General features: G+C 70.4%; 32 protein-coding genes and 8 pseudogenes. 15 read left to right on the forward strand and 25 right to left on the reverse strand.

Going from position 1 to position 51471, the window contains the following annotated elements:
* Positions 1-91 precede the first annotated feature (91 nt).
* Positions 92-521 (forward strand): annotated as a pseudogene (locus ABZY13_RS18400) (DNA helicase); the annotation flags it as partial.
* A 349-nt stretch (positions 522-870) separates the two neighbouring features.
* Here the strand turns inward: ABZY13_RS18400 and ABZY13_RS18405 are convergent.
* The 3 genes from ABZY13_RS18405 to ABZY13_RS18415 all read right to left on the reverse strand — a co-directional run bounded on the left by ABZY13_RS18405 (position 871) and on the right by ABZY13_RS18415 (position 7667).
* The gene (locus tag ABZY13_RS18405; RefSeq protein WP_356631877.1) at positions 871-1485 is read right to left on the reverse strand and encodes a hypothetical protein; all 615 of its coding nucleotides are present in this window, start codon (positions 1483-1485) and stop codon (positions 871-873) included.
* Between the two features lie 309 nt (positions 1486-1794).
* On the reverse strand, positions 1795-2454 hold the full coding sequence (locus tag ABZY13_RS18410; protein WP_356631879.1) for a hypothetical protein: 660 nt from the start codon (positions 2452-2454) through the stop codon (positions 1795-1797).
* Positions 2451-7667, reverse strand: coding sequence for a DUF6531 domain-containing protein (locus tag ABZY13_RS18415; protein WP_356632056.1), 5217 nt, complete (start codon positions 7665-7667; stop codon positions 2451-2453). Before ABZY13_RS18415 ends, ABZY13_RS18410 begins: the two co-directional genes overlap by 4 nt.
* A gap of 581 nt (positions 7668-8248) precedes the next feature.
* On the opposite strand from ABZY13_RS18415, the gene ABZY13_RS18420 reads away from it, so the two are divergent.
* A complete protein-coding gene (locus ABZY13_RS18420; RefSeq protein WP_356631881.1) occupies positions 8249-8464 on the forward strand; it encodes a hypothetical protein in 216 nt (71 codons plus the stop codon).
* Between the two features lie 338 nt (positions 8465-8802).
* Here the strand turns inward: ABZY13_RS18420 and ABZY13_RS18425 are convergent, their stop codons facing one another.
* The 3 genes from ABZY13_RS18425 to ABZY13_RS18435 all read right to left on the reverse strand — a co-directional run bounded on the left by ABZY13_RS18425 (position 8803) and on the right by ABZY13_RS18435 (position 12868).
* Positions 8803-9204, reverse strand: coding sequence for a hypothetical protein (locus ABZY13_RS18425; protein ID WP_356631883.1), 402 nt, complete (start codon positions 9202-9204; stop codon positions 8803-8805).
* A gap of 832 nt (positions 9205-10036) precedes the next feature.
* Positions 10037-10594, reverse strand: a complete 558-nt coding sequence (locus ABZY13_RS18430) for an XRE family transcriptional regulator (RefSeq protein ID WP_356631885.1) — start codon at positions 10592-10594, stop codon at positions 10037-10039.
* A gap of 12 nt (positions 10595-10606) precedes the next feature.
* On the reverse strand, positions 10607-12868 hold the full coding sequence (locus ABZY13_RS18435; protein ID WP_356631887.1) for a helix-turn-helix transcriptional regulator: 2262 nt from the start codon (positions 12866-12868) through the stop codon (positions 10607-10609).
* A 254-nt stretch (positions 12869-13122) separates the two neighbouring features.
* Here ABZY13_RS18435 and ABZY13_RS18440 point away from each other — a divergent pair.
* Both ABZY13_RS18440 and ABZY13_RS18445 read left to right on the forward strand, forming a co-directional pair.
* Positions 13123-13561: pseudogene (locus ABZY13_RS18440) on the forward strand (hypothetical protein); the annotation flags it as partial.
* A 234-nt stretch (positions 13562-13795) separates the two neighbouring features.
* Complete coding sequence (locus tag ABZY13_RS18445) at positions 13796-14647, forward strand: helix-turn-helix transcriptional regulator (protein ID WP_356631889.1); 852 nt, start codon at positions 13796-13798, stop codon at positions 14645-14647.
* A 12-nt stretch (positions 14648-14659) separates the two neighbouring features.
* On the opposite strand, the gene ABZY13_RS18450 is transcribed toward ABZY13_RS18445, so the two are convergent.
* Positions 14660-15076, reverse strand: a complete 417-nt coding sequence (locus tag ABZY13_RS18450; RefSeq protein WP_356631891.1) for a hypothetical protein — start codon at positions 15074-15076, stop codon at positions 14660-14662.
* A gap of 205 nt (positions 15077-15281) precedes the next feature.
* Between ABZY13_RS18450 and ABZY13_RS18455 the strand changes: the two genes are divergently transcribed.
* Complete coding sequence (locus tag ABZY13_RS18455; RefSeq protein ID WP_356631893.1) at positions 15282-16367, forward strand: hypothetical protein; 1086 nt, start codon at positions 15282-15284, stop codon at positions 16365-16367.
* A gap of 118 nt (positions 16368-16485) precedes the next feature.
* On the opposite strand, the pseudogene ABZY13_RS18460 reads toward ABZY13_RS18455, so the two are convergent.
* Together ABZY13_RS18460 and ABZY13_RS18465 are read right to left on the reverse strand one after the other, a co-directional pair.
* A pseudogene (locus tag ABZY13_RS18460) lies at positions 16486-16593 on the reverse strand (IS5/IS1182 family transposase); the annotation flags it as partial.
* 2084 nt (positions 16594-18677) lie between these two features.
* Positions 18678-19208 carry a hypothetical protein gene (locus ABZY13_RS18465; RefSeq protein ID WP_356631895.1) on the reverse strand — a complete coding sequence of 177 codons (531 nt, stop codon included), beginning with the start codon at positions 19206-19208 and terminating at the stop codon, positions 18678-18680.
* Between the two features lie 291 nt (positions 19209-19499).
* Between ABZY13_RS18465 and ABZY13_RS18470 the strand changes: the two genes are divergently transcribed.
* Together ABZY13_RS18470 and ABZY13_RS18475 are read left to right on the forward strand one after the other, a co-directional pair.
* Positions 19500-19727 carry a hypothetical protein gene (locus tag ABZY13_RS18470; RefSeq protein ID WP_356631897.1) on the forward strand — a complete coding sequence of 76 codons (228 nt, stop codon included), beginning with the start codon at positions 19500-19502 and terminating at the stop codon, positions 19725-19727.
* Positions 19728-21888: 2161 nt separating this feature from the next.
* Complete coding sequence (locus ABZY13_RS18475; RefSeq protein WP_356631899.1) at positions 21889-22575, forward strand: DUF2238 domain-containing protein; 687 nt, start codon at positions 21889-21891, stop codon at positions 22573-22575.
* Between the two features lie 236 nt (positions 22576-22811).
* Here the strand turns inward: ABZY13_RS18475 and ABZY13_RS18480 are convergent, their stop codons facing one another.
* The 4 genes from ABZY13_RS18480 to ABZY13_RS18495 form a co-directional block, all read right to left on the reverse strand.
* Complete coding sequence (locus ABZY13_RS18480) at positions 22812-23228, reverse strand: lasso peptide biosynthesis B2 protein (RefSeq protein WP_356631901.1); 417 nt, start codon at positions 23226-23228, stop codon at positions 22812-22814.
* A 78-nt stretch (positions 23229-23306) separates the two neighbouring features.
* A complete protein-coding gene (locus tag ABZY13_RS18485; RefSeq protein WP_356631903.1) occupies positions 23307-23564 on the reverse strand; it encodes a lasso peptide biosynthesis PqqD family chaperone in 258 nt (85 codons plus the stop codon).
* Positions 23561-25432, reverse strand: coding sequence for an asparagine synthase-related protein (locus ABZY13_RS18490; RefSeq protein WP_356631905.1), 1872 nt, complete (start codon positions 25430-25432; stop codon positions 23561-23563). The genes ABZY13_RS18485 and ABZY13_RS18490 overlap by 4 nt, the downstream gene beginning before the upstream one ends.
* A gap of 136 nt (positions 25433-25568) precedes the next feature.
* A complete protein-coding gene (locus tag ABZY13_RS18495; RefSeq protein ID WP_356631907.1) occupies positions 25569-25676 on the reverse strand; it encodes a keywimysin-related RiPP in 108 nt (35 codons plus the stop codon).
* A 577-nt stretch (positions 25677-26253) separates the two neighbouring features.
* Here ABZY13_RS18495 and ABZY13_RS18500 point away from each other — a divergent pair.
* Positions 26254-26407 (forward strand): annotated as a pseudogene (locus ABZY13_RS18500) (IS5/IS1182 family transposase); the annotation flags it as partial.
* Between the two features lie 358 nt (positions 26408-26765).
* Here ABZY13_RS18500 and ABZY13_RS18505 read toward each other — a convergent pair.
* From ABZY13_RS18505 to ABZY13_RS18515, 3 pseudogenes are all read right to left on the reverse strand, one after another.
* Positions 26766-27069, reverse strand: a pseudogene (locus ABZY13_RS18505) (transposase); the annotation flags it as partial.
* A gap of 448 nt (positions 27070-27517) precedes the next feature.
* Positions 27518-28447: pseudogene (locus ABZY13_RS18510) on the reverse strand (TerC family protein); the annotation flags it as partial.
* A gap of 760 nt (positions 28448-29207) precedes the next feature.
* Positions 29208-29318 (reverse strand): annotated as a pseudogene (locus ABZY13_RS18515) (SAM-dependent methyltransferase); the annotation flags it as partial.
* A 272-nt stretch (positions 29319-29590) separates the two neighbouring features.
* Here ABZY13_RS18515 and ABZY13_RS18520 point away from each other — a divergent pair.
* From ABZY13_RS18520 to ABZY13_RS18530, 3 genes are all read left to right on the forward strand, one after another.
* Positions 29591-30067: a hypothetical protein gene (locus ABZY13_RS18520; protein WP_356631909.1), complete on the forward strand. Its 477-nt coding sequence runs from the start codon at positions 29591-29593 to the stop codon at positions 30065-30067.
* An 832-nt stretch (positions 30068-30899) separates the two neighbouring features.
* Positions 30900-34562, forward strand: a complete 3663-nt coding sequence (locus tag ABZY13_RS18525; RefSeq protein WP_356631911.1) for a tetratricopeptide repeat protein — start codon at positions 30900-30902, stop codon at positions 34560-34562.
* Positions 34563-35759: 1197 nt separating this feature from the next.
* Positions 35760-35912 (forward strand): hypothetical protein, encoded by a 153-nt coding sequence (locus tag ABZY13_RS18530; protein ID WP_356631913.1) that lies wholly within the window; start codon positions 35760-35762, stop codon positions 35910-35912.
* Between the two features lie 334 nt (positions 35913-36246).
* Here the strand turns inward: ABZY13_RS18530 and ABZY13_RS18535 are convergent, their stop codons facing one another.
* Positions 36247-37413, reverse strand: a complete 1167-nt coding sequence (locus ABZY13_RS18535) for an alpha/beta hydrolase (RefSeq protein ID WP_356631915.1) — start codon at positions 37411-37413, stop codon at positions 36247-36249.
* Positions 37414-37701: 288 nt separating this feature from the next.
* On the opposite strand from ABZY13_RS18535, the gene ABZY13_RS18540 reads away from it, so the two are divergent.
* Positions 37702-38550, forward strand: coding sequence for an SDR family NAD(P)-dependent oxidoreductase (locus ABZY13_RS18540; RefSeq protein WP_356631918.1), 849 nt, complete (start codon positions 37702-37704; stop codon positions 38548-38550).
* Positions 38551-38757: 207 nt separating this feature from the next.
* Here ABZY13_RS18540 and ABZY13_RS18545 read toward each other — a convergent pair whose 3' ends face one another.
* Positions 38758-39174 (reverse strand): STAS domain-containing protein, encoded by a 417-nt coding sequence (locus ABZY13_RS18545; protein ID WP_356631920.1) that lies wholly within the window; start codon positions 39172-39174, stop codon positions 38758-38760.
* A gap of 105 nt (positions 39175-39279) precedes the next feature.
* Between ABZY13_RS18545 and ABZY13_RS18550 the strand changes: the two genes are divergently transcribed.
* Positions 39280-39609, forward strand: a complete 330-nt coding sequence (locus ABZY13_RS18550) for a helix-turn-helix domain-containing protein (RefSeq protein WP_356631922.1) — start codon at positions 39280-39282, stop codon at positions 39607-39609.
* 264 nt (positions 39610-39873) lie between these two features.
* Here the strand turns inward: ABZY13_RS18550 and ABZY13_RS18555 are convergent, their stop codons facing one another.
* From ABZY13_RS18555 to ABZY13_RS18585, 7 genes are all read right to left on the reverse strand, one after another.
* Complete coding sequence (locus ABZY13_RS18555) at positions 39874-40836, reverse strand: carbohydrate kinase (protein ID WP_356631924.1); 963 nt, start codon at positions 40834-40836, stop codon at positions 39874-39876.
* Between the two features lie 122 nt (positions 40837-40958).
* The gene (locus ABZY13_RS18560) at positions 40959-41402 is read right to left on the reverse strand and encodes an ATP-binding protein (protein WP_356631926.1); all 444 of its coding nucleotides are present in this window, start codon (positions 41400-41402) and stop codon (positions 40959-40961) included.
* Between the two features lie 227 nt (positions 41403-41629).
* Positions 41630-43102 carry a glycoside hydrolase family 32 protein gene (locus ABZY13_RS18565; RefSeq protein WP_356631928.1) on the reverse strand — a complete coding sequence of 491 codons (1473 nt, stop codon included), beginning with the start codon at positions 43100-43102 and terminating at the stop codon, positions 41630-41632.
* Positions 43103-43146: 44 nt separating this feature from the next.
* Complete coding sequence (locus ABZY13_RS18570; RefSeq protein ID WP_356631930.1) at positions 43147-44019, reverse strand: carbohydrate ABC transporter permease; 873 nt, start codon at positions 44017-44019, stop codon at positions 43147-43149.
* Between the two features lies 1 nt (position 44020).
* The gene (locus tag ABZY13_RS18575; RefSeq protein WP_356631932.1) at positions 44021-44956 is read right to left on the reverse strand and encodes a sugar ABC transporter permease; all 936 of its coding nucleotides are present in this window, start codon (positions 44954-44956) and stop codon (positions 44021-44023) included.
* 78 nt (positions 44957-45034) lie between these two features.
* The gene (locus ABZY13_RS18580) at positions 45035-46339 is read right to left on the reverse strand and encodes an extracellular solute-binding protein (protein ID WP_356631934.1); all 1305 of its coding nucleotides are present in this window, start codon (positions 46337-46339) and stop codon (positions 45035-45037) included.
* 142 nt (positions 46340-46481) lie between these two features.
* Positions 46482-47534: a LacI family DNA-binding transcriptional regulator gene (locus ABZY13_RS18585; protein ID WP_356631936.1), complete on the reverse strand. Its 1053-nt coding sequence runs from the start codon at positions 47532-47534 to the stop codon at positions 46482-46484.
* Positions 47535-47791: 257 nt separating this feature from the next.
* Between ABZY13_RS18585 and ABZY13_RS18590 the strand changes: the two genes are divergently transcribed.
* Positions 47792-50725, forward strand: a complete 2934-nt coding sequence (locus tag ABZY13_RS18590) for a GH32 C-terminal domain-containing protein (RefSeq protein WP_356631938.1) — start codon at positions 47792-47794, stop codon at positions 50723-50725.
* Between the two features lie 385 nt (positions 50726-51110).
* Positions 51111-51471 (forward strand): annotated as a pseudogene (locus tag ABZY13_RS18595) (hypothetical protein); the annotation flags it as partial.

Raw genomic sequence — 51471 nt, forward strand, 5'->3', positions numbered from 1 at the left:
GCAATTCCCGCAACTACCTGGCCTTTCTCGGCCTGGCTGCCGCCCTCTGCTGCTACAAGCGACTCGTCCGCCTCACCACATAGGACACGGCCTTAAGGAAGGCCGCCGAACACACCACCCCGAACTGATGCTCTTCCCATGCTGGGGCGACCTGCAGGACTACGCCGCCCACGACCCGGCCGGCAGCGACCTGCAGCCCCTCGTCAACCTGGTCGACCACCACGGCGCCGACGCCATCCTCGCCGCCGTGGCCCAACTCGCCCCGGACAGCAGGCCCAGGTCACCGTCTCCACAGCACACAGGGCCAAGGGACGCGAATGGCCGCGCGTACTCATCGCCGACGACTTCGCACGCAACCAGGACGACGACGGCCGAGAACAGGCAGAAACAGTGCAGTCCTCAACCTGTATCGACGATGCCGAAGCCCGCCTGGCACACGTGGCCGTCGCACCCGCCACCGCCTCGACCTGGGAGGCCTCTCCTGGATCCATGGTCATCGCGACAGCACACGCCCCGCGTAAGCGATAAGGCCCCTGCCCGAGTTGTCTTCCGAATGCCAGTGGGGGTGGCGCTTTGGCGGCACCCGCTGGTCACCGTCCTGGCGACCCTCTCCTGGGAGCAACCCGCTCCGAGCACGAGCGGGCCGTTAGGGACCGGCGAAGGACAGGCCAAGGACGCCACCGAGCGCTTTCGCCTGCTTCCGGTAGTCCTGGGGCGTTCGCCTGCCTGTACGACTCCGCTGGTGAGAAGCCCGTGCTTGAAGAACCATGACAGCACCCGCACGCTGCTCGACCGCGTGAAAAGCCCTCCCCGGGATCGACGAGGACTTCTCACGCGGTTTTCGAATCTCTCAACCGTGGAGGGCTGTTGTCAGGCTTCCAGGTTGTAGAGAACGAACTGCTCCCACGAGCCGCCGACATCTGTGGAGCGGGCCCGCAAAGCGTACTGGAGGGACCCGCTATAGCTGTTCTCCATGGCGACGAACAGGCCGTTCAACGTGGACTGGAGAGACCACCGTTGCAACTCCTCGTTGTAGAAGAGATGAAACTGCTCCCAGCCGCCCACGCTCGCCGAACGGGCGCGAAGCACGTTCTGCGAGTCACCCGTGAAGTTCTTCTCCACTGCCACGTACAGATCGTTTGCCAGGGATCTCAGGGACCACGTCTGGCTGACCTCGTCCCACTGAAAGGCAAAGCCCTCCCAGGAACCTCCGTACTCGGCGGAACGGGCCCGCAGCAGACCTGTGTTCGGGGCCGGGTAGTTCACTTCGGTTGCGACGAACCGGCTGTTGCGGACCGACTGGACGGCGAGTAATTCGGCCTCCGCCGCCTGGGCGGAGACGTTGTTACCTGTGAGCGACGGAGCCTGAGAAGCATCCAGTTTGCCGGGGACGCCCTGTAGTTCGACACCCTCCACCACTTCCCATCCGTCGGGCACGGCGGACGGAGTGGCTCCGGCCGCGGGCGCGGTGAGCACGGATGCCATTAGCAGACCGCTCAAGGACAGCAGAACGGAAGTCGCACGTCGCACAGGAATTCCTCACCTTCATCTATTCTGACAAAGTTGACTGGCGTTTCTAAGGATTCCGCAGTGATGGTCACAGGAGGGCTGGGGCAGGGATTTAGGCGCTGCGACTGTCAGTGAAAGCTGCCCCAGCCTGGCCCTGTGATATTTTCTCATCAGGCTTTTGTGCGGCATCAGGGAAAACATGGACGCGAAGCACGGCAGGACCGGCCGACGATCCGTGCCTCCCTGTCGATCATGTGGTGGGAGGCACGGCCGTCGTTTCCGGTCTCATTCCTTGCTGTCGGCCTCGGCTTTGAGTTTCGCCTGCCGAGCGGCCTCGATGTAGCGCGGGGCGAACTTCATCTCGAACGCCTCGGGCACATCGTATGGAGACTGCCAGTAGTCCGGCACGAAGGTGTCACCGTCCTCGTGGCAAAGGTGGCATGAGGCGCACCACTCGGTCCGCCAGCCGTAGGCGACGGCGCGGACCCCGTCGAAGGTTTCGTCCAGCGGTCCCTCCACCCGGTACCAGCGGTGGAGGTCCGACGCGCCGCACTGGGGACAGCGAGTCGAGAGGTCGGCAGCGGCCGGCTCTGCGTCGAAGGCTGCCCGCCAGACATTCATCAGCTCGGGCGGGACCAGCCGCCAGCCGCCCGGCCCCGGCAGGGCGAGTTCATCGACGTCGAACAGGCCCAGCTCCTTGGCCTCGAGAGAGCCGAGCATCCTGCAGTCGCCCGACGTCAGATCGACCCTGACGGGGCCGATGCCGATGGTCATCTGCGAGGGGTCCCCGGTCTCCAGATAGGCCCGGTTCTGAAATCCGAAGTAGGCGGCCTCGCCGACCACGGTCACATCACCCTCGATGGGCACCAGGTCCACCTGGGCGTTGAGCGGATCTTCGTCCACGAATTTCCGAGCCAGATCCGCTGCGCGTTCGAGACTGATCACTGGTCGGTCCTGAGGAATCCGTAGTTCCGGTAAACACCTGGCCTGGCGTGCCCCGACTGTCCGTCGAGGAAGATGACGTCTCCCTTCACGTTCACCACGTTGAAGACATGCGAGTCATCCTTGCCGGGCCCGAACCCCCACACGATACCGCGTGCGCCGTCTCCGCCGGCCAGGACGTCACGCACGATGCCGCTCAGGGTCGTGCGCAGGAACGGCCTGCCGCCATAGAGACCGGTGATCGCCGAGTCGGACCCCCGCCCGAGATTCGCAGGAGCAGAGGACGGAGCACCATCGGCCAGCAGCCGGTCGACGGCGATGGCGCAGGCCCGGCAATTCTGCCCGCCGTTCTGAGGGTTGACCAGCTTCGTCAGCTCCGGCGTGATCGGCGTCTTGTAGGAGAGCTTGCCTCTCAGATAGTGCACCGTCCCGCCGCCGCCCGCACCGAACCTCAGATTCCCGATTGAGGAAGCAGCATCCTCTGGGGAGACGGCTGCTCGCCGCCATCCGGTGAGGCCGCCGATGCCCACGAGGGCGATCTGCTGGGTCAGTTCTTCGGCGGCTTCGGCGTACAGGTCGGCGAGCGCGTCGCAGCCCTGCTGGCGGAGCATGTACTCGGCGCGGTAGAGACGGTAGGCGGGGCGGATGGGGAGGTACTTGTCGACGAAGGCTCCGGCACCGCCGTTCTGGCCGGTGACGGCGTCGTAGGCGTCTCCTGCGAAGTCGAAGGGCAGCTTGAGCCCTTGCAGGAAGCCTTCCCCGAAGATTCTCAGGCCTTCGCCGAGGCTGTCGACGCGGTCGTTGTTGGGATCGTCGGGGGTCAGGCCGCTGGGGTCGGTCAGGAGTGTGGGGATGTTGTCGGCGTACGCGTACGGCGAGACGTAGGGCGTCGACTGGTCGCGGGTCGCCGGGTCGGGCCGGGTGAAGCGGCCGGTGGCGGTGTTGTACTGGCGGGCGTGCAAATCGAGGTTGCCGGTGGTGGCCTCGTAGCGGGCGCCGGTGTAGGACGGGGTGTTCGCGGGTGCGCCGGCGGCGACGGTGTCCAGTGCCCGGGTGCCGAACGGGTCGTAGGACCAGCGCTGATGAATGGTGCCGGTGCTGTCGGTGACGTCGACCGGGGAACCCTGCGTGTCATGGTGGTAGTAGAAGACGGTGCTGGGGCCGGCCTTTGTGGATTCCGGCTGGCCCAGTGGGTTGTAACGGTAGGTCTGCGCGATGCCCAGGCCCCTGGACTCCGAACTGAGCATCGGCAGCGGCGCGTTGATGTCCCACTGGTAGCGGTTCGTGGTGGTGCCGTCCTTGACGACGGAAATCTGGTTACCGCTCACGTCGTGGTTGTAGGTGTAGGCGGTGCCGGCGACGGTGGCGGCGGAGATCTGTCCGGCCAGGTCGTAGGTGTAGGTGTCGGCGCCGGCCTTTGTCTGGTTGCCCTCCGCGTCGTACCCGTAGGCGGTGGCCGTGGCGCCGGTCGTGGTGGAGGTGAGCTGGTCGGCGGCGTCGTAGACGTAGCTGGTCGCCGTGCTGCCAAGGGTGGAGGTCAGACGGTTGCCGACCTTGTCGTAGGTGTAGGAGACCGTGCGGCTGGAGGCACAGCCGGTGACCGCGGGCTGCGGGAAGCAGCCGGAGGTGAGGCGGCCCGCAGCGTCGTACGTCAGGTCGTAGCCGCCCGTTCCGACACCGGCCCGGGTGACGTCCACGCGGGTGGGCAGGCCAGCCGCGGAGAGCGTGAGCGCGGTCTTGGTGACCGCGGCCCCTGCTTTGGTGGAGGTGACGGCGGTGAGGCGGCCTGCGCGGTCGTAGGTGCGGTCCTCGTTCTCGGTGTTGGGCAGTGCGGACCGGGTGAGGTTCCCGGCCGGGTTCCAGCTGTAGGTGGTGGTCTTGCCGTCGGCCGTCATCGTGGAGGTGCGGCCGTCATCGTCGTACGTGTACGCGACAGAGCCGCCGCTGTAGGTGCGGGTGAGCATCTGGCCGGCGGCGTCGTAGGTGTAGGTGAAGTGCCGGGTCTTGGTGAGGTTGCCGACCGTGTCGTAGCCGAAGTCCTCGGAGAGCTTGGCGTTGGCACGGGCGGTCAGCTGCCCGGCTGCGTTGTAGCCGAACGTCGCGTCGGGAGTGGTGTCCGAGTAGTCGGTCTTGGTGAGCAGGCCGCGCGGGTCGTAGGCGTAGGCGGTGGAGCCGCGGGGCGTGGTCTTCTTCGTCAGGTTGCCGTCGGCGTCGTATGCGTAGGTAGTGACCCGGTCCAGCGGGTCGGTGACCGAGTTCAGGCGGCGGGCCGCGTCATAGCCGTACGTGGTGACGTGGCCGTTGGCATCGGTGCGTGTGGTGACGTTGCCGTTCTTGTCGTGGCCGTACAGGGTGACCGCTCCGCCGGGAGCGGTGACCTGGGTGAGCCGGTCGAGCTTGTCGTAGCCGTAGGCCGTGGCGCGCTTGTCGGCGTCCGTCTGCCTCACGACGTTGTTCACGGCGTCATAGGCGGTGGCGGTCACACCGCCGAGCGGGTCGGTGACCGTGGTGAGATTGCCCGCCGGGTCATAGCCGTAGGTGGTCGTGTACGCGGCCGGGTCGGCGCCGGTGACGTTGCCGCGAGGATCGACCGCGGTGGCCTGGCGGCCGTCGCCGTCGTAGGTCCAGCTCTCCTTATGGCCGAGCGGGGAGGTGCGGCTGAGGAGGTTGCCGTCGGCGTCGTAGGCGTAAGTCGTGATCTTGTTCAGCTGATTGGTGCTGCTGGTGAGCCGGTTGTTCTTGTCGTAGACAGAGGAGACGGTCTCGTTCGCCGCGTCGGTGACCTTGGTGACGTTGTCATTGGCGTCATAGGTGTACGCGGTAGTGCGGCCCATCGGGTCGGTGACCACCAGCGGCCGGTTGATCGCATCGTAGGTCGTGGTGGTGGACGCGCCGGTGGGACCGGTGACCTTGGTCCGGTTGCCCGCCGCGTCATAGACGTAGCTCGTGGTGTACGCGGCCGGGTCGGCCCCGGAGACGTTCCCCCGCGGCGAGACGCTCCTGAGCAGGCGGCCGACCTTGTCGTAGGTGTAGGTGGTCGTGCCCCCGGCCGCGTCGGTCTCGGAGGCGAGGCGCCCGCTCGCGTCATAGGTGCGGACGAAGGACGCGCCGGCAGGATCGGTGGTCCGTGTCAGGTGGCCGGCGTCGTCGTACGCGTAAGTGGTGGTGTTGCCGGCCGGGTCCGTGGCCGCGGTCAGCTGCTCCGCACCGTTGTACTCGTAGGCCGTGGTGCGGCCCAGCGGATCGGTGGCCGAACTGAGCAGGCCGCGGCCGTCATATGCGTAGGTCGTGGTGTACGCGGCCGGGTCGGCGCCGGTGACGTTGCCGCGCGGGTCCGTCTTGGACAGGATCCGCCCCGCCTTGTCGTACGTGAACGTCGTCTTCTCACCCATTGGCGTGGTGACCGAGGTCCGGTTGCCCGCCGCGTCGTAGCCGTACGTCGTCGTCTTGCCGCGTGGGGTCGTCACCGTCGCGATGGAGCCGAGCGCGGTGTAGGTGTAGGCGGTCTTGCCGCCCATCGGGTCGGTGGTCGACGTCAGCTGGTTCGACGTGTTGTACGTGTACGTGGTTTTGTTGCCGCGGCCGTCGGTGTGGCTGGTGATGTTGCCGGCGGCGTCGTAGGTCCAGCTCTCCGCATAGCCGAGAGCCGACGGCGCGCTGCGTTTGAGCATCCGCCCGGCGCTGTCGTACGTCATCTCCGTGGTGTGGCCGCGCTGGTCGGTGATGGCAACCGGGCGCAGACGACGGTCGTAGTCGTAGGTGATGCTCTTGCCGTACGGGTCGATCGTCTCCATCAGGACGTTCCCGGCGTACACGTCGGTCCACACCCCGCCGTCCGGCGCCGTGGTGTGCGACTCGCTGCTGCCGTCCCAGGTAAACGTCGTGGTCTTGTTGTTCTGGTCGATCTGAGACTTGATACGGCCAGCAGAGTCGTAGGCGTTGGTGACCTTGCCGCCCGCCGGGTCGGTGTACGAGGACAGCCGCTTGTCGGTGCCGTACGTGTACGACGACGTCCTACTCGCCGGGTCGGTCACCGAGTTCAGCAGACCGTCCGCGGTGTAGCCGTATGACACCGACGTGCCGTCGGGCAGATCCACCTTGGACAACAGCCCGTTGGACCCGGAGGTGAAGGTGGTGGTCCGGCCCGCGGCGTCCTTGACAGAGGCGAGCTTGCCGGAGGAGTAGGTCAGGCTCAGCCCCTTGCCGGCGGTGTCGAGCACCGCGAGGAGCTGACCACTGCCGCTGAAGGTGCGCTTGGTGTGGTCCGGCGTGGTCAGGGTGTAGTCGCTGGCGCCCTTGACCAGCTTGGCCGCGGAGCCCGCCGGGGCCGTGAACGTACCGTCGCTGGCCTGCGTGAAGACGAACGACGCCCCATCGTCCGCCCGGTACGTCACCTTCCCGGTCGCGACGGTCAGCTTGACGTCGAGCGGAGTGGCCCAGCCGCGTCCCAGCAGGCCGACGGCGGCCGAGTCGGAGCGGTAGGAGCGCTCAAGGACCAGCGGCACGCCAGGGCCCACCAGAGAGGCGTCGGTGAGCTGCTCGAAGAACACGCCGGTCGCGGTGTTCACAGGGTCAGCACGGTGCGCCTGCGCGTAACAGGTGCAGATGCCCGCCTGCGCGCCGGGAATCACCGGCGTGTAGAACGCCTCCACCAGCGGAGACGTAGTGCCGCCCGGACTCGAGGTACCGTCGGCGCTGTTCAGGAAGACCCAGGCGTAGTACTTCTTGCCGTCCTGGAGGATTCCGCCCAGCCCACTGCCAGCCCACCAAAAGCACTGGTCGACAGGGTAAGACGAGCTGCCCCACCAGTCGTAGCACCAGGCCCCGGTGTCAGGCGTGTCACCGCTGGGATCGTCGGTGGCCTTCTTGATCTCCTGCTGAACGACCGGATAGCCCGCCTCATCCATGACGTAGAGCCACATCCCGGTGTATGCCGATCCCCGCTGAGGCAGTTTCACCTGCCCGCCGATCGACAGCCGCCCGGGATACGCCGTGGCCCAGGACGACACCCAGGTCGGGTTCTCGGCCGCCGCCGTCAGCGGCTGCGCCGCCAGGCCCTGCTCCGCCGCAGGACCACGCCTGAAGCGGTCGCGCTCATCCGGCCGGCTGTGAGGCGCGGTCTTCGACCTGCGGCCGGGAGCGTTCATGTACTCGCGCATCGGAGACCGCTCATGCCGCTCCTCCGCGACCTGTTTACGGCGCTCGGCCAGCGTCATGGCCTTGGGCAGCTTGGGAAGTTCGTCAGCCGTGCGGGCCTTCTGCTGAGGGATGGTCACCGGGGCCGAAGCGGGCGACCGATCCCGGGGCAAGGCCCAGGACGGCACGACACCGGCGAGCGCCAGCAGAGCCAGAGTCAGGACAGCTGTGATCAGTCTTCGCGTTCGTCTGCGCATGGAGCATCACCTGTGAGGCAGTTGTGACAAGGGCCGTGATGATGCTTGATCCACAGAGCCTTCGAACTAACGTCCCCTGAGAGATATGGCCGGCACCCGCTGAGAAATCGAGCGGCTCGAACGACACCCTCCTGGTCACCGGACCGCCGGGACCGGTACGGCGCGGCAATTGGCGCGAACGCTCCCGCCACGCCCAGATGACGTATCTGTTCTCGGCGTTAACAGCGGGCGAACAATGCAGCGGAGTTCGGTGTCCGACGTGCCGAATACCAGACCCCTTGATGCCTCTTCCCGCGCCTACACGCGCGGGTGTGTTTGGTATCGCCGGGGTGCTTGAGAAATTGCGGCCAATGCGGCGGGTGGGCCGGGCAGTCGATGTCAGCGTCAGGTGAGAGGATCACAGGATGCCTCTGCCTCATCCCGATGATCTGACCTCGCTGGTCCTGCGAACCGACTTCGGTGACGAGGGAGCCTGGGATGCCGTTCGAGCCACCCTCGACGCGGCCGGCGAGTACCCCCATGCCACATTTGTCAGCGAGCTTCGCTTCGCCGACGTGGGCGTCCAGACCTTGCTGGCTGAAGAGGCTGCCGCGGACGAAGACGACCAGATCATCTATTGAAGCGGTCCTGCCGCGGTGCGGCGCAATAGGTTGCGCTCGTGCGGGGCGCCACACGACCTCCTCGGGAGGGGCGTCCCAGTTGGCAGGTTGAGCGTCAGCCGGTCGTCACCCGTGTGCTCGGCTGGTGTGGTGCCGACGCGTCCGCGTCGCCGTCAGACGGGCGACCGCCTGTCGGGCAGCCTCGCGGTGGTCCGGGCGGGGCGCCGGCACGCGAGGGCTGGCCAGGTCTCGGCCGGTGAGCGACTTGGCTTCGACTGCAGTCCAGTCGGCGCGGCGCACCACGGCGATGTGTCCTTCCTCGTGGGCCTGTCCGTCCTTCCAGTCGTCGGGTGGCGCCATCAGAGGACACGGAGGTCTTGGTCATTCAGCCACTCCAGTCCGAGGACCTGGCGGCCGAGGCGGTGCTCGATGAGCGACAGGGCGGTGCCGGTCTCCAGGTGGAGGAGCAAGAGCTCTCCCTCGAAGTAGTAGCCGCCGTCGTACTCGCCGGATCCCATGACGAGCAGGGGGAGGGTCGGGTGGAAGGCCATCGCGTTCACGCGGTGCTGCGAGTGCAGCAGTAGCCGGCGGCGGGCGCGGTCGGTGACGTAGAAGACACCGACCGTCTTCGCCTCGTCGTACTCGTGCGCGCCGGCCACGGCGACCAGGCCTCTCCGCTTGTCCGCCACGAACAGGACGGGATCGCCGATCTCAGCGAAGGGGTCGTCCGAGCGGTCGCGGTCGGCGGGAGACGCGATCATGCCGAGGATCCTCGCAAAGTTCGCGCTGGAGTGGGTAGCCAGGCCCTCCTTACAGCCTTGGCCGCCCACGTAGCTCAGCTCGCCAACTCAAGGGCTCACTCGCCAACTGAGGCACTCCGTCACACGTCTGTGACTGAGCAGTTCAGTTGGCCAGGTGAGCGCCCCGGTTGGCCGTGGGCTACCCCAATGGGCGTACTCTCTGGCCTTTCGAGGTTGGCACGCCTCCTCCATCCCTAGTCTGCCGGGCAGGTCCGCGGGTACGGGGAGAGCTGGGTGACTCGATTTTGAGCAGGGGAGCCATCGACCAGGCAGCGTTGTGGTCAGCCGCCCTCGCCGCAGTAATCACTCTGTCATTGGGTGATGGACGCTACGACTGGCTGAGCTTCGCCCTGGGGGCAACGCTGGCGCTACAGATCGCTGCGTTCTACCGTCCAGCACCTCACGAACCGGACAGCCGGTGGGACCGCTGCACGGCAGCGGGAAGTTTTGGAGCGGTCAGCGGGCTGGTTGTCGCTATGGCCCTGGCCTGGCCCGTGCAGGCGGCGATCGGTACGCCGCGACGGTGCCGCGTGGACGGAGTAGATCCGGACGACTGCGCTGGGGCTGCGGCGTATCCGTGGTTGGGCGTGGTCTGGTTCGTGACCGCAGTCGCCCTGTCCTGTTGGCACTGGTCCAAAATGGTCTCCCGGTCGGCAACGCAACCAGCCTGAGCTGCTTGAGCATCCGTCGGAGCGGTGTCCGCCGGGAGCCAAGTGGCCATCTGCAGTGCTCACTGGCCAACCGAAGCGCCCAGTCACAACGTCCAGGACGAACAGGAGGCGGGGCGCATCTCCTACAGCTCGAACTCGAGGTGCTCGATGTCCGTGAATCGGACCTCCTCCAGGCTGCCGGCGCGGCGGCCGCCGTCCTGGAAGTAGACCTCTTTGAGCGCTTCGGCTGCGATCCCCTGGAGGCGGGCGTCGCCGGCACCCTGCTCCTGGGCGTCGAAGAGGCGGGCGGCGTACTGCGGGGGCAGGGCGACGGTCAGGTGCCGGATGCGGTCCTGGTCCGTCGACCCGATCGGCGCGGTGTAGCCGAGGCGTGCACGGGTGTCGATGACGATGCCGCCCGTGCTCGCCGCCTTTGCCTTGGCCTTGGCCCGGATCTGCGGCTGCCAGCGCTTCTTCACCTCGCGTTCCAGGCGCGCGGCCAGGTCCGGGCGGGGCTTTTTCAACTGGCCCTTGACGTACCGCTCGACGGTGCGCTGCGAGACCCGCAGCATCTGGGCAACCGCCCTGGTGCTCTTGAGCTGCTTGACCAGGTACCGCATCTGCGCGGGCGCGCTCTTGGGCGCCGGGCGGGTGAAGGCCTTCTGCACTGCGGCATCCAGGCCGTCCCCGAACAGGCTCATCGTGGCCTTCTCCTACTCTCCGTTGTCGATGTCGAGGTCGGTGACGGTGCCGTCCTTGATGTAGCGGGCGAGGTTGAGTTCCGGTGCGTTGAACCGCTCGCGGACTTCCTCGCCCCACAGGACGCTCTGGGTGCCTTCGTGCTTGACCAGGCCTGGGTTGATGCCGAGTTTGAAGCCTCCGGGCAGCGGCTTTCCGTCGCGGTAGGGCAGGAAGTCCAGCGGGCTTGGTCCGTTCGCGGCGTAGACGACGCAGTCGGACAGGATCGCGACGGGGTACTGGCCGGTGAACGCCGCGTGCTTGACGATCTTGCGGTGCAGGTTGATCCGGGTGCGGGAGATGACGGCCGCGCGGATGTCCGGCCGCCACGTCGGCCGGGACAGGGCCCGCCACGGCTCGCCCGGCCGCCAGCCCTCACCGCGCGGGCGCTCGCGCAGCTTGCCCAGGCCGCCCTTGACCGTCGCCTTGATCGCCGAGACGACGATCGCCAGTTCCGGGTCACGGTTCTTGTAGCCGTCCATCGCGGCGAGGAAATCGGCCGGCTCCATGTCCGCGTGCACGCCGAGGTCGGCCATGGTGGCGAGGTAGGCGTCGCGCAGCCGCTGGTACCAGCCGTCCAGGTAGCGGCCGTTCTCGTAGCGGACCCACGCCTCGATCGGGCGCACCTCGTAGCCCAGCTCCACCGCGTAAGCCACGGTCGGCGTCGCGTACCAGGCCGGGCCTTCGGGCCGCTCGCCCTTCGGCGTGAACGGGGAGGGCAGCAGGCTGCCGTCCAGCTCCACCCACTCCTTGCCGGCCTTCACCCGCGACAGGTCGACGTGGCTGAGGTCCACCAGCCACGAGCCGGGCAGCTTCGGATCGAACACCGGGTTCGTGACGTGCGTTGCCTCGCCGAGGCCGACGTTCAGGCCGTTGGCGCCGGCGGCGAAGGCCATATTGACGTCGATGCCGACCAGGTGCCGCAGGGTGCACTCGTCGTCAGTCATCGGCCGGGCCCAGTCGTACGCCTCCTCGAACAGCTTCTCCGCCGGGCCGCGGACGTGGAAGCGGGGCAAATCCTTGAGGACCGGGTGGCCGTCGGGGACCTCGCACGGCGGCCAGTTCATCGGGTCGGTGGCGTCCTTGCCCAGCGAGCCGGGGTTGTGCTCGGAGTGCCGCTTGCCGTCGGCGTCGGGCTCGGAGGCGCGGGTCGGCGGGTGCAGGGCGGTCATCAGCTCCAGGCCGGTCACCGCGGTCGAGCCGCGCGGCGTCATCACGCGCGAGGCGTACACGCCCAGCACGCGGGCGAGTTCGGCCGGCGGGAGCTGGGCGGCATGGCCCCAGTGCCGGGAGTCGAGCGCGTGCCAGGACGGGATGCACAGCTGCACGCAGGCCCGCTCCGAACCGGTCGCGGGGCGGTAGATCCGCGCCCACGGGCCGAAACCGCGCTTCGTCAGCTTCCACTCCGCACGCGCGAGCTGCTTGACGACTTTGTGGCCCTCCGGGATCCTCCCGGCGAGCCGCTCTTCCTCGTTGAGGGTGATGGGGAGGCCGTAGCGCTTGGCGGCGGCCTCGGTGAGCACGAGCAGCGGGTCGGCGTCCTTGCCGGGCCCGGCGAGCTTCGGCTGCCCGAGCTTCGCCTCCTTGAGCGTCCAGTCCACCAGGGACGGCAGGGACTTGGCGGGCACGTCCAGGACCAGGCCGCCGGTGCAGTACGCCAGCACCTGCCCATCGTCGTCGACGTCGACGACAGCCAGCGGACCGTTCTCGAACCGCGGGTCCGTGCCGCCCGCCGGGGCGCCGGCCGGGGCCGTCTTCGTCGCGCCGGTGCGGCGCGACGTCGACGACGGCCTGGTGGTACGCACCGGACGGGCCGCGGCGGCCGGAGCAACAGCGGCACGCTCAGGGGCAGGGGCCTGGGTGTTCTCGGCCGCAGTCACGGCCGCCGCCTCGGAGGCCTCACCGGCACTCGGCAATTCCGTCGGATCGGGCGCGCCGGCGAACGTCTCGGCCACCGCCGTTCCCTCACTCTGAGCGGCGGTGTTGGCCGGGGCGGGATAGAGCTCCGCGAGCTGCCTCAGCAGCCGGGCGTACGCCTCACGCTCCGGGCCACGCGGCTCGGTCGGCTTCTTCACCGACTCCCAGCCGGACACCGTGGCCCGCCGCACCTTCAGCGCGGCGGCGACTTCGTCCAGCGTCAGGCCGTGCGCGACCCGCAGCCGCTTGCGCTCCGGCGTCGGCGGCAGCGCAGAACGGGATGCGACCAGCGCGTCGACGGCGTCGAACAGCTCGGACATGCAATACCTCCTGACGCACACCCTACCGGGCAGGCGCAACAATCCCGTACTTTGACCGTACGGATCGCGTACAAACTGTGATCTGTGATCTGGGGGTGGCGGGCCGGTGTTGTGGCGGATCATGCGCTGCGGGGCCGGCGACTGCTGGTCTTCTTGGCCGGCCGCTAGTCTTCTGAGTCAGAAATTCCGTCGACGTCGCGCCGCACCGGCGCGACGAAGGCGGCCCCGGCCAGCGCCCCGGCGGGCGGCACGGACACGGCGAAAACCTCCTCGTCCTCGCCGGAACCCGGCCGCCGCTGGACGAAGCCGATCCCGCTGGTCGACGTACTGCGCGCCGCGGTGTCCGAAGTGGAGCAGTACGAGCGCATCCAGCTGGCCTCCGTCCCGACTGCCGAGGTGACCGGCCGGGTGGTCAACGACCTCGTGCACCTCCTCGCCGAGCCGCTGGAGAACGCTACCTCGTTCTCCCCTCCGCATAGCGCGGTCAAGATGACCGGCTACATGCCTCTCCCCCAGGACCTCGCCGCGATCAACGAGCGGCTCGCCTCGCCGCCCACCGTGGACGTCTCCGTCTCCCGCCGCATGGGACTGTTCGTGGTCGGCCGCCTCTCGCAGCGCCACGGCATCCGCATCCAGCTGCGCCCGTCCGACTCCGGCGGCACGACCGCGCTGGTCATGATCCCCATCGACGTCATCCAACGCCGACGCCCCGTGGCAGGCACGGACGGCGCGCCTGCAACCTGAGCAACGGGCAGCACCTTCGCCACCAGGGTCGGCATGCCGGCGGCCGGCTGAAGCGGGTTGTCGGACGGGTTGCCGGCCCCGTCCACGGAGCGGTCGCGGCCCCATGAGCGACGGGACGACCGGTGGTCCGGTCGGCGTCATTGCTCTTCCTCCGGTGATCTCGGACCGCGATACGGTCATCACATGACGACTGCCTCCCTCGACACGGGTGTGGGACCGCTGTTGCGCGGCTGGCGCGAGCGGCGTCGGCTCAGCCAGCTGGAGCTGGCGCTGCGCGCCGACTCGTCGGCCCGTCACATCAGCTTCATCGAGACGGGGCGCTCCCGCCCGAGCGAGGCGATGATTCTCAGGCTCGCCGAGCACCTGGAGGTACCCGTACGGGAACGCAACGCGCTGCTCCTGGCGGCCGGTTACGCGCCGCACTACAGGGAGACCTCCCTGGAGGATCCGGCGATGGGCGCGCTGCGGGAGGGGATCGAGCGGCTGCTGCGCGGCTATGAGCCCTATCCGGCGATCGTCGTCGATGGCTGCTACAACGTGGTGGCCGCCAATCAGGGGATCCTGATGTTGCTGGAGGGGGTGCCGGAGCATCTGCTCACGCCCCCGCTGAACGCCATGCGGCTCACCCTGCACCCGCAGGGCATGGCTGCCAGGATCCGGAACCTGGCGGAGTGGCGCGGACACCTGCTGGCCCAGATGGAACGTCAGATCGCTCATCTGCGCTCGGACTCCCTGCGCGCCCTGTATGAGGAGGTGGCCGCCTATCCGGTGGCTGCGGCGGTCCCGGAGGAACAGGCGACCGGGGCGACCGGGGCGGCCGGGAACGACGCCGGGCGGCCGCCCGAGGACGGACCGACGCACCCGTACTTCGCGCTGCCCCTGCAGGTCGAGCACGACGGGCGGGTGCTGTCCTTCCTCTCCTCCATCAGCACCTTCAACACACCGATGGACGTCACCGTCTCCGAGCTGGCCATCGAGACGTTCCTCCCGGCCGACGCGGAGACGGTCGCCTACCTGGGCCGCCGCAGCCGTTGATGGCGTGGCCTTTCAGACTTCGGCAGCGCGCAGCGCCATGTGCTGGAGCGCGGCGAACCCGGCGACGGTGAGGGCCTGCGCCGGAATCCACACAGTCCCGGCAAGGCTGGCGTCGAACCAGGCGAACAGCGCGACGAGGCTCGCCACCGCCCAGGCGAGGTTGGCCTCGACCACCCACTTCACGGCGAGGGCCGGGGGCAGTCTCCGGGCCGCCACGGAGCCGACCCCGGCGCCGAACAGGACCAGGAACGCCCCGATCCCGAGCAGCAGCCCGGAGTCGACCCCGAGCAGCCGCCCGAGAGGGCCGGACGCGACGAGGTAGGCCAGGCCGTTGGCCGTGGTGACGACGGCGTCCAGGGCGAGGAAGCGGCGCAGCAGGGTGACGGGCTCGTTGCTGCGGCCGAGGGCGGTGATGAGGGTCGCGGACATGCTGATCGTCCTCCGGTGTGGTGGTGTGCGCGCTGCAGTGCGCTGGTCGGGGCGTGGGTCCCGGCCGGTTGCGCCGGTCGGGTCCTGGTGTCGCAACCGTGCCGTGCGGCGCGGAACGGGTCGATTACCCCTCGGGTAATCGATGCTCCGCGCTTCGGCGGGCAGGGTGGCTTCGCCAGCGCAGGGATCTCGGTGAGGAGCCGGCATGACGACAGGTCAGCAAGGGCGCGAGAACAGGAAGACGGCGGTGCTCGGACGGAGCGGACTGCTGCCGGCGGCGCTCGCCACGGTGATGGCTTTCGCCACGGTGACGACCGAACCGGCGGCGTCGGCCACCGGTTCGGTCAGACCGGCGACCGGCCCGGTGGCGCAGGGAAGCGAGTGCGCCGAGGCGCGGAAGAAGGTCGAGAGGCTGGAAGGCCTGATCACCCCGAACGCATGTGCGTTCATTGAGCGGCAGATCGCTTTCGGTGAGGCGCCGACCGGGACGCCGCCGGTCCCGGGCGGGTTCGACCACCCGAGAGTGCAGGCCTATCTGGACATCTTCGACGAGGAGGCGACCCTCTGGGAGGCGGGTGGTGCGCCGCAGCGGGGGCACACCACGATCGGCAACTCGATCATCGGTTCGCTGCGGCTCGTCCCCGACCTGCGGTACACGGGGACCGAGGTGGTGGCCGACGGTGCGGTGATGATGTTCGGGCAGTGGAACGAGGTCACGATCAAGGGCCAGAAGGTGGCCTATCCGCAGATCGCGAGGAACGTGCTGTCCGACGACGGCAAGACCATCCAGGCTCGGCGCTACTACGACCGGTACACCGTGTTCGGGTCGGCCGCTCCGGAGCTGCGGAACCTGTTCGAGGGGGTCGCCGACTCGGGTCGTGCGACCGGCGGGGCGCCTAAGCGGTTTCGGGCAGATGAGATCACGGCCCGGCTTGCGGCGTGGAACGGCGAGGACGTCTCCGCGTTGGCCGACCGGATGGGCGGCGCCCGGCTGACCGCTCCGGGCCTGTCCCGGCCGCTGGTCACCCCCGCGGGCAGGGCCGCCTACCTCCAAAAGCTCTTCGACCGCGCCGATGTCGAGTTGAAAGCAGGTCAGGTCGCCTTCGGCGAGTCCACCACCTATGTGGAGTGGCACGGCAGGGTGACCAGCGAGAAGGGAGCGCGTGTTCCGTTCGGGATCGTCGAGCGGTTCGGGCCCGGGGCCGAGTGGGAACTCTTCTTCGACACGCTCCCCCTGGTGGCCGACGACACCGAGATCGCCGCGCTTTTCCAGAGGCTGACTCAGCCCTGAGCGGCACGAGACGAACGCCCTGCGCCGGCCCTCGGCCCCGCCGGGCGTTCCGCGTGCCGCACGGGGACGTCCCACGCCCCCGGTCCTCCGCCGCTTGCCGGCCCTGACAAAGCCTGTGGACGTGCCGGTGGGTGATCAGGCAGACGGCGGGTCCGAGGAAGGCCTCGTGGATGCCGTCACGTGGTTCCCACCGGATGCGCAGGCGTCGGAAGCCGTGCGGCCAGGACCGTCCGGCCCCAGTACGCACAGGTAGGTGCGAACGGGTTGCGTTGTGCAGCATGGGGTGAAGGCCTGGTTCCTTCGCATCCGCCGTAAGACATCAGGGCGTCTGGCCGGTGAGCGCCCTGCGGGGATGCTGGCCCACCACCGATGAGGGCCACCCGGCAGTGCGCCGCCAGTACAGCGCGCCAGCGCAGCCGACTCGCCGCTGCGGCAGCTCATTCATTCGTCCGGGTGACGGTGCATACGGCTCTCCTCCGTACGCCCGGCAGGTGGGGTCAGCGGCCGGGACCGTGGGGCCCTTGGCGTGTGTCCCGCCGCTGGGCGTGGTGCGTGCGTTGGTCGTCCTGGCGCACCGGGCGTACTGCGTCGGCGTCGTCCTGCCCGGCGGTAACGGTTAATGGTGGCGCGGGCTCGGTCAGCCGCCGCGCTGAAGGAGGCACCGAGGTGGCGCAGCCGCTCGGCAGTGAGACCGAGGGCTTCCCCGTCCGCACGGGACTCCCGCAGGGCCCGCAGCGCCGTCAGGTCGATCGCCTCCTGCCGTCCGGCCTCCGGCTCCTGATCGTCGGTCTCGGGATCGGCGGTCGCGGGCGCGAGCAGCTGTTCAGGCATCGCCGCCTGCTGGTGCCGGGCGACGTCGTACGCCCGGCCCTGCAGAGCGATGGCGATGGCGGTGGCGGTGGTGCGCACTTCTCCCGCACCACCGCGCCGGCGGGGACAGCCCGCTCGTACTGCAGCGGGACGCGGGGTGCTTCCCACTCCCCCGCGTCCTGGCCTGAAGGCCAGGACGCAGTCGGCTCGCCGGAATCAGCCGGGGTTGCTGGTGCGGGGATGGGCGAGCGGCACCGGGCGGGGAGGTCGGGCAAGGCCCATCGGGCGGCGTAGAGGCGGTAGTCGGCCTCCATCCCGCGCGCGGTCTGCGGCTCGCTGATGTCCAGGCAGTGGGTGGAGAGGGCGGCGGCCGCGCAGGACGAGGGCGAGGTGGCGGCAGGCTTCGGCGAGCAGGTCCCGGCGGTGGAAGCGGCCGCCGTCGTTCATCACGAACACCGTCGCGGCGACATCGACGGCCGCCAGGGCGACGTCGCCCACGTCGGCGACCCGGGCCCGGATCGCGGCAGCCGCGGCGCGGGCCTACTCGAGGAGGGAGCTGATGACGCCGGCGGCCACCCCGGAGGTGAGGATCGCGCTCGTTCTACCGCTCGCGCAGCTGCGCGAGCGGCCGGGCGTTCTGCTTGGGCGGACGGGTCTTGCGAGCGGCGATCCGGTGCAGCTTGACGCGGGCCCGTTCGGAGACCACGGGCAGGAACTTCGGCTCGCCGTCGTCGTCGACAGCGGTGACGTTCCACCATCAAAAAGGGCGACAGGGAGGACCGCCGATTCCACCCTCACTTCACTCTCGATGAAGCAACGTGGGCCCGTCGCCGCCGAGTTGGAGGAGCGCTCGCCCAGCCCCGGAGGCCGAGCGGGGCAGTCGCCGACCGGAGCGACGGTCCGGGCAACCGGCCGCCCGTTGCTCGGTGCCGTACTCTCGTCTGTCGCGCGCGGGGCGGCGCAGCGAGGGCGGAACCCGGCCGCGCGCGAGGGTAAGCGGTGGTCGCGGGGCGGCCATGGCGGTGGGCAGGCGGCGGGCGGACCGAAGCGAGCGGGCCAGGCGCCGTACCGGGCGGCCGGCCGGTACGGCGCCTGGCATACGCGCCCGCCGGACGCGCCGGCGGCCCGCGCGGGATCAGCGGAGCGTGGTGGGTTCCAGGATCTGGTCGGGCGGGGGCGGGGTGGTGTCTACGGGCTTGTCGTGGACTTACGTGGAGAGTTTCGTACTCGGCGGCTGCACCCTTCAACTGTTTCGAGCATGCGTGGTACCTCACCTCCGATGGACGGGTCGCCGATCCCGCGCTGCCCGACGGCGCCGCCGACGGCTATGCGGGCATCCCGCTCAGTGCTGAGTTCCGGCGCGAGCAGCAGGCCGCCCGCAGCACGGATGCCGTCTTCGTCCCGGACCCGAGAAATCCGTCGGCCGGTATCAACGAGAAGTTCCTGAGGCGGGGACTGCCCCCGCAACCCCGGACGTTGCGCCAGAAACGCCTCCTGACCTCAATCGTCAGAAGCGCGGTCCGACAGTGGGATGTGACACAAGGCACGGGCCGCGACTTGCAGTTGTGCTTCCCATGCCGCCTCGTCGAGCCCCAGCGTGTACTCGATGCAGCACGCGCATGGCGGGAGTAGCGCCACGAATGCTTGCTCCGCAGCGGTCTCGACCTCCGTCTCCGACCACTCGTCCGATGCCAACTCGACAAGATCCACCTCCCCGGCGGTGAATCGCGCGGCCAGCCTGCGCAGCGCGTATCGCCGGGCCAGGTGGCGATCGGGCAGCTTGATTCCCAATTCTTGAAGAGCCTGCTCGAATGTGTTGCGGATGTCCCGGGGGTCCGCATGACGCGGCAGACCAGCGAGCTCGCACAGGGCCGGCGTGTCCATTCCGATTGCGAGTGCGTGGGCAGCGGTCATCGGCAGGTCTTCCGGACACACCCGATCCGCCTGATACAGCCACGCTGCCTCCAGCAGGGGCGGATAAGCGCTGCGGACAGGGCTGTCAGGCTCGGATGTGTCGTCTATCGCTGCCATGATTCCCACGATGCCAGCACGGCTCACGAGAGTGCCCGGAAATTTCGACTGTCCCGGCAAACGGCCCTGCGGGCTGACCCAACTCGTGCTGCCCGGTGACACTCCGCAACCGCTCCCCAAGATCTGTGCCGGAACCGAGTTTCGGGCTCTGGTCCACTTCTTGTGGAGGCTCACGGACCGTGATGCCAGTGCTGCGTGCTGGGACGGCCTGACTCTGCCGTTGATCCGCTGGGAGGCCCCTGACGTCCTCGTACCCGTCCCTGACTCGTGCCTTGGCCGAGGTATTGGTGGATGTCCCTGTGGTTCATCGACGGTAGCGAGGACGAGCAGATGGATCAGGACGACGCGGTCAAGGTCATGGAGGGTGTTGCCCACGTGGTCGGCACGCTGCCAAGTGACCAGCGGCAGGAGCTGGTCAAGCTGGTCGGGGAGATGGCGGCCGCCGAGAGCAACCCGGCTCGCCGCGAGTTCCTGAAGGCGTTCCCGGAGGGCTTCGGGCTGATCGACGATACGTCCTGAGCAGCCTTCTCAGGAGTAGAGCAGGACGCGCTTGCGGAGGAGTCGAAGCCGGCACGGCCAACATCTGGCGCTTCAGCATCTTCATCCGGTTGACATGTCCCTCGACGGCGCCGGAGTTCCACGGCTGTGAGAGTCCGGCGGTGACGGCGTCGAGGTCGCGCTCCAGGTGCCGGGCGAGTCTCTTGAGGCTGGGGAAGTCTGCGGTGGCCGCGGCTTCGATCCGTGCCGGCAGTTGGTGGCCTTGCAGCAGGGCGAGCATGTGGGCGAAGGAGCGGACGTGTCCGGCCAGTGCGTCCAGTTCGGGGCGGTTGGCCAGTACGTCCTTGAGCCGGATCCGGCGCACCGGTCCGGCAGCCCGTGCAGAACCCCGGCGTGTGCCGTGGACCCCCGGCACTACCGTCGGCACCCTGACCCGGCCGGGGCGAGGACCGCCACGACCGGCCGGCGCACCGCGCCCAGCCGGCGCGGCGCGAGCCGCCTGCGGGCGGGCATGAGCAGCGGCGGGCCGGGTAGCAGGACCTGCGGCTGACGACGCAGCGGACCTCCGGGTGCCGGCGGGGAAAGCTGTCGCGGGCGGTGGCGCGCACTAAGACCTGGGGAGGTCGCGCGCCACCGCCCCACACAACCCTGACCACGCCGCGATCAACCCCGACCCTCCAGGTCGGCGCAATGCGCACACACCAGCCGATGCGCGCCCGCCGCCCGGAGCAGCAGCACGGACGCGCCGGCGCCTGGGCGCGTCCGAGCCACGGAGGCATTCATCGGGCGCCGTCAACGCCAGCAGCCGCGGTCTACCACCAGTTGGTACACGTAATGCCGCCGTCGGCACTGCCCAACATCAGATGCGCGCAGACGCGGAACTGCCGACTCGAAGAGGAACTCGTCGGGTAGGCTGCGGTCGTGAGTCTGGTGTTGGAGCTGGACGTCCAGAACGGGCCACACTGGATCCAGGAGCTCCCACTGTTGTTGGTGACGTCCATCCAGACACTGCCCGTCGTGCCGGCGGCCCACGTGCTGGAGGTCTGCAGATACCCCCAACCCATCTCCCTCCCAGCGACATAGCCGGCCTGCATCCCAAATGACGCGACGGAATACTGGCCGGCGGAATTCCGCACGGTCAGCCCTCCGCCACCTGCCACACCGCGCCCACTGAGGCTGTTGGGAATGTCGGTGAAGCCGTTCGCGCCTCCCTCGCAGTCCGACGCAGCTGCCTGGGCGGTGCCCGTGGATCCAGCCGCTAGCCCTGCGCCGAGCAGAGTTGCCGCCATTGCAAGGCCGAAATACCGGCGAATACTGCGCACAGTCGCTCCTTCGATCGAATGATGATGCCCAGCCGAACCGCCTGTGCAAGAACACTCCCGGCCGCTGCAGAGAGGCCTGCGAGTCACCCATCGGACAGCCGCGTGCACGCCCCCCAGACCAGCGGCGTCGTCCCCTGCTCAAGACTGCCTGATCTTCCCCTGGTTCCCCGGTGCCCACACCCATCCGGCCTGTGTCGGCCCTCACAGAGATGATCAGTTCCAGCGCCTGCCACAGTTCGGCAGAGTCAAGTCACCGGCCTTCAGCGCGTGGTGCCGGTACGGCTGACGGGCCATCATCTCCCGGGTGTCCCCGAGCACATGAGGTATGCCCGGGGCGGTGCCGGCTGGCCCGGCGCAGTATCTGCAAGCCCGACGAGGTCGTGAAGGACTGCCGGGTGGACCATGTGCCGCTGAACGACTCGGCATTGCTGAGGGTGCCACGGGGACCCGTCCGATCAGGCTGCGAACGCCGTCTGATGGAGTCCGTCGGTCAGTGCTGGAAGGGCAGAGGGCGTGGCCGTCGTCGCCCCGGACGCGCTGCTGTATTACCGGTGCGACCGGGAGCGCAGCATCGGCGGGTCGATGCTGCGGGCGTTCAGAAGGTTCCCGTCCTCGCCGCGACGCTCACCGACGTTCAGGCGACCAGGACCCCGCCCAGTGGCTGCCCCCTCCCGCCACCGACGCCCCTGCCGCTACGCCGCCGGGTGGACCGCGACGTCTGGATCAAGGTGATCACGGACACTGGCCTCGGGAGGAACTCCAACTGCCTACTCGGGCAAAGGGATTGAGTACGCACACTCATGCCCAGGGCTGGCGGCGGATCCGAGGATGTGGGCACGCCCAGACACGAGGAGCCAGCGATGTCCGCCATCCACCCGACCGTCAGCCCGTCGCCGGACGCACGGCCGGTCCCACCGCAAGCCGCAGTCGGCCGCCGGTTGCCCGCCGTTCTCGCGGTCACCGTCGCCGCGGCGCTCGGGATGTCGGCGTGGGGTGCCAAGGACCCGACCACCTGGCTGCTGGAGACGGTGTGGGTGATGGTGGGCCTGCCTCTGGCGGTCCTGCTGCGTCGGCGGTTTCCGCTGAGCGGCCTGCTGATCGTTCTGCTGGCCGCGCACGCGCTGGTCCTGATCGTGGGTGGGCACTACACCTACGCGGAGGTCCCGGCCGGTGACTGGGTGCGCGACCGGTTCGCCCTGGAGCGCAACCCCTACGACCGCTTCGGCCATCTCATGCAGGGCTTCGTCCCTGCCATCCTGGTCCGCGAACTCCTCCTGCGCACCTCGCCGTTGCGCGGCAGCCGCTGGCTCGCCCCGCTCGCCGTCTGCGCCTGCCTCGCCTTCAGCGCGGTCTTCGAGATGCTGGAGTGGGCGGCGGCCGTGATCGGCGGGCAGGCCGCCGACGCGTTCCTGGCCACCCAGGGCGATGTGTGGGACACCCAGTGGGACATGTTCTGCGCTCTGATCGGCGCCACCTGCTCGCTGCTGCTCCTCAGCCGCCTGCACGACCGCAGTCTCACCCGCCTGGCGCTTGCCGGGAGGGACTGAACCGGTCTCCGGCCCGGCGTCGTGTGCGGAGCCAGGGGCCTCGTGGTGAGAGCTGCGAGGCTTGCCCGCATCTGTTCATGTGACGCGTGCTGCCGTTTGACGAGGTGTTCGATCAGGTCGTCGGCCGGTACGTGCGCCGACAGTGCTTTCGTCGCCCGGTCGAGCACTTCGTAGGTGATGGCGATGACGTGCGGGACGCATGAAGATCGCCACTGGCAATGCCGACGCGCTGTCGCTCAGTCCACCGTGATGAACCGCTGGAAGTAGTCGGCGGGCGCGCCTTCGCCGACCAGGACGCCGTCCGCCTCCACCCAGGCGTGCGCGGCGAACGGTGGCTGGGTGCGGACGCCGACACACCAGGTCGGCCACTGACCGCGCAACCGGCACAGCAGCACGGTGGCCAGGGAACGCGGCAGGCAACCCTGCTGGCCGCCGGCGGCCAGGCTGACGGCGAGGACGGTCTCCCGCGCCCGGGCGGCCTCGGCGAGGGTCGCGGGCCGGGCTCCAGGGCGCAGCCGCAGCAGGACCTTGCGGATGCGGGCGGGGGGCTGCCGGGCGAGCAGGTGGGCGCAGCCGACGGCCAGCCGGGTCACCAGCCGCGGACCGAAGGGCACCGACCGGGGGTCGTGCGGGACGACTTGCGAGGTGGACACTGCGGCGATGCCTCCGTGACGAGGACGGGACGGGCGGGTCGGGGCCCGGAGCGGGGGGACGGACTGCGGTACTCCGGGTCAGGCGGCCAGGAGCCTTGCGGCGCGCAGTTCCTGGAGGATGCGGGTGATGTCCTCCTCGACCTGCTCGGCGGTCACGTCGTACCGGTCGGTGAGCGTCGTCACCGCCTGCTGCCTGCTCGTGCCGTCCAGCAGGGTCCGCACGATCAGCGCGGCGGTGGGATTGAGGGTGAAGTACTCGCCGCTGTTCTGGTCGAGCAGCGCCATGCCGTACTCGGTGTCGGCCGTCACCACTCCGGGGCGCAGGGTCATCGTCATGCTGTGATACCTCCTGTGTCGGTTTGCGCCGGCCGCAGCGGGCCGCGGCTTCGTTCGCGTGCGCGCAGCCACACCTCGCAGCCGACGGTCGGATGCAGCAGCGCGCTCTCCAAGTCGGCGGCGAGCGGCCGGACGCACCAGTCGCGCAGGGCCGCCTCGTCGACGATGCCCAGCTCGCCCAGCCGGGAGTCCTCGCAGAGGGCGAGCAGTGCGGAGCGGTGGCGGCGCAGTCCGGTCTCCTCCTCCAGGGCGGCGTGCGCCTTGGTGGTCCGGTGCCGGACGGTCTCGGGGACGACGCCCCGCATGGCCTCCTCGATCAGCGGCTTGTACCGCCATGGCGTCACCCGCTCCTGCGGGCGGACGGCGAGGGCGGGCTCGACGAGCAGGTCGTCGTAGTAGGGCGCGGCGAAGGTCACGCCGAGCGGCTCGGACATCTGCTGGACGTGCCGGGCGAAGCGGGCCAGGGTGCGCAGGGTGGCCAGCTCCCGGTGTCCGCCGTGGCCCGGGTCGAGCGGCTCGGTGTCCTTGGCCTGCTCGTGGATGAGCGCGCGCACGGCCTCGACGGCCGGCCTGGTGGCCCACGGGGGCAGTCGCGGCGGGGTGCCCCAGGTGAACAGCGGGACGGACATGGGGGGTTGGGGGAGGGTGAGGTCGTGCGCGACCCGGGCCAGCCAGGAGCCGTACCGGCGGCGGTCCAGGAGCTGGGCGATGGCTGTGCGGCGGGACCAGCGGTGCCGGGAGGTGAAGCCGCGGGCGAGCCGCCAGGCCGTAAGGGGATGGCGCGGCAGCAGTCCGTGGACGTGTGCCGAGGCACCGCTGAACAGTTCGTCGCCGCCCATTCCGCTCAGGTGCACAGGGGAGCCGCGCTCCGCGGCCCGCTCGATGATGTGCATCCGCCGATGGCGGTTGACCGCGTACAGCGATGGGGTGTCGAGGTCGTCGTCGAGCGCGTCGACGCGGTCGAAGGTCAGGGGTACGGCGGTCGCGGGCACCACATGGTGTTCCACCGCATCCAGCGCCTCCACCGTGCGGCGCGCATAGGCGACGTCGTCGCCGAGGACGTCGTGGACGGCGGCGGTGTAGGCGACGGTCTTCGCGCCCGCGCGGGCTGCGGTGGCGACCACCGCGGTGGAGTCGACGCCGCCCAGATCGGCGCTGATGAGTTCGCGGCCCGTGATCCGTGCGGCGACCGCGTCGGCGAGGCGCTCCCGGACCAGCCGGGCGCCTTCGGTGAGCGGCAGTTCGGCCGGGGGCGGGCTCCAGCAGCGGCTCGTGCGGAGCCGGCCGTCGCGGTCGAGCAGGACGCGCCGGTCACCGGGGACGACGTCGACGCCGCGCCAGACCGTCTGAGTGGTCAGCGGGTGCAGGATTCCGGGGCTGAGCAGGTGCACGGCCAGGCGCGCCTCGTCCAGGTCCGCGCCCGCCAGGTCGGCCAGGACGTCGGCACGGTCGGAGACGAGGTGGGCGCCGTGGGTGCCGGGCGCCTGGGCGACGAAGACGCTGCGGACGCCGGTGACGGTGCCGCGGACCAGCGTCCTGCCGTCGAGACCGGCGATCAGGTGGTGGCTGCCGGCCCATTTCCTCGCGTACGCGTCGGCGGCCTCGAGCGATCCGGCGCGGGCCGCGTGTGCCGCTTCCTTCTCGGTCACCGCGTGCTGTCCGAGCACGGCCAGCCGGGCAGGCCCGCACGCCACTGTCGTCAGCGCGTGGTCCGGCCAGCGGCCGATCAGCCACGGCCGTCCCGACGCATGCGGGATCTCCCGGATTGCGCACGACCGCGCTCGCGCGGCGAGGGCCGCGACGGCATCGGTGTCCGGGAAGACCAGGAACCAGCAGGTCCCGGCGGTGGTCGACGGGCCGGTCACCATGGGCGGGTCCTTCCGGTCGGGGACGGTCGGCGGTGTGCGGTCAAGCAGGTGGGCGGCACCGGCGGCGCCGCCCACGCGCTCGACCAACCCTGTGAATTACATGTGCATGTCAATCAACGGGGTCGGTCGGGGAAGGTCAGAGCAGGTTGTGACCGCCCAGCAGGTCGGGGCTGCCCGTCCCGGCCAGGCCCGTGACCTTCTGGAAGTCGCCGACCTTGGTGAGAGTGGGACGCTCGTAAGCCATCGCATATCCCTTCGTCGATGAACGTGCCGTCGATGAGCGCGGGATGTCCCGCCTGGATGAGCGCGGGATGTCCCGCCTGATACCTGAGCCGGCGCGCCGCACCATCGAGCGGGGCGCCGACGCAGTGGACAAAGCTAGACGTGCGGTTTCCCCCGGCACAACGGTGTCCACAAGCCATCAGGGGCCTACCTCGGCCCCGGCGCCTTCGGCACATCTGCCTCACAGTTCACATGATGCGAGCGATCGGTCATGTTCCGCTCGGGACGGGGTAGTCGCGTTGCTCTTCCTTGAGGGTGGGAAGGCTTTTTGGCCAGGTCGCGCCGGTCGTACGGGCGGCACCATGCGCGGTGACACCGTTCTGACGTCGGAAGATACGGCAACCAGAATTCCGATTGACGACGACGGCCGGCCAATGGCCGCCCTGCTGGCCGGGACGCCGTCCTTGCGGCTTCCGGCCGCAGCGACGCCAGGCGCTGCCATCGAGGCGCGCACCCAGACGGGTCGGGGCTGCGACGGCGTCGCGGTGGGCAGCGGGCGAGACCAGCCGCCCCTGGGCGGCGGCGCATCACCGTGCGCCGTGTCTGGTGTGATCACGGCGTCGGAGCCCTCCTGGAGCCCCGTTCACCGGGCTGAGCCCGCGGCAGTTCGGCAAGCTCGTCACCGCGCTGCGGCGCGAGGGTGCCGCCCCGGTCCGCAAGGGCCGGCCCTGGAGCCTGGCGCTGGAGGACCGGGTTGGTGGTTGGTTGAGTACCGGTAGTTCAGGTCGTCATCGATGATCGAAAGTCACTGTTGTCGTTCGTGAACGGCGTCGTGTGTGCTCTGCGGGGGTTGACCCTGCCGTTCAGCTCGAGGGCGGTGGAGAGAGGTGAACCGGATCAAGATGCTGAAGCGGCAGATGTTCGGCCGGGCGAGCCTGGCCCTGCTACGCAGCGGTCCTCCTGGCCATGTGACTGTCCAGCGGCCGACACGGCCCGTGACCGTCCGTCAGCGTTGCACGGAAAGTGATCCGAAACCAGGATCCGAGCAACGCCGAGAGACGGGGGCGAGGTCGTTCTCACCTGACCGCAGCGTAAGTCAAGGGATTCGAGGTCGCCGACGGCCCGACAGCCAGGACACGGTTCGTTCCACGACCCAGCGGTGCCGCCCCAGTCGTTGGGGAGGGTTCGATGCCCTTGCGGGCGATGCGGTGCCGGATGCCTCGGGAGGACAGCCGGCGTCGTCGGTGCTGGTAGTCGTAGCCCTTGTCTCCGCGCAGTTTCCCGGGCCGTCGGCGTCGGCGGCCACGACGGGAGCAAATGGGCGGGATGCCGCGGACGAGCGGGATGAGGGCCTGACTGTCGTGGAGGTTCGCGGCGGAGCTGCCGATCGGCAAGGGCAGGCCCCGGCGGTCCATCGCCTATGTCGACCACGGGCGGGTCACCGCCACAGCGGCATGGTCGGCACCGACGAGATCACCGGGACGGAGACTGCTTGCGGTGGCCGGGATCCAGCCGGAAGTCGGGACAGTCGTGGTTCTGGCATGCGCCCGGGCCCCAGGCGGGAACGAAGACGCCGAGGGTCTTGTGGCGGTGGGCCGCGGCCGGCACGGGCTTCTTGCAGGTCGGGCAGACATACGCTTCAGGCTTGCGCTTCATTTTGACCATATTTTTACGATAAGCCTGTACTGGCGCATCGGGAAGTGCTCCGCCTCCCTGCCGGCGCGCGTGGGGGTGGCCTTCACTGCTCCGGGGTGGACCGGCGGAGGAACCAGGGGCCGTCACGGGCGGCGCGCCGGGCGTCTGGGACGGCTCGGTGGCCGCGGCGGCGTCCGGGTCGGCAACCTGTGCCAGAACACCCAGCGGGGCCGGCCTTCTGATGCTCAGCAGCACGGACCCTGTCAGGACGACGACGATGACCGCGAGGCTGACCGGTGAGGGGATTTCCGGGATGCCGGTGCTGATCATCTTGTGGGACGCCTGGAGGATGAGCTTGACCCCGATGAAGGCGAGAATGATCGCCAGGCCCTTGCTCAGGTAGTGGAACCGGTCCAGCAGGCCGGCGAGCATGAAGTAGAGAGCCCGCAGCCCGAGGATGGCGAACGCGTTGCTGGTGTAAACGATGAAGGCGTCGTCGCTGACCGCGAGGACGGCCGGGACGCTGTCCACGGCGAAGATCAGGTCGGCGGCCTCGATGGCGGCGACCACCGCGAGCAGCGGTGTCGCGATCCGCTTGCCCGCCTCCTTGACGAAGAACTTCGCCCCGGCGTACTCGTCCCGCACCGGGATGAGCTTGCGCAGCATCCGCACGGCGAAGCTCTTGCCCGGGTCGAAAGTCTCCTCCTCGTCCTTGAGGAGCTTGTAGGCGCTGTAAAAGAGGACCGCCGCGAAGGCGAACAACACCGCGGTGAAGCGGCTGACCACGGCCACGCCGAGGGAGAGGAAGATCCCGCGGAAGACCAGCGCGCCGATGACACCGAAGAACAACACACGGTGCTGGTAGGCGCGGGGCACCTTGAAGTACGCGAAGATCACGGCGAAGACGAACAGGTTGTCGACCGACAGGCTCTTCTCCAGTAGCCAAGCAGTCGTGTACTCGGTGCCGGCCGTGGTGCCCAGGACGAGGAAGACGACCGCGGCGAAGACCAGCGCGAGGCCCACCCACAGGGCGCTCCAGGCGGCGGCCTCCTTGAAGCCGATGACGTGCGCGGTGCGGTGGGACAGCAGGTCCACCGCCAGCGATACCACCACTGTCGCGGCGAACGCCCCCCACAGCCAGAGCGGGACCTCAAGCACGCCTAACACCCCACTACGACCCGCGCGAAATACGTCGACCCCTATGCAAGGAGTGTCCGGCATTGTGCTCCCGGAAGCACGCGGAGCGGGTTCAAGGCGGGTTCCACAGTGCGGGACCGGCCCTGACGACCAGGCATGGCCTCGCGGCCTTCCGGGATCACTCCCCAGTGGCATCGTCGTGGGCAAAGGACGTCGTCGGCTCCGCCAGGGGAACCGGGACCCGCATGACCCTGTCGGTGGAAGTGCTCCCCGAATCGCCCCCGCGTGATGCTGTACCTCCGTCACGGCACCTGCCGGTGACGGAGGCCTGCTGCGGGCCTCACCCGCTCCTCTCCGTTAGAACCGTCAGGACCGCTCGCGGGCCCTCCGCGGGCACGACAGGACGCGGCAATCCCGGCACACGGCACACGGCACATCCCAAAAGACAGACCAACCGGACGGTACGCAAAGAGGGCGCCTCGCCTAGGCCTCTGCCCGGCGCGCCTCGCCCTCACCGGAACCGGCGCGGCCCCCGGCGAGAAGGAGGAGTCCATGGCCGTCGCCCCTCAGGGAGCCGATCTCGCGCGGTCGATGGCGGAGGATCCCGATGGTCCCGTCGTCATGCTCAACCTGCTGCGCTTCGCTCCCGACGGTCGCCTCCACATGAGGAGTACTCGCGACGGGCGGCAGCCTTCCTGAAGCGGTACGGAGGCGAACTGCTCTACGCCGGCGACGGCAGTACTCCCCTGGTCGCCGAGGAGGGGCAGGGGTGGGACGCAGTGGCGAGAGTGGAGAAGACGAGTCGGCCGCCGGGTTGCAGCGCGGAGAACACCGCCGGCAGCAGCTCCTGCGGGTCGGTGAAGTCCACCGCGCCGAAGACGCTGTAGAGCACGTGCCGCGGCTGTCCGTGCCGACAACGGCGTCCGCCTTGACGGAATGCGAGTCGATCACACCCGCACTCGGCTCCGCGTCCGTCATATCCGAGGGATACCGCCGAACACGTTCCGGGAGATCACGAATTCAAGTTCAGCAGCGCTCGGTCGGTCGATATTTTCATATTCCCATTAATCAGGATGGGGGTTTCTGCTCCCGTTGCGGTTCACATGTTCCTTGCCGGGCATGTCCAAATTATCAGGGACACATCAATGCAGGAAGGGAAAGGACATGGACGGAGAGCAGGTAAGGAACCTCGGGCACGTGCGGATCATCAATGCGGCCAACGGTGGACGCCTGTCGGTTTCCAGCGGCAATACGAGCGGTGAGTCCGAGCACGCCACGGTGCAGCGTCAGGAGGAGCGGTGGTCGACGGACCACTGGCGGCTGAGGCTGGAGAAGGACGGCCTGTACTCGATCTGGAATCTCGGGTCATCGCCGAACGAGCGGTCTCTTCATGTGGACCAGATCAAAGAGAAGGAGAGGGACACGGTGAGGGTGAGGGCCAAAGTCACCGCCCAACTGTGGGAGTTGCGAGCGCTCTCAGATGGCCGCGTGATGTTCCTCCCCCAGAACGACTCCTTCCGCAAGGCGCTCGGCTTGGAGAACCCGGGGGACGCTAACTGGACGTGGGCCGTATTGCTGGGAGGCCGCGCTCCATCAGCGGATCGTACGTGGTACATCGAGGACGTCAGCGGCGGTGTGTGACAGCCCAACTGGTCACCGGCTTCGAATTAGGAAGCTGTTGTCGTTCCGATCTTGGGGAGTGGGCATCGAACGGGGGTCTCGATCGGGTGACCGCAGTTGGCCGCGGGCATGGGAACAGGGCCTTTTGGTAAGTGGAGAAGGCGGCTGCGCGAAGCCGCCCCATGCCAGCACGGCCTCGCCGCCCGCCCCGCACCCGCACCCCGCACACGCACACGCACACGCACACGCACACGACGGTGTCCCACGCTGTCGGCAGCGCGCCGTCACCGAGGCCCTCGCTTCCCACGGCCAGGAGCACGGCCCGGGCGGCGAGGGCTGGGCGCGGTCCGGCGGCTGACGTCTGCAGCGGCCGCCACCGCAGCGGCCACTCCCCCGGTGCGGTGTCGCCGGGACCGGCACACAGCGCGGCGGCCCGCCGACGCGCGAGACCACACCAGCCGGGCCCGATCCCCCGACGGCACGCCTCGACCCGCCCTGCCCGTCCCTTCCCACTTCCTTTTCCTGCTCCGGGGGTCGCGAGGGGTGTGCAGAGGGGGATGTCAGGCTGTCGGCCATGAATGAGATCGTGTGATGACCTGCGGATAAGCAGGTCATGCCCGGAAGGGTGCGGGCCGGTGAGAGCGCGGTTGTCGGACGGGTTGTCAGCCCTGTCCACGGCGCGGTCGTGGATCAGGCTCGACGGGGTGACGCCGAAGTCCTCCGGGCAGCACGGTGAGTGGCGATACTACGAGCAGGGGACGAGCTGAGCTGAGGGCGGGGCATGTCGGGGGCGAGGAACCGGGGCGGCCGGTCGCGGGGTGAGCTGATCCGGCGCCGGGCGCAGGCGCATTTCGTGGGGCGTCGGGCGCAGTTGACGCTGTTCGTGGAGAACCTGGGCAAGGATCCGCAGGACGAGGCGGATCCGGCGGAGTTCTTGTTCCATGTGCGGGGTGTGGGCGGCATCGGCAAGTCCACGCTGGTGCGGCAGTGGCAGGAGCGGGCCCGCAGTGCGGGTGCGGTGACGGCGGTGGTGGACGAGAGCGATGTCCACGGTGTGCCGCAGGCATTGGCGGAGCTGGTCCGCCAAGTGGCTGAGCAGACTGGGGCGTTGAAGGAGTTCGACCGGGCGGCCGAGCAGTACCGCAGGGAGCAGGAGGCGGCCGCCGAGCCGGTTCCGGTGGACGGCATGGTGGCGGGGGGTGAGCCGTCGATGTCGAGTCGGGTGGTGTCGCAGGCCGCGCTGGGGGCGGCGTCCCTGATACCGGGTGTCGGCGTGGTGACGGCGATGGCGAACCCGGACGCCGCGGCACAGGGGCTCGACCGGCTGCGCAGCGGCGTCCAGGCCCGCGGGCGCCGGGGCCGCGGCGGTGACACGGACGGACTGAGCCGGGCGTTCGTCGCCGAGCTGGGCAAGGTGTGCGGGCGGCACCCGTGGGTGGTGCTGTTCTTCGACACCTGGGAGCAGACCAGCCGCTATCTGGACGGATGGGTGCGCGAGCTGCTGGAGGACGGGTTCGGGCCGGTGCCGGCCAATGTGATCGTGGTGCTCGCCGGGCGCGACGAACTTCCCGAGCGGGAGTGGGCGCCGTTGCGGGCGCTGGTGGCGGACGTGCCGCTGGAGGTGTTCACCGAGGCGGAGACCAGGGCGCTGCTGGCCGCACGGGGCGTGACGGCGCCGGAAGCGGTGGAGGCGGTGCTGCAGCTGTCGATGGGACTGCCGCTGCTCGTCGACCTCCTGGCCCACACCCGCCCCGGCACAGCCTCAGACGTCGACGCCGGCGCAGACGCGGTCGACGCGGCCGTCGAGCGGTTCGTGCAGTGGATCACCGACCCGCACCAGCGCGAGACCGTGCTGGCCTGCGCCCTGCCCCCGCGCCTGAACGAAGACGTCTTCACCGCCGCCGCACCCCAGGAAGCCGGGCGGCTGTGGGAGTGGCTGTGCGGGCAGCCCTTCGTCAGCGGCCACGGCGGCTTCAAGCAGTACCACGCAGTCGTACGCGCGAGCATGCTGCGCCGCCAGCGCCTCCACGCGCCCCAGCGCTGGGCCACCGCACACCTGCGTCTGGCCGATGCGCACGCCGCCTGGCGCACCACCGCCGAACACGACCTGCCCGACGACAAGCGATGGAGCGACGCCCGCTGGCTGCGGCACCGCCTGGACGAGACCTACCACCGTCTGTGCGCCCAACCCGCCGCAGAACTGCACCAAGCGCTGGAGCAGGCGGTGCACGCCGCCGGGCAGGACACCGCGGCTTTACGCCAGTGGGGCGACGTCCTCGAGCAAGCAGCTCGTGACACCGACGAGCCCGCGCTGCGGGCCTGGGCCGACCGCCTGCAAAACGCCGTCACCGGTGACGAGCCCGCCCTGGCCTGCCTCTCCGCACTGCTCACCCACGGCCGGCTCGACACCACTACCCGGGCTTGGTGCCACACCTACCGCGGCGAACACCTCTACCTTCTCGACCACGACGAAGAGGCCCTCGCCGAACTGGACCAGGCCATCACGGTCGATCCGGGCAACGCCTGCGCCTGGGCCCATCGCGGTGAAGTACACCGCTGGCTTAAGCATCTCGACCAGGCCATCGCCGATCTGAACACCGCACTCGACATCGACCCCGCCTACGCCTGGGCCCTCGCCCAGCGCGGAGAAACTCACCGGCTGGCCGGCCGCTACGACCAGGCCATCACCGACCTGAACGCCGCGCTGGACATCGACCCCGCTTACGCCTGGGCCCTCGGCTCCCGCGGAGAAGCCCACCGCCAAACCGGCCGCTACGACCAGGCCATCGCTGACCTGAACGCCGCACTCGACATCGACCCCGCCTACGCCTGGGCCCTCACCCAGCGCGGAGAAACTCACCGGCTGGCCGGCCGCTACGACCAGGCCATCACCGACTTCACCGCCGCACTCGACATCGACCCCGCCTACGCCTGGGCCCTCGGCTCCCGCGGACAAGCTCTCATCCGTACCGACCGCTATGACGAAGCCGTCGCCGACCTGAACGCCGCACTCCGCATCGACCCCGCCGACCCATGGGCCCTCGCCCAGCGCGGAGAAGCCCACCGGCTGGCCGGCCGCTACGACCAGGCCATCACCGACCTGAACGCCGCACTGGACATCGACCCCGCTTACGCCTGGGCCCTCGGCTCCCGCGGACAAGCCCACCGCCAAGCCGGCCGCTACGACCAGGCCATCACCGACTTCACCGCCGCACTCGACATCGACCCCGCCTACGCCTGGGCCCTCGCCCAGCGTGGACAAGCCCACCGCCAAGCCGGCCGCTACGACCAGGCCATCACCGACTTCACCGCCGCACTCCGCATCGACCCCGCCGACCCATGGGCCCTCGCCCAGCGCGGAGAAGCCCACCGGCTGGCCGGCCGCTACGACCAGGCCATCACCGACTTCACCGCCGCACTGCAACACGCCCCCACCGACGCCTGGATCATCGGCTCCCGCGGTCAAGCCCTCATCGGTGCCGGCCGCCACGACCAAGCCATCGAAGACCTCACCACCGCACTGCAACACGACCCCACACTCACCTGGGCCCTCACCGCACGTGGAGAAGCCCACCGCATGGCCGGCCACTACAACGAAGCCGTCACCGACCTGACCGCCGCACTCCGCGTCGACCCCGCCGACCCATGGGCCCTCGCCCAGCGCGGAGAAGCCCACCGGCTGGCCGACCGCTACGACCAGGCCATCACCGACCTGAACGCCGCGCTGGACATCGACCCCGCCGACGCCTGGATCATCGGCTCCCGCGGTCAAGCCCTCATCGGTGCCGGCCGCCACGACCAAGCCATCGAAGACCTCACCACCGCACTGCAACACGACCCCACACTCACCTGGGCCCTCACCGCACGTGGAGAAGCCCACCGCATGGCCGGCCACTACAACGAAGCCGTCACCGACTTCACCAACGCACTCCAGCACGCCCCCACTGACGCCTGGCTCATCGCCCATCGCGGAGAAACCCACCGCCAGGCCGGCCGTCATGACCAGGCCATCGGTGACTTCACCTCCGCACTTGAACACGATCCCACCGACACCTGGGCTCTCACGCAGCGCGGCATAGCCCGTCGGCAAGCCGGAGACCGTGTCGGAGCCCGCAAGGACTTGGAGCGAGCCATCGCCTTCAGGCCCGAGGAGCCCGATGTTCTTTTCGAGAAGACTGTGCTGGACACGATGGAAAGCGGATTCGCTGCGTGCAGGGAACAGTGGGCCGAACTGCTCACCTTCCAGCCTCAGACGTCGGACGGCGACGCCACCCGATATTTCGCACTGTTCCGCGTGCTGCTTCTCGAGCGCGACAGCGACGTCGTGGAGGCCACCGCGGTGTTCCTCTCCGGCGTCCCGGACCACGACGCCGTCACCGACCTGCTCCACTACCTCGCCGAACTGTCCGCTCTCGGCGGGGAGCCTGCGGACCGCGCACGGCAGTGCCGCCAGTTGGTAGAGGAGTGGGAGCGGCCCGGGACGGACGGGGTCGGCGGAGTGTGCCTGCCCTCGTAGGCGGCGCGGGCAGGCCCGAGAGACGGCGCCCGGCATCGCTCTGTCGTCGCGTTGCGCGTGGCCTGCGGATACGCAAGCTCGGTCAGGAGCGGCTCGGGCGGTATGGGCTGGGTGGTCGGCCGTGGTCGGGGATGGTGTGGTCGGTGGTCGGGGCCGGCCGATGCCGCGGTCCGTGAGCGCGGCACCGGGTAGGGGGCGGTGCCGCATCGTACGGATGCGGGAGTAGCCGGGATGAGGGATGTGCCGGTGTGGCGGCCCCTGCGCGATCCCGACCAGCGCCTCCCTGGACCTACTGACCGTCCACACCCCGCAAGCCGACCGCCGCGAGCTGCGCGCGGCGTACTGCGAAACCGTCCCAGACAGAACACCAGCCTCACGACAACCGCCCTCGCGGACATGAGCGAAGTCCGGCGGGGTAGCAGGACGTACGGCTGGACGACGCAGTGGGAGTCCGATGCCGGTGCTGGCGGGCACACGGTCGGGGCGGCGGCACGCACAAGACCTGGGGAGGTCGGCGTGCCCCCGCCCCGACACACTCCCACCCCCACCCCGGTCCCCGACCACGACTCGACGGCAACCCTGACCATGCACGTCAGCACACTCCGGCCACGGCTGCCCCAACCCTGACCACGGGCCGGCAACTACCCACACCACGGCTCGACTGCCCCCCACCATGCAGGTCAGGCGCCGTCCGGACACCGGCCGATGCGCACTCGTCCAGCCCTTGGGCACCGCGCAGCCCGGCTGTGCAGCCCTTACGCATCGGGGTGCGCAGCCGCCCCCGACCATGCACTCGCCACGGCCCCGGCCATGGGTCTGCGGCCACCCTGGCCATGCAGGTCACCCCACCATGCGCAGTCCCGGGCCCAGTCGCTGGAGTGTTTTCGGACCGAGGCCGACGGCCGCGGATCCGGCGCGACCGGCCGCGCGACGGCGACAAGGGAACGGGAAGCGGCGGCGCAGACACAGGCGCCGGGTCGCTCGGGGATGCGACGACGCGGAGTTGGCCCTGCACCGGGCGGAGTCCTGTCCGGTCCTGGACCGCTCGCCGACGCCCGGGTCTGCGCCGGGTCCTCGGTCACGGACTGCGTTCCCGGCACACCCGGCTGGGCAGCGGCTTCCCTGGTCCTCGCTCGGGCCGAAGTCCGCGACGCTCCGCAGGACGCCGCACAGCGCGGCCACGATGTCCTCGGCCGGGTGCCGGCTGCTCGGCTGCGGTCCACGGCCCGCGCCCGGCTGCGGCAGCTCGATGCCCGGCCGACCGCGATGGGGGCGACCGCGCACGGCCTGGCCGAGCGGTTGCGTACGCCGCCCGCGCCGATCGACGCCCACGGCCGCGCGATCAGCTGACCGGCTCCTTGCCTGTCCCCGCTGAGCTGGTGCCTGGCGGGCAGCGTCGGCCCGGGGGCTCGTGGCGAAACCCCGCCGCCGGACACGGTCGACCGCGTCGACCATCGCCGGCTGCGGGGCGCCGGCCGTTACTGCCACGACCACGCCATACCGGTCCGGTCGCCGTGCGGCCGGAGCCGTGCCGCAACCGGCGCTGGCCGACGGGGTTGTGCGGGCCGCTTGGAGGAACGCAGGCGCGCTTGATGCCTGCCCCGCCCCAACCCGAGCCCGTCCGGTGCCCTTTCGCACACCGGCCGTACGGTTTCCGTACGGCCGGCGTACTGGGCGGGGCCGGTCAGTCCTCCGGGTGGAAGACCACCTCCGGGTGCCCGGCGGTCGGCCCGTCCAGCAACCCCCGGTCCACGCCCTTGAGGTGCAGGTCGAAGAACGCCGTCATGTACGCCCGGGTGATCTCCTGCGACCGCCTGCCCGACAAGGGCTCCTGCGGCGGCAGCAGACCGAGCTGGTCGCCCAGGACGGGCACGTCCGTGAAGGTGAAGTGGTTCGCGCCGGTGACGTCGATCCAGCGCTTCCAGCCGTCGAGCAGGGGCCAGTCGCGCGTCCAGGAGCGGTCGCCGTCGCCGGTGCCCAGCAGCAGGAAGGGACGCCCGTCCAGTCCCCGGGCCGGGACCGGCTCCATGAAGGAACCGTCCATGTTGGCCCCGGCGCGCACCCGCGGGTCGGCCGCCATGGTCGTGGCGGCGGAGGCGCCGCCTATGGAGTGGCCGGCCATGCCGATGCTTGCGGCGTCGATCATGCGGGCGTGCCGCCAGGCGGGGCGGTGGCCGGCGAGCAGCCGGTCGAGGAGGAAGGACACGTCCTGTGCCCGGCCCCGGGGCACCGCGCCGTACCCGCCGGGCGCGGTCTTCCCGCAGGCGGCGCAGCCCAGCAGGCGCCCACCGGGGAAGGCCGTGCCGACCGATTCGTAGGCATGGTCGACCGAGGCCACGACGTAGCCGTGGCTGGCCAGTTCCTCGGCGAGCAGGGTGAGGGTGGAGCGGTTGACGCTGAACCCGGGCGACAGCACCAGGAGCGGGAACGTCCCGCGGGCGGGTGCGGCGGCGGGGCGTGCGTGGGTGCGGGTGCCGCTGAGCGTGCCGGCGGTCACCAGGCCGGTCAGGTCACGGTCGTCGATGAAGGCCTGCGCTTCGGCAACGGTCATGTACGGCGCCGTCCGTCCGCCGCCGGCCCGTGCCGGGTAGTGCACCGACACCATCAGCTCGCGCGCCCGGGCCTCCGGCGCCCAGGGGTCGGGGCGGCTCTCGTCGACCAGGTGCAGGGTGTCCCGGCCCACCGCGTACGCGCCGGTGGGCGCCGGGAGTTCGGGGCGCACCTGGACGGTCCCGGCATCCGGCGGCACCGGGACGGGCGCGGATGGTGCGGCCTGGGCGACGCCCGTGCCGAGGAGGGCGAGGGACAGACCGAGCAGAGCGGCGGCTGCGCCGCGAGACAGGTGATCCATACGGGCGAGGCTAGGCAGCGGGCCCCGCCCGGGACGTCCGTCCACGGCCCGAACTCGGTCGGCCCCGGGGCGTATGCCCCTGTCCGCCCGCAGGCGGACCCGCGCACCTGCGTCCCCCTACGGGGCACGGACGGAGGCGCGGGTCCGCCGTCGAACGCCCCCGGCGTGCACCGGGGCGCTCCCGCGTGGGGGGATGACCGTCGGCGCTCCTGCGCCAACCATGGGAGCGGGCCGGGCGGGACCGGAGCCACGAGGGCGAGGGCCGTCGAGAGCGCGCGGGAGGCAGCGATGGGGCGACGTTGGCTGGTGACGGGGTGCTCCTCGGGACTGGGGCGGGCGCTGGCCGAGGCGGCGGCGCGGGAGGGGCACGAGGTGGCGGTCACCGCGCGCGACACCGCCGCCCTGGACGACCTGGCCGCCGCCTGGCCCGGACGGATCGTCCCCCTCCCGCTGGAACTGCGCGACGCCGCCCAGTGCGAGGAGGCCGTCCGCACCGCCGCCGACCGTCTGGGCGGTGTCGACGTCCTGGTGAACAACGCGGGCGCCGGCCTGTTCGGCGCGGTCGAGGAAGTCTCCGACGCCGAGCTGCGCGACCAGTTGGAGACCCTGATCGTGGGCCCCTGGCGGCTGGTCCGCCTGGTCCTGCCGCTCATGCGTGCCCAGGGACGGGGGCACATCGTCAACGTCTCCTCCCTGGCGGGCCGGATGGCGTTCCCCGGACTGGGCGCGTACGTCGCCGGGAAGTACGCCCTGGAGGGTATGAGCCAGGCGCTGGCCGCGGAGGTGGCCGGCCAGGGCGTGCGTGTCACCGTGGTGGAGCCCGGCGGCTTCGCGACCCGTTACGGGACGTCGCTCGCCGAGTCGGGCCGCCGGCTGCCCGCGTACGCCGCGGTCACCGCCGAGACCCTGGACGCCGTACGCGGCATGGCGGACAACCCCGCCATCGGACGGCCCCAGGACTACGCCGCCCGGATCCTCGGCATCGTCGCCGCCGACGCGCCCACCCCGTTGCGCATCCCGGTCGGCGACGACGCCTACACCTACCTCGAGACCGCCGAGCAGGCCGCCCGCGAGGAACTGGCCGCCGCCCGCGCCCTGACCGGGGGACCGTCATCGCTGCCGTCCGCCACGCCGTAGGGCCGCGCCGCGCATCGACTGCTGACGGCCCCGGCCTCTCCACCTCGAACGCCGACGGCCTGGAAAGGGGCGGGCGCCACCGCCCCAACGCAGCACCGCTGCCGCGGGCGCCGACCGCGAGTGCGGTCGGCGGCCGGCCCGGCCCGCGCCTGCATGCTTCCGTCAGGAGCCTTCGAGCGCGCCCGGGGCCTGTGCGCGGTGGGCGGGTCAGGACACTGCGGCGTCGATCGTGGGGTGGATCTGCAGGAGGGTGTCGACCGCGGTGATCTCGCAGAGGTTGCGCACCTGCGGCGACGGCGCGGCCACGCGCAGGTCGCCCGTCTGATGGGTGTAGACCAGCAGGTTCAGCAGCGTGGAATCCGCGAAGGTGATGCCGGAGGCGTCCAGGACCACCCTCGGGTGCCGGCCGACCGCGAGTTGCAGGGCGTCCGCGAGGGGCTGGACGGAGTGCAGGTCGAAGTCTCCGTGGGCGGCGATGACCCAGGAGCCGCGCCAGGGGTACTGCGTGACCGTCGGGCTTTTCGCGACATGGTCGCGGTCTGCCTCTTCCGGCACCGGGGCCAGCTGCGTGTGGGCGCTGGTTGTCGGCCTCGGCATGACGACACTGGCCTCGCCCCTGGACATGTTCAGGCCCCTTCTGCCGCTCTCGACTGGAAGCAGGTCAACGATTGCCTGAAAACTATGTCATGTAACTGGTTTCACGCAACACCCGGCTCTAGAATCCGGCACATGGTCGAAGTGCCCGAAGCCCACACCGGATGGACGTTCATCACCAGCCACGCGCGCGTCCTGGCGGCAATCGCCGACAACCCGAACATCCGCATCCGCGACATCGCCGCGCACTGCCGGCTCACCGAACGAGCCGTGGCACGCATCATCACCGACCTCGAACGCGACGGATACCTCTCCCACACCCGCCACGGACGCACCAACACCTACCGCATCGAGCCGGACAAGGTTCTGCGCCACCCCGCCGAGGCCGGACTGCCCGTGGCCTCCCTGCTCTCCCTGCTCGTCCAGGACGAGACCGACCGCACCCACAAGCCCGTCGCCCCGTGACAGCGCCCCGTCCCGCAGGCTCTGCGGCGCCCGGTGTGCAGTGGGCCCACGAGTCGCTCGCCGTCATGCCGCCGGCAACCGGTGTCCGGTGGCGGTGATGGGTACTGCCGGACTCTGCTCACGGCAGGCTTCCCGGTCGTCCGGGACGCGGCCCGAAGGCAACCGGTGCCCGAGAAGGTGCTGTCGCCCGAGTCGCTGACGCGCCGCGGTGCGCTCGTCCCGCCTTCGGCGTCCGGACGAAGGCGGGCGCGGTCCGTCTGCCGGTCAGGGCTGATCGGCTGTCGCGAACTGTGCCAGTCGGTCCCGCCACGGCGGATTGGGGCCGGCGACCGAGCAGGTCAGGGCCGACACCCGGGCGGCGAACCGGCAGGCCTCCTCGACGTCGTCGAGGCGGAGGTCGGTGAGCCGGCCGCCGAGGAGTCCGCGGGCGTTGAGGTGGTGCAGCAGGCCGGCGGTGAAGGAGTCTCCCGCCCCGACCGTGTCGACGACCCGTGTCGCCACCGCGGGCACCTCCACCCGTTCGCCGTCGAGGGATGCCAGGGCGCCGTCGGCGCCGCGCGTGATCACGACCAGTCGTGCCCCGGCCGTGTGCCACGTGTCGCAGGCCTGCTCCGGCAGGGCGCCCGGCAGGAGGAGGCGCAGGTCGTCCTCGCTCAGCCGCAGCACGTCCGCGAGGCGGCACCAGTGCGCCAGCCGGGCCCGGTAGACCTCCGTGCGCACCAGCAGCGGGCGGACGTTGGGGTCGATGCTGACGGTCACCCGGGCCGAGGCCCGTGCCAGGAGGTCTTCCACCGCCGCTGCTCCGGGCTGCCGGACCAGGGCGAGCGACCCGGTGTGCAGACATGAGGTCCCGGACAGGTCGGCTCCCGCCAGCTCTGCGGGAGTCCACTGCCAGTCGGCCGTGTTCTGGGCGTGGAAGGAGTAGGCGGCCTGTCCGTGGGGGTCCAGTTCGGCAACGGCCAGTGTGCTGGGCTCGGTGGCCGTGACGGCGTACGAGAGGTCGACGCCGGACTCCTGCAGACGGGTGCGGAACAGGCGGCCGAAGACGTCGTCGGACAGGCGTGCGAGAAGGCGGGCCGTGGTGCCGAGGCGGGCCAGGGCGACCGCCGTGTTCGCGGGTCCGCCGCCGGGCAGTACCCGAAGGGCCAGCTCGTTCGAGGCGCTTGCCGGCTCGGTGAAGGCATCGGCGATGCACTCTCCGAGAACGGTGATCGGACGCGGGCTCATGGGCTGCTCTTCTTTCGGGGGCGGTGTGGGCGGATGGGCGGGGTGCGCCCGGTCGGCCGGCCTGCTTCGGCCGATGGGCGCGGGCGTTGCCGATCGGTGACGGGCAGGAGGGGTTGCGTGCGTCAGCGTGGCTCGGGTGAGCGTCCTGCCGGCGCGGGCCGACGGCTGTCCTGGGAGCGCCGTCGGGCAGTCGGGTCCTTGGACGGCGCGGAGTCGAGGTGCATGCGGACGCGGACCCGCCAGCCCTGTGGCGCCTGGTCGATCCGCAGGTCCTGGGTGAGCGCGGCGACGATCGACAGGCCGCGGCCGTGCTCGTCGGGATCGCGGGTCGCGGTGGCCGCATGGGGCTGTCCGTGATCGGTGACCGAGATGTCCAGCACCGGACCGGCGCGGGTGACCGCGAGGGTCATCACCTCGCGTCCGTGCAGCACGGCGTTGGTCAGCAGCTCGCTGATCACCAGCTCCGCAGCGGCCCGGTCGTCCGCGCTCATCGCCCAGGCGGTGAACAGAACGCACGCGCGTTTCCTGAGGAGGCCGACGGATTCGGCCTTCGTCGGTGCTGTCACGCGGGCACCGCGGGGGCGGGCGGCCGAGGGCTGGAGTCGGCGGGACGCTGTGCGGGAGGTGCTCATGAGGTGCATGGTGCTTCCCGGAGGTCGGGGGGCATGTCCACTCGTGGAGCCGGGCCGCGCGGCTCGGCGAGTGGTCTCCCGCCGTCGGCCGCTGCAGTCGCGGCCCCCGGCTCCGCGGCGGGCGCGGCGCCGGGTGGCCGGCGACGGGTCTCGATCACGGGTCAGGGCGCTTCGACGAGCGCGGGCCGGGTGCTCCCTTCTGCCTCGTGCCGCAGGGTGTCCGGACGCAGGTTCCAGGCGGCGACGGTGTAGCCGAGGACGCTCTCTTCCTCAGCGCGGGCTTCGATCCGCCAGGGGTTCGCGCCCGTGGGGTAGAACCGCAGGGTCAGCGTCCGGCCCGAGGGGAGGTACAGCTCGGCCACGGAGCGGTCCACCACGAGGCGCAGTTCGATCGCGGCCCCGCAGTCCGCGCCCGCCTCGAAGCAGGGGATGCGGTACGTCCCGCCGTGTGCACGGGGGTCGAGTGAGGCGTGGTCACGGTCCACGACGAGTTCGGCGGTGGCCGGGTCGAACCGGATGTCGAGGTACTCGCCGCCGTCGGGAGAGGTCACCAGGCGCAGGCCGCCGGCCGTCGCGGGGCTGCTTCGTTCCAGACGGGCGGTCAGGTCGAAACTCGCGCCCACCGTGCCCAGTACGGCGGTTTGGGAGGTCTCCCCGCAGGCGGTGAGCGCGCGTTCGGCGCGCAGCGACAGAAGTTCCGCGGCCGGCTGCTGCCGTACGGAGCCGTCTTCGGCGAGGGTGACCTCGCGCGGCAGGGTCAGCAGTCCGGCCCAGCCCGCGTCCTTGGCCCACTGCTGGTCGCGGGCCTCCCACGACCAGCCCCACAGCAGCCACCGGCCGTCGGGAGCGGGCAGCAGCGCCGGGGCGTAGAAGTCGGGGCCGTGGTCGAACAGGGCGGGGGCCGCGGCGTGGAAGCGGCCCTCGTGCTCGCGCCCCGGGTAGACGACCGTGCGGCGGGGCCCGAGCTGCGGGTCCCAGGCGCTGAGGATGAGGGCGCCGCGTCCGTCGGGGGTGTGCAGGTACTGGGGGCATTCCCAGCCGAGTCCGGTGTCCTTGCCCGGCGCCAGAGGCTGGGGGGCCCGGTCGAGGAACGGGCCCTGGTACTGCCAGTGTTCGAGGTCGGGGGACTCGTACAGCAGGGCCGCCGCCCGGCCGTCGGCCAGGGCGGAGCCGACCAGCATCCGCCATCTGCCGCCCTGGCGCCAGACGTAGGGGTCGCGGTACATGGTGGCGTCGCGGGGGAGGTCGGGTATCAGCAGGCTGCCGCGCGGTGTCCAGGTGCGGCCGCTGTCGCGTGACTCGGCGGTGGTGACCGGCTGGGCCCAGTTGTCGGTGCGGTGGGCGGAGTAGAAGGCGATCATGCGGTCGCCGTCGGAGACGGCGTTGCCGGAGAAGCAGCCGTCGGCGTCGTCCCCGCCCGGGGTGGGGGTCAGGGCGACGGGGAGTTCCTCCCAGGTCAGCAGGTCGGCGCTGCGGAAGTGGCCCCAGTGCATGTTCGCGTGCTCCGGCCCGTACGGGTTGTACTGGAAGAACACGTGGTAGTGGCCGTCGTGGTGGGCCAGCCCGTTGGGATCGTTGACCCAGTTGCGGGGCGGGCGCAGGTGCGCGACGGGCAGATGGGGGTCTGCGGGCATGACGGACACGCGAGGTCCTTTCACGGGGTGTCGAGGGAGCGTTGTCAGCCCTTGACGCCGGTGGAGGCGATGCTGTTGACGAAGGAGCGCTGGAAGGCCACGAACAGGGCCAGGATCGGCACCGTGATCATGGAGGAGTAGGCCATGATCTGGCCCCAGCCCACGTTGAGCTGGAAGAAGTAGGAGATGCCCACCATCACCGGCCGCAGTTCCTCGCTCTGCACGACCATGAGCGGCCACAGGTAGGAGTTCCAGGCGGGCAGGAAGGTGAGGATGGCGACGGTGGCGACGGCGGGTCCGGACAGCGGCATGATGATGCGCCGGTAGATCTTGAACCAGCCGGCGCCGTCCATGACGGCGGCCTCGTCGATCTCCTTGGGGATGCTCTGGAAGTACTGGTGGAAGAAGAAGATGGAGAAGGCGTTGGCCACGAACGGCAGGATCTGGACCTGGTAGGTGTCCATCCAGCCGGTGGTCCACTCCAGGTGGAAGCCGTTGACGCGGAGCAGCGGAAGCTGGTTGACCCACCACACCAGCGGCAGGGCGAAGGTTTCGAAGGGCACGATCAGGGTGGCGATGACCACCGTCATGACGACCTTGCGGCCCGGCCAGACCATGCGTGACAGCGCGAAGGCGGCCATGCTGTTGATGACGACGCCCAGGATCACGGTGACCGACGAGATGATCACCGAGTTCAGCAGGAACTGCGCCGCGGGGACGCGTTCGAAGACGCCCGTGTAGTTGTCCGGGGACAGGGCGCCGACCGGGAGGAAGGCGCGCGGGGAGCCGAGGTCGGCGAAGATCTGGTCGTCCGTCTTGAACGACGAGACCAGCATGAACACGAGCGGGAGCGCGAAGACCAGGGCCAGGACGATCCGGCCGGCGTGTCCGCCGAGGTGCTTGAGGAAGGAGGTCATGTCAGCCCTTCTCCCGGGTCAGGAAACGCTGGACGAGGGACACGCTCAGGACGAGCACGAAGAAGACCAGGGAGATGGCGGCGGCGTACGCGGTCTGCTGCTGGTCGTAGCCGGCGTGGACCGCCTGGTAGACGACCGTGGTGGTCGAGTCGAGCGGGCCGCCCTGGGTCATCACCCTGATCTGGGTGAAGAGGCTGAACGCGGCGATGGTGATGGTGACCAGCACGAAGGTGCGGGTGGCGCGCAGTCCGGGCCAGGTGACGTGGCGGAAGCGGTGCCAGCGGGTGGCGCCGTCCAGGTCGGCGGCCTCGTACAGCTCGGCGGGGATGGTCTGCAGGCCGGCCAGCCAGATGACCATGTGGAAGCCGACGCCCTGCCACACCGACATCAGGATGACGGCGGGCATGGCGGTGGCCGGGTCGCCCAGCCAGTCCGGGCCGTCGACGTGTCCGAGGGTGAGCGCGGAGACGACCCGGTTGACGAGGCCGTCCTGGCGGTAGAGGAACGTCCACAGCAGGGACACGACGACCATCGAGGTGACGACGGGCAGGAAGTAGACGGTGCGGAAGAAGTTGACGCCGCGGACCTTCGCGTTGACCAGCAGTGCGAGCGCCAGGGCGAGGCCGGCCTGCAGCGGGACGACGACGGCAGCGAAGTAGGCCGTGTTGCGCAGGGACTTGTAGAAGACCGGGTCGTCGAACAGGAGGGTGAAGTTGCGCAGGCCCACGAAGCGGGCCGGGGTGGGCGAGACGAGCCTGGCGTCGGTGAAGGCCAGGGCGAAGGCGAGAACGACCGGTACGACGAGGAAGACGATCAGCAGCACGACGGCCGGTGCGGCCATGCCGAGGGCGGTGAGGCTCTCGCGGCGGCGGGTGCGTGTCGGTCGTGTTCTGTCTACCGGACGCAGCCGGCCGGGGGCTGCGGTCTTGGTGGTCACGGGAGCTCCAGGAGGTCCGGCCCGGTTCGGGCAGTGCGGGGTGAGGCGTGGTCATGGCCCGAACCGGACCGGGGCGGGTCAGCCGGCGTAGTAGTTGTTCGTCTTGAGGTTGGTGTCGATGTCCTTCGCGGCCCGGCCGAGCGCGTCCTTGGGGTCGGCGCCGGACAGGATGTCCTTGGCCGCCTTCTCGAACTCGGTGGAGATGTACGGGTAGGCCGGGGTGACCGGGCGCACCACGGCGAACTCGCGGGCGAACGTGACGAGGTCGTTGAACTTCCCGCCGGGCTCGTAGCCGTCGATCTGCTGGGCCGCGGCCTCGGTGGCGGGCAGGGTGCCGGTGGCCTTGGCGTAATCGACGAAGTACTTGGTCTGGCGGGAGAACTTCAGCCACGCCTGGGCGCCCTCCTTGTTGGAGCACGAGGAGCTCATCGCCCACTGCCAGGAGGCGCCGCCGATCCTGGGGCCGTTGCCGAAGTCGACCGGCGGGATGATCGCCAGGTCGTCGCCGAGCTTCTCGGCGTTCTTGGCCGCGTTCCAGCTGCCGTCCCACTGGATGGCGCTCTTGCCGGCGAGGAAGTCCTTGTTGGGGTCGGCGCCGGACTTCTTGGCGATGTAGCCCTTGGTCACCAGGGAGCGGAACCAGGTGGCCCACTCCACCGACTTCGCGCTGTCGAGGGTGCCCGAGGCGGCTTCGTAGCCGTCGCGGTCCATCAGGTCGCCGCCGAAGCTCTGCAGCTGCGGCGAGTAGGCGTACGACCACCACTCGCCGCTGCCGCCGGTGCCCATCTCCAGCGGGTAGTCGAACTTCCCGCTCTCCTTCAGCCTGGCCAGGGCCGCGTCGAACTCGGCCTTGGTCCAGGGCTTGTCGATGGTGGGGACGCGGATGCCGTGTTCCTTCAGCACCGACTTGCGGGCGAAGTGGGTCAGGGCGACGTCGTAGAAGCCGAACGCGTAGACCTTGTCCTGGTAGCGGCCGACCGTGCTGGGCAGCTGGTCGGCGAGGGGGACCTCGCTGCCGGCGACGTCGATGGGGGCGAGGTAGCCGCCCCAGGCCCAGTTCGCCACGTTGGGGCCGTCCACGTCCAGCAGGCAGGGCAGCTTGCGGGCCGAGGCCGCGGCCACGACGGAGCTGTTGTAGTCGTTCTGCGGGAACGCCTGGAGCTTGACCTCGTAGGTGTCCTGGGAGCCGTTGAAATCGCTGATGATCTTCTTGACGACGTCCAGCTCGGCCGAGTTGCCGGCGTTGTGCGTCCACAGGGTCAGCGTGTCGCCGCTGGCTCCGGACGTGCTGCCGCCGTCGCCGGAGGCGCATCCGGCGACCAGTGCGGTCGCCGCCGCGACGGCTACACTCGCACTGGCGAGGCGCCTTGTTTTCCACTCCACGGGGTTCCTCCATCTCACTGAGGCGGGTCTTGCCGGACCCGCCGGTGCGACCGGTTGCCTCGGTCGCCGTCTTTCGGTGACCGTCCCGCCGCCCGGGGATTTCCCTTCCGGGCGGCGGGACGGCCGCTGTGTGGGGCCTGCGTCACTCCGCGGCGGGGGCGGCGATGGAATCTCGCTCCTGCAACGGCATGGCCACCCGGTGGACGGCCGCTTCGAGCGGCCCCTGACGCAGGATCAGTTCGACGGCCAGGCGGCCGAGCCGGGCGTGCGGCAGCTTCACGGTGGTGAGCGCCGGGCGCAGGACGGCCGCGATGTCCTGGTCGTCGAAGGACACCACCGACACGTCACCGGGCACGGACAGCCCTGCTTCGCCGAGCGCCTGGTAGGCCCCCATGGACAAGCGGTCGGTCAGGCACACCAGCGCCCGCGGACGGTGGCCCGCCGCGAGGAGCGCGGAGACCTCCCGGTAGCCGTCCTGGGTGTTCCAGTCGCACTCGACGACGCCGTCCAGACGGGCCCCGCCCGCCCGCAGGACCTCTTCGAGGCCGCGCATGCGTTCGTTGCCGGCGATGTTCCCCTCGGGGGTGGCGGGCACGGCCAGGTGGCCGCCGATCGCCCAGATGCCCTTGGTGTGGCCGGCGGCCAGCAGGGCCTGGGCCGCGTCACGGCCGGCCTGCAGCTCGTCGGGGACCACGGAGGGCGCGTCGAAGCCGGGGGCCAGGCAGTTCAGCAGCACCACCCGCTGCCCGTAGAGCTCCTTGGGCGGGGTGATGTAGCGGGTGAACATGGCCGCGTAGATCACGGCGTCGACCTGGCGGTCGAGGAGCGCGTGGACCAGTGACGCCTCGGCGGCGCGGTCACCGCCGGCCTCCGTGATGAACAGCAGGTGGTCGCGTTCGCGGGCGGCCTCGAGGGCGCCGCGGATCACGTCGCCCGCGAACGGGGTGGTGGTGATCATGTCGGAGACGAACCCGATGGTCTGCGTCGACTTGGTGCGCAGGCTGCGTGCCGTGACGTTGGGGCGGTAGCCCAGTTCCTTCGCCGCCGCCAGGACGCGTGCGCGGGAGGCGTCGGAGATGCGCATGTCGGTGCGGCCGGACAGGGCGAACGACGCGGTGGTCGGCGAGACGCCTGCCATGCGGGCGACGTCGGCCATCGTGACGCGGCGTTCCGACATCAGCAGCTCCCACTCCATCGTTAAATCGGATTAGCAAGGGTGTGACGAGATTGAATCGCCGGTGGCCCGATGTCAACACCCCGGGACATCTCGAACCGACAACGGCCGCGCTTCGTCCCATTTTGTTCGACTTGTTCGATTCCTGGATGACGCCGAGGTAAATCGCCGTGCGTTAGCCCTTGCGTTAGCCCATGGGTCGCGCCAACGATTCCGAGCCACGCAGTTAAACCGATTTGGCATGGCGAAGCCCTGCCGCACCGCCTCAGGAGTCAGCCATGAGGAGAAGAACGGCCCTCAGTGTCGTGTCCGCCGCCGTCGGGGGCGGACTCGTCCCGTTCTCGTTCGCTTCCGCACCCGCCGCCGCACGCGGCCGGGCCCTGCCCTCGCCTCCCAGCGCCCGCTGGGACTTCGACGAGCGGACGGGCGCAGTCACCCTCGAGGCGGTCTCCGGCACGGCCGACCCCGTCGGATACGTCTTCAACGACGCCCGCTACAAGCCCGACAGCGACCCCCTGCGCCGCCGCGGGGTGCGCGGCCGGGCCCTGTACTTCGACGGCTACTCGACCGTCGTCACCGCCGACGGCCCGGGCAGCCTCGACCCCGCCGGCGGGATCACCCTGGACGTGTGGATCGCGCCCTACGCCTACGAGCACGGCATCGACGGCAAGCCGCAGGCGCTGGTCGACCAGCACAACCCCGACGCCGGCACCGGGTTCCTGCTGGGCCTGCGCCGCTTCGGACAGATCGTCTTCCAGCTCGGCTTCGGCGACGGCCTGGTCGAGGTCAAGGGCGCCCCGGACGAGCCGGCGCCCAAGAACAGGTGGACGCACGTGACGGCGACCTACGACCCCGCCGCCCGGCAGCTGCGCCTGTACCGCGACGGCCGCCCGATCGGCGCCGCCGCCACCCCCGACAAGGCCCCGGTGCTCGCGCCGGACGAGGCCCTGCTCATCGGCAGGCACAACCGCCCCACGCTGCTCAACGGCGAGTTCCACGCCAACATGTACATGGGCCTGATGGACAGCCTCGTCATCCGTCCGGGCGCCCTGGACGACACGGCGGCGCACCGGGAGCACGCCGAGCAGGTCGCCGCCCTTCCCGGCCGGCGGGTGCCGCGGCCGGACCTCACCCCGCAGCGGTCGCGTTTCGACGGAGACCGGCACCGGCCCCAGTTCCACATGATGCCGCCGTGGCACTGGATGAACGAGCCGCACGCGCCCGTGTACTTCAAGGGCAAATACCACATCTTCTACCAGCACAACCCGCTCGGCCCCTACTGGGGGCAGATCCACTGGGGGCACGCGGTCAGCACCGACATGGTGCACTGGCGGGACCTCCCCGTCGCCCTCGCGCCCGCCGCCGGGTCGGTCGGGCCGGACGGCTGCTGGTCGGGGTCGGCCTTCGTCGACGGCGACCGGGGGCCGGTCCTCTTCTTCACCGGCGGCGACGACCGGCTGCCCCACCGCCAGCGGACCGGGCTCGCCGTGTCGACGTACCCGGCCGACCGGGACACGGACCTGCCCACCTGGACCATGAAGTCCGAGCCGGTCACCGAGGCCCCGGCGGGTCTGCCGGCCGGCCCCGGCGCCGCATGGGCGGAGAACTTCCGCGACCCGTTCGTCTGGGAGGAGGACGGGGTCTGGTACCAGCTGGTCGGCAGCGGCATCGTCGACTACGACGGCACGCGGGTGGCCCGCAAGCACGGGGGCACCGCCCTCGTGTACACCGCCCGCCGGCCCGAGGGCCCGTGGACGTACCGCGGCCCCCTGCACTTCAACGACCTCGCCACCCGGCCGGAGCCCGGCGAGGTGTGGGAGCTGCCCGTCCTGCTGCCGCTGCCCGGCCCCGGCGGCAGGCGCACCGGCAAGCACATCCTGCTGATCTGTCCCTGGTGGGAGGGGTTCAACCCGAACGCCGTCAAGCACACCTACTACTGGATCGGCACGTTCGACAAGCGTGCGTGCCGTTTCCTGCCCGACCACGACGAGCCCCGTGAGTTCGACTTCGGCGAGCACTTCACCGGCCCGTCCGGCTTCATCACCCCCGACGGCCGGTCCGTGGTCTTCAGCATCACCCAGGACCGGCGCAGCGAACAGCAGCACGCCCAGTCCGGCTGGGCGCACAACGCCGGGATGCCCGTCAGCGTCTCGCTGCGCGGCGACGGCCGCCTCGGCGTCGAGCCGATCGCCGAGGCCGCCGGGCTGCGGGGCGAGCGGCTCGCCAGGATCCGCCGGACCTCCCTGAAGGAGGCGGACCGCCGCCTCGCCGGCGTCGGCGGCGACCTGCTGGACGTCAGCGCCGTCATCGAGCCGCGCGGCGCCCGCACGATCACCCTCGCCGTCAGGGCGTGCGCCGACGGCGCCGAGGAGACGCTGCTGTCGTACGACACGGCCGAGCGCCGCTTCTTCATCGACCGCGGCCGCTCCAGCCTCGACCCCGATGTGCGCAAGGGCGTGCACGGGGGCGCCGTGGAACTGGACGAAGGGCGGCTGCGGCTGCGGGTCCTGCTCGACCGCTCGATGCTGGAGGCCTACGTCAACGGGACCAACAGCATCACCAGCCGCGTCTACCCCACCCGCAAGGACGCCACCGGACTGCGCCTGACCGCCGAGGGCGGCGCCGCCCACGTCGTGGAGCTGGACGTCTGGCGGATGAACGGCGCCTACGACGCCCCCGTCGCCCCGGCCGTCTACGATCCGCCCCGCCCGGCGGACGTCGACGCCCTGCCCAACCACGACTTCGCCACCGGGGACCTCACCGGGTGGACCGTCGTCTCGGGCACGACCTTCAGCGACGCCAACGTCACCACCCGCACCGACTGGGGCTGGGGCGGCCCCTTCCACCAGGCCGACACCGGGGACGACCGGGGCGGCCACCACCTGTGGGGCTTCAACCCGGACGCGGGCGGCGACGACGCCACCGGGGTGCTGCGCTCGGCCACCGTCGTCCTCGGCGGCGACGGCGTCGTCGACCTGCTCGTCTCCGGCGGCAACGACCCCGACCGGCTCTACGCGGCCGTCGTCCGCGCCGACGACGGGAAGATCCTGGCCAAGGCGACCGGCCGCGGCGGCGAGCAGTACCGCCGCGTCGTGTTCGACCTCGCCGGCCACATCGGCGAGCGGATCTACGTCGAGGTCGTCGACCGGGCCACCGGCGGCTGGGGCCACATCAACGTGGACGACGTCAACGTTCCCGTCCGCCGGTCCTGACACCCGCTCTGCCAGGGCGCCCGTCCCGGCAGCGGCAGTGCCGTGCTCGCGCCCTGCGTCCGGCGTCCGTTCGCGGGGCCCGCGGGCACTCGCCCCGCGCGCACCGCACAGCGGCCGTCCCGCGCCCCGCCGCTGCCCGACACCCCTGGGTGCGTACGGCGTCCGGCCGGCGGCCGGACGCCGGCCTGCGCCTTCGCCGCTCACGTCGCCGCCCCGCACCGCACCGTCCCGGCGCGAACCCGCCGGGCCCGCGCAGGGGCAGTCACGCGGGGGGCGGGGCCGGACGCACCTCTCCCCCGACCTCGGCCGCCGGGCACGGCGGCCGTCCTCCCCTGTCCCGCACCACCCCGCACCAGGAGGTACCCGTATGCGCACACGCTCACCTGTGAGAGCCACGACCAGGCCCTCACCCACCCTCGTCGGGCTGCTCCTCGCGTTCGCGATGTGTCTCGGCCTGGCCTCGCCCCTGATGGCGTCGCCCGCCGGTGCGAGCGGGACCGCTCTGTCGAACCCCGGTTTCGAGAGCGGCAACCTCAGCGGCTGGACGACGACCGGGACGGCGTTCACCGGCGCGGTCACCGACAAGCCCGGCTGGGGCTGGGGCTGCTGCTTCAACCACCAGGGCACCTACCACCTGTGGGGCTTCGCCGCCGGCGGCGACGCGGCCACCGGCACCGCGACCTCCGAGCCGTTCACCCTGACCGGCACCGGCATGGTCAGCGCCCTCGTCTCCGGCGGACGCAACG

The organism is Streptomyces sp. NPDC006610 (assembly GCF_040611575.1).
Lineage (GTDB): Bacteria > Actinomycetota > Actinomycetes > Streptomycetales > Streptomycetaceae > Streptomyces.

What these genes read in the sequence shown, in the direction of transcription:
- ABZY13_RS18405 (WP_356631877.1), bottom strand. Translation starts at nt 1,485, where the DNA reads ATGGCATCCGTGCTCACCGCGCCCGCGGCCGGAGCCACTCCGTCCGCC.
- ABZY13_RS18415 (WP_356632056.1), bottom strand. Translation starts at nt 7,667, where the DNA reads ATGACGCTGGCCGAGCGCCGTAAACAGGTCGCGGAGGAGCGGCATGAG.
- ABZY13_RS18420 (WP_356631881.1), top strand. Translation starts at nt 8,249, where the DNA reads ATGCCTCTGCCTCATCCCGATGATCTGACCTCGCTGGTCCTGCGAACC.
- ABZY13_RS18425 (WP_356631883.1), bottom strand. Translation starts at nt 9,204, where the DNA reads ATGATCGCGTCTCCCGCCGACCGCGACCGCTCGGACGACCCCTTCGCT.
- ABZY13_RS18430 (WP_356631885.1), bottom strand. Translation starts at nt 10,594, where the DNA reads ATGAGCCTGTTCGGGGACGGCCTGGATGCCGCAGTGCAGAAGGCCTTC.
- ABZY13_RS18435 (WP_356631887.1), bottom strand. Translation starts at nt 12,868, where the DNA reads ATGTCCGAGCTGTTCGACGCCGTCGACGCGCTGGTCGCATCCCGTTCT.
- ABZY13_RS18445 (WP_356631889.1), top strand. Translation starts at nt 13,796, where the DNA reads ATGACGACTGCCTCCCTCGACACGGGTGTGGGACCGCTGTTGCGCGGC.
- ABZY13_RS18450 (WP_356631891.1), bottom strand. Translation starts at nt 15,076, where the DNA reads ATGTCCGCGACCCTCATCACCGCCCTCGGCCGCAGCAACGAGCCCGTC.
- ABZY13_RS18455 (WP_356631893.1), top strand. Translation starts at nt 15,282, where the DNA reads ATGACGACAGGTCAGCAAGGGCGCGAGAACAGGAAGACGGCGGTGCTC.
- ABZY13_RS18465 (WP_356631895.1), bottom strand. Translation starts at nt 19,208, where the DNA reads ATGGCAGCGATAGACGACACATCCGAGCCTGACAGCCCTGTCCGCAGC.
- ABZY13_RS18470 (WP_356631897.1), top strand. Translation starts at nt 19,500, where the DNA reads ATGTCCCTGTGGTTCATCGACGGTAGCGAGGACGAGCAGATGGATCAG.
- ABZY13_RS18475 (WP_356631899.1), top strand. Translation starts at nt 21,889, where the DNA reads ATGTCCGCCATCCACCCGACCGTCAGCCCGTCGCCGGACGCACGGCCG.
- ABZY13_RS18485 (WP_356631903.1), bottom strand. Translation starts at nt 23,564, where the DNA reads ATGACGATGACCCTGCGCCCCGGAGTGGTGACGGCCGACACCGAGTAC.
- ABZY13_RS18490 (WP_356631905.1), bottom strand. Translation starts at nt 25,432, where the DNA reads ATGGTGACCGGCCCGTCGACCACCGCCGGGACCTGCTGGTTCCTGGTC.
- ABZY13_RS18495 (WP_356631907.1), bottom strand. Translation starts at nt 25,676, where the DNA reads ATGGCTTACGAGCGTCCCACTCTCACCAAGGTCGGCGACTTCCAGAAG.
- ABZY13_RS18520 (WP_356631909.1), top strand. Translation starts at nt 29,591, where the DNA reads ATGGACGGAGAGCAGGTAAGGAACCTCGGGCACGTGCGGATCATCAAT.
- ABZY13_RS18535 (WP_356631915.1), bottom strand. Translation starts at nt 37,413, where the DNA reads ATGGATCACCTGTCTCGCGGCGCAGCCGCCGCTCTGCTCGGTCTGTCC.
- ABZY13_RS18540 (WP_356631918.1), top strand. Translation starts at nt 37,702, where the DNA reads ATGGGGCGACGTTGGCTGGTGACGGGGTGCTCCTCGGGACTGGGGCGG.
- ABZY13_RS18545 (WP_356631920.1), bottom strand. Translation starts at nt 39,174, where the DNA reads ATGTCCAGGGGCGAGGCCAGTGTCGTCATGCCGAGGCCGACAACCAGC.
- ABZY13_RS18550 (WP_356631922.1), top strand. Translation starts at nt 39,280, where the DNA reads ATGGTCGAAGTGCCCGAAGCCCACACCGGATGGACGTTCATCACCAGC.
- ABZY13_RS18555 (WP_356631924.1), bottom strand. Translation starts at nt 40,836, where the DNA reads ATGAGCCCGCGTCCGATCACCGTTCTCGGAGAGTGCATCGCCGATGCC.
- ABZY13_RS18565 (WP_356631928.1), bottom strand. Translation starts at nt 43,102, where the DNA reads ATGCCCGCAGACCCCCATCTGCCCGTCGCGCACCTGCGCCCGCCCCGC.
- ABZY13_RS18570 (WP_356631930.1), bottom strand. Translation starts at nt 44,019, where the DNA reads ATGACCTCCTTCCTCAAGCACCTCGGCGGACACGCCGGCCGGATCGTC.
- ABZY13_RS18585 (WP_356631936.1), bottom strand. Translation starts at nt 47,534, where the DNA reads ATGGAGTGGGAGCTGCTGATGTCGGAACGCCGCGTCACGATGGCCGAC.
- ABZY13_RS18590 (WP_356631938.1), top strand. Translation starts at nt 47,792, where the DNA reads ATGAGGAGAAGAACGGCCCTCAGTGTCGTGTCCGCCGCCGTCGGGGGC.